The 55,755-nt window shown below is 41.3% G+C and carries 49 protein-coding genes and 2 pseudogenes; 29 read left to right on the forward strand and 22 right to left on the reverse strand.

Annotation, left to right across the window (positions count from 1 at the left end; translation table 11 throughout):
* Positions 1 to 10 precede the first annotated feature (10 nt).
* Complete coding sequence (locus tag ACQ96U_RS18890; RefSeq protein ID WP_431722821.1) at positions 11 to 784, reverse strand: hypothetical protein; 774 nt, start codon at positions 782 to 784, stop codon at positions 11 to 13.
* Positions 785 to 988: 204 nt separating this feature from the next.
* Entirely contained in the window at positions 989 to 2,428 is a 1,440-nt protein-coding gene (argH, locus tag ACQ96U_RS18895; protein ID WP_431722822.1) for an argininosuccinate lyase, read from the reverse strand.
* Between the two features lie 387 nt (positions 2,429 to 2,815).
* Here argH and ACQ96U_RS18900 point away from each other — a divergent pair, with 387 nt between their 5' ends.
* The 6 genes from ACQ96U_RS18900 to ACQ96U_RS18925 all read left to right on the forward strand — a co-directional run bounded on the left by ACQ96U_RS18900 (position 2,816) and on the right by ACQ96U_RS18925 (position 9,436).
* A complete protein-coding gene (locus tag ACQ96U_RS18900) occupies positions 2,816 to 3,907 on the forward strand; it encodes a sensor histidine kinase (protein WP_431722823.1) in 1,092 nt (363 codons plus the stop codon).
* 6 nt (positions 3,908 to 3,913) lie between these two features.
* Entirely contained in the window at positions 3,914 to 4,660 is a 747-nt protein-coding gene (locus tag ACQ96U_RS18905) for a LytR/AlgR family response regulator transcription factor (protein ID WP_431722824.1), read from the forward strand.
* A 114-nt stretch (positions 4,661 to 4,774) separates the two neighbouring features.
* Positions 4,775 to 5,722, forward strand: coding sequence for a hydroxymethylbilane synthase (gene hemC, locus ACQ96U_RS18910; protein ID WP_431722825.1), 948 nt, complete (start codon positions 4,775 to 4,777; stop codon positions 5,720 to 5,722).
* A 38-nt stretch (positions 5,723 to 5,760) separates the two neighbouring features.
* Entirely contained in the window at positions 5,761 to 6,507 is a 747-nt protein-coding gene (locus ACQ96U_RS18915; protein ID WP_431722826.1) for a uroporphyrinogen-III synthase, read from the forward strand.
* A 253-nt stretch (positions 6,508 to 6,760) separates the two neighbouring features.
* Positions 6,761 to 8,170, forward strand: a complete 1,410-nt coding sequence (locus ACQ96U_RS18920) for a uroporphyrinogen-III C-methyltransferase (RefSeq protein ID WP_431722827.1) — start codon at positions 6,761 to 6,763, stop codon at positions 8,168 to 8,170.
* Between the two features lie 12 nt (positions 8,171 to 8,182).
* A complete protein-coding gene (locus tag ACQ96U_RS18925) occupies positions 8,183 to 9,436 on the forward strand; it encodes a heme biosynthesis HemY N-terminal domain-containing protein (RefSeq protein ID WP_431722828.1) in 1,254 nt (417 codons plus the stop codon).
* 95 nt (positions 9,437 to 9,531) lie between these two features.
* Here ACQ96U_RS18925 and ACQ96U_RS18930 read toward each other — a convergent pair whose 3' ends face one another.
* Positions 9,532 to 10,041 carry a hypothetical protein gene (locus ACQ96U_RS18930; protein ID WP_431722829.1) on the reverse strand — a complete coding sequence of 170 codons (510 nt, stop codon included), beginning with the start codon at positions 10,039 to 10,041 and terminating at the stop codon, positions 9,532 to 9,534.
* Positions 10,042 to 10,167: 126 nt separating this feature from the next.
* Positions 10,168 to 12,300, reverse strand: a complete 2,133-nt coding sequence (locus ACQ96U_RS18935; protein WP_431722830.1) for a trypsin-like peptidase domain-containing protein — start codon at positions 12,298 to 12,300, stop codon at positions 10,168 to 10,170.
* 801 nt (positions 12,301 to 13,101) lie between these two features.
* On the opposite strand from ACQ96U_RS18935, the gene ACQ96U_RS18940 reads away from it, so the two are divergent.
* From ACQ96U_RS18940 to ACQ96U_RS18970, 7 genes are read left to right on the forward strand one after another with little or no spacing between them, the layout of a single operon-like run.
* Positions 13,102 to 13,491, forward strand: coding sequence for a DUF2170 family protein (locus ACQ96U_RS18940; protein ID WP_431722831.1), 390 nt, complete (start codon positions 13,102 to 13,104; stop codon positions 13,489 to 13,491).
* Between the two features lie 39 nt (positions 13,492 to 13,530).
* Positions 13,531 to 14,217 (forward strand): PspA/IM30 family protein, encoded by a 687-nt coding sequence (locus tag ACQ96U_RS18945; RefSeq protein WP_431722832.1) that lies wholly within the window; start codon positions 13,531 to 13,533, stop codon positions 14,215 to 14,217.
* A 3-nt stretch (positions 14,218 to 14,220) separates the two neighbouring features.
* Positions 14,221 to 15,264 carry an ion channel gene (locus ACQ96U_RS18950; protein WP_431722833.1) on the forward strand — a complete coding sequence of 348 codons (1,044 nt, stop codon included), beginning with the start codon at positions 14,221 to 14,223 and terminating at the stop codon, positions 15,262 to 15,264.
* Positions 15,257 to 15,907 (forward strand): YjfK family protein, encoded by a 651-nt coding sequence (locus ACQ96U_RS18955; RefSeq protein ID WP_431722834.1) that lies wholly within the window; start codon positions 15,257 to 15,259, stop codon positions 15,905 to 15,907. Before ACQ96U_RS18950 ends, ACQ96U_RS18955 begins: the two co-directional genes overlap by 8 nt.
* Positions 15,908 to 15,919: 12 nt before the next feature.
* The gene (locus ACQ96U_RS18960; RefSeq protein WP_431722835.1) at positions 15,920 to 16,330 is read left to right on the forward strand and encodes a DUF350 domain-containing protein; all 411 of its coding nucleotides are present in this window, start codon (positions 15,920 to 15,922) and stop codon (positions 16,328 to 16,330) included.
* A gap of 16 nt (positions 16,331 to 16,346) precedes the next feature.
* Complete coding sequence (locus ACQ96U_RS18965; RefSeq protein WP_431722836.1) at positions 16,347 to 16,949, forward strand: DUF1190 domain-containing protein; 603 nt, start codon at positions 16,347 to 16,349, stop codon at positions 16,947 to 16,949.
* Between the two features lie 50 nt (positions 16,950 to 16,999).
* A complete protein-coding gene (locus tag ACQ96U_RS18970; protein ID WP_431722837.1) occupies positions 17,000 to 18,163 on the forward strand; it encodes a glutathionylspermidine synthase family protein in 1,164 nt (387 codons plus the stop codon).
* A gap of 77 nt (positions 18,164 to 18,240) precedes the next feature.
* Here the strand turns inward: ACQ96U_RS18970 and ACQ96U_RS18975 are convergent, their stop codons facing one another.
* Positions 18,241 to 19,458: a GH3 family domain-containing protein gene (locus ACQ96U_RS18975; protein WP_431722838.1), complete on the reverse strand. Its 1,218-nt coding sequence runs from the start codon at positions 19,456 to 19,458 to the stop codon at positions 18,241 to 18,243.
* Positions 19,459 to 20,087: 629 nt separating this feature from the next.
* Here ACQ96U_RS18975 and ACQ96U_RS18980 point away from each other — a divergent pair.
* Together ACQ96U_RS18980 and ACQ96U_RS18985 are read left to right on the forward strand one after the other, a co-directional pair.
* Positions 20,088 to 20,630 (forward strand): DUF805 domain-containing protein, encoded by a 543-nt coding sequence (locus tag ACQ96U_RS18980; protein WP_431722839.1) that lies wholly within the window; start codon positions 20,088 to 20,090, stop codon positions 20,628 to 20,630.
* Positions 20,631 to 20,902: 272 nt separating this feature from the next.
* The gene (locus ACQ96U_RS18985; protein WP_431722840.1) at positions 20,903 to 21,361 is read left to right on the forward strand and encodes a DUF4124 domain-containing protein; all 459 of its coding nucleotides are present in this window, start codon (positions 20,903 to 20,905) and stop codon (positions 21,359 to 21,361) included.
* Between the two features lie 92 nt (positions 21,362 to 21,453).
* On the opposite strand, the gene acs is transcribed toward ACQ96U_RS18985, so the two are convergent.
* The 13 genes and pseudogenes from acs to dksA form a co-directional block, all read right to left on the reverse strand.
* Complete coding sequence (acs, locus tag ACQ96U_RS18990; protein ID WP_431722841.1) at positions 21,454 to 23,385, reverse strand: acetate--CoA ligase; 1,932 nt, start codon at positions 23,383 to 23,385, stop codon at positions 21,454 to 21,456.
* A gap of 378 nt (positions 23,386 to 23,763) precedes the next feature.
* Positions 23,764 to 25,434, reverse strand: coding sequence for a glucose-6-phosphate isomerase (pgi, locus tag ACQ96U_RS18995; RefSeq protein WP_431722842.1), 1,671 nt, complete (start codon positions 25,432 to 25,434; stop codon positions 23,764 to 23,766).
* A 172-nt stretch (positions 25,435 to 25,606) separates the two neighbouring features.
* Complete coding sequence (gene panD, locus ACQ96U_RS19000) at positions 25,607 to 25,987, reverse strand: aspartate 1-decarboxylase (RefSeq protein ID WP_431722843.1); 381 nt, start codon at positions 25,985 to 25,987, stop codon at positions 25,607 to 25,609.
* Between the two features lie 14 nt (positions 25,988 to 26,001).
* Positions 26,002 to 26,850 carry a pantoate--beta-alanine ligase gene (panC, locus tag ACQ96U_RS19005; RefSeq protein ID WP_431722844.1) on the reverse strand — a complete coding sequence of 283 codons (849 nt, stop codon included), beginning with the start codon at positions 26,848 to 26,850 and terminating at the stop codon, positions 26,002 to 26,004.
* Positions 26,847 to 27,641 (reverse strand): 3-methyl-2-oxobutanoate hydroxymethyltransferase, encoded by a 795-nt coding sequence (gene panB, locus ACQ96U_RS19010; protein WP_431722845.1) that lies wholly within the window; start codon positions 27,639 to 27,641, stop codon positions 26,847 to 26,849. The genes panC and panB overlap by 4 nt, the downstream gene beginning before the upstream one ends.
* 149 nt (positions 27,642 to 27,790) lie before the next feature.
* On the reverse strand, positions 27,791 to 28,309 hold the full coding sequence (gene folK, locus ACQ96U_RS19015) for a 2-amino-4-hydroxy-6-hydroxymethyldihydropteridine diphosphokinase (RefSeq protein WP_431722846.1): 519 nt from the start codon (positions 28,307 to 28,309) through the stop codon (positions 27,791 to 27,793).
* Positions 28,306 to 29,712, reverse strand: a complete 1,407-nt coding sequence (pcnB, locus tag ACQ96U_RS19020) for a polynucleotide adenylyltransferase PcnB (protein ID WP_431722847.1) — start codon at positions 29,710 to 29,712, stop codon at positions 28,306 to 28,308. The genes folK and pcnB overlap by 4 nt, the downstream gene beginning before the upstream one ends.
* 812 nt (positions 29,713 to 30,524) lie before the next feature.
* Positions 30,525 to 31,475: pseudogene (locus ACQ96U_RS19025) on the reverse strand (sigma-54 interaction domain-containing protein); the annotation flags it as partial.
* Between the two features lie 168 nt (positions 31,476 to 31,643).
* Positions 31,644 to 31,910, reverse strand: a pseudogene (locus tag ACQ96U_RS19030) (response regulator); the annotation flags it as partial.
* A 75-nt stretch (positions 31,911 to 31,985) separates the two neighbouring features.
* Positions 31,986 to 35,027, reverse strand: a complete 3,042-nt coding sequence (locus ACQ96U_RS19035; RefSeq protein ID WP_431722848.1) for an ATP-binding protein — start codon at positions 35,025 to 35,027, stop codon at positions 31,986 to 31,988.
* The gene (locus tag ACQ96U_RS19040; RefSeq protein ID WP_431722849.1) at positions 35,017 to 35,193 is read right to left on the reverse strand and encodes a hypothetical protein; all 177 of its coding nucleotides are present in this window, start codon (positions 35,191 to 35,193) and stop codon (positions 35,017 to 35,019) included. The genes ACQ96U_RS19035 and ACQ96U_RS19040 overlap by 11 nt, the downstream gene beginning before the upstream one ends.
* Before the next feature lie 118 nt (positions 35,194 to 35,311).
* Complete coding sequence (gene gluQRS / locus ACQ96U_RS19045) at positions 35,312 to 36,214, reverse strand: tRNA glutamyl-Q(34) synthetase GluQRS (RefSeq protein ID WP_431722850.1); 903 nt, start codon at positions 36,212 to 36,214, stop codon at positions 35,312 to 35,314.
* 199 nt (positions 36,215 to 36,413) lie between these two features.
* Complete coding sequence (gene dksA, locus ACQ96U_RS19050; RefSeq protein WP_431722851.1) at positions 36,414 to 36,857, reverse strand: RNA polymerase-binding protein DksA; 444 nt, start codon at positions 36,855 to 36,857, stop codon at positions 36,414 to 36,416.
* A gap of 284 nt (positions 36,858 to 37,141) precedes the next feature.
* On the opposite strand from dksA, the gene sfsA reads away from it, so the two are divergent.
* On the forward strand, positions 37,142 to 37,912 hold the full coding sequence (gene sfsA, locus ACQ96U_RS19055) for a DNA/RNA nuclease SfsA (RefSeq protein ID WP_431722852.1): 771 nt from the start codon (positions 37,142 to 37,144) through the stop codon (positions 37,910 to 37,912).
* Positions 37,913 to 37,917: 5 nt separating this feature from the next.
* On the opposite strand, the gene ACQ96U_RS19060 is transcribed toward sfsA, so the two are convergent.
* Entirely contained in the window at positions 37,918 to 38,262 is a 345-nt protein-coding gene (locus tag ACQ96U_RS19060; RefSeq protein WP_431722853.1) for a Rieske (2Fe-2S) protein, read from the reverse strand.
* A gap of 129 nt (positions 38,263 to 38,391) precedes the next feature.
* Between ACQ96U_RS19060 and ACQ96U_RS19065 the strand changes: the two genes are divergently transcribed.
* The 3 genes from ACQ96U_RS19065 (at position 38,392) to ACQ96U_RS19075 (ending at position 41,508) form a co-directional block, all read left to right on the forward strand.
* Positions 38,392 to 39,435, forward strand: a complete 1,044-nt coding sequence (locus ACQ96U_RS19065) for a FecCD family ABC transporter permease (protein WP_431722854.1) — start codon at positions 38,392 to 38,394, stop codon at positions 39,433 to 39,435.
* Positions 39,435 to 40,205, forward strand: a complete 771-nt coding sequence (locus tag ACQ96U_RS19070; protein WP_431722855.1) for a heme ABC transporter ATP-binding protein — start codon at positions 39,435 to 39,437, stop codon at positions 40,203 to 40,205. Before ACQ96U_RS19065 ends, ACQ96U_RS19070 begins: the two co-directional genes overlap by 1 nt.
* 247 nt (positions 40,206 to 40,452) lie before the next feature.
* Positions 40,453 to 41,508 carry a succinylglutamate desuccinylase/aspartoacylase family protein gene (locus tag ACQ96U_RS19075; RefSeq protein WP_431722856.1) on the forward strand — a complete coding sequence of 352 codons (1,056 nt, stop codon included), beginning with the start codon at positions 40,453 to 40,455 and terminating at the stop codon, positions 41,506 to 41,508.
* A 301-nt stretch (positions 41,509 to 41,809) separates the two neighbouring features.
* On the opposite strand, the gene ACQ96U_RS19080 is transcribed toward ACQ96U_RS19075, so the two are convergent.
* Positions 41,810 to 42,085: a TfoX/Sxy family protein gene (locus ACQ96U_RS19080; RefSeq protein ID WP_431722857.1), complete on the reverse strand. Its 276-nt coding sequence runs from the start codon at positions 42,083 to 42,085 to the stop codon at positions 41,810 to 41,812.
* 468 nt (positions 42,086 to 42,553) lie between these two features.
* Between ACQ96U_RS19080 and mrcB the strand changes: the two genes are divergently transcribed.
* Genes mrcB through ACQ96U_RS19100 form a run of 4 tightly spaced genes read left to right on the forward strand, consistent with a single transcriptional unit; the run spans position 42,554 to position 46,491 of the window.
* Positions 42,554 to 44,929, forward strand: coding sequence for a penicillin-binding protein 1B (mrcB, locus tag ACQ96U_RS19085; protein WP_431722858.1), 2,376 nt, complete (start codon positions 42,554 to 42,556; stop codon positions 44,927 to 44,929).
* A gap of 11 nt (positions 44,930 to 44,940) precedes the next feature.
* Positions 44,941 to 45,648: a tetratricopeptide repeat protein gene (locus ACQ96U_RS19090; protein ID WP_431722859.1), complete on the forward strand. Its 708-nt coding sequence runs from the start codon at positions 44,941 to 44,943 to the stop codon at positions 45,646 to 45,648.
* Positions 45,649 to 45,707: 59 nt separating this feature from the next.
* Positions 45,708 to 46,025 (forward strand): YqcC family protein, encoded by a 318-nt coding sequence (locus tag ACQ96U_RS19095; protein WP_431722860.1) that lies wholly within the window; start codon positions 45,708 to 45,710, stop codon positions 46,023 to 46,025.
* Between the two features lie 7 nt (positions 46,026 to 46,032).
* The gene (locus ACQ96U_RS19100; RefSeq protein ID WP_431722861.1) at positions 46,033 to 46,491 is read left to right on the forward strand and encodes a DUF2195 family protein; all 459 of its coding nucleotides are present in this window, start codon (positions 46,033 to 46,035) and stop codon (positions 46,489 to 46,491) included.
* Positions 46,492 to 46,565: 74 nt separating this feature from the next.
* Here ACQ96U_RS19100 and ACQ96U_RS19105 read toward each other — a convergent pair whose 3' ends face one another.
* Entirely contained in the window at positions 46,566 to 47,024 is a 459-nt protein-coding gene (locus ACQ96U_RS19105; protein WP_431722862.1) for a DUF4124 domain-containing protein, read from the reverse strand.
* 572 nt (positions 47,025 to 47,596) lie between these two features.
* Between ACQ96U_RS19105 and ACQ96U_RS19110 the strand changes: the two genes are divergently transcribed.
* Together ACQ96U_RS19110 and ilvN are read left to right on the forward strand one after the other, a co-directional pair.
* The gene (locus tag ACQ96U_RS19110; protein WP_431722863.1) at positions 47,597 to 49,321 is read left to right on the forward strand and encodes an acetolactate synthase 3 large subunit; all 1,725 of its coding nucleotides are present in this window, start codon (positions 47,597 to 47,599) and stop codon (positions 49,319 to 49,321) included.
* Positions 49,321 to 49,812 carry an acetolactate synthase small subunit gene (gene ilvN / locus ACQ96U_RS19115; RefSeq protein WP_027708575.1) on the forward strand — a complete coding sequence of 164 codons (492 nt, stop codon included), beginning with the start codon at positions 49,321 to 49,323 and terminating at the stop codon, positions 49,810 to 49,812. The genes ACQ96U_RS19110 and ilvN overlap by 1 nt, the downstream gene beginning before the upstream one ends.
* A 184-nt stretch (positions 49,813 to 49,996) precedes the next feature.
* Here the strand turns inward: ilvN and ilvC are convergent, their stop codons facing one another.
* Positions 49,997 to 51,466 (reverse strand): ketol-acid reductoisomerase, encoded by a 1,470-nt coding sequence (gene ilvC / locus ACQ96U_RS19120; RefSeq protein ID WP_431722864.1) that lies wholly within the window; start codon positions 51,464 to 51,466, stop codon positions 49,997 to 49,999.
* Between the two features lie 336 nt (positions 51,467 to 51,802).
* On the opposite strand from ilvC, the gene ilvY reads away from it, so the two are divergent.
* The 4 genes from ilvY (at position 51,803) to ACQ96U_RS19140 (ending at position 55,402) form a co-directional block, all read left to right on the forward strand.
* Positions 51,803 to 52,693 carry an HTH-type transcriptional activator IlvY gene (ilvY, locus tag ACQ96U_RS19125; RefSeq protein WP_431722865.1) on the forward strand — a complete coding sequence of 297 codons (891 nt, stop codon included), beginning with the start codon at positions 51,803 to 51,805 and terminating at the stop codon, positions 52,691 to 52,693.
* Between the two features lie 100 nt (positions 52,694 to 52,793).
* Positions 52,794 to 53,630: a CDP-diacylglycerol--serine O-phosphatidyltransferase gene (pssA, locus tag ACQ96U_RS19130; protein WP_431722866.1), complete on the forward strand. Its 837-nt coding sequence runs from the start codon at positions 52,794 to 52,796 to the stop codon at positions 53,628 to 53,630.
* Positions 53,631 to 53,698: 68 nt separating this feature from the next.
* Positions 53,699 to 54,748: a protein-methionine-sulfoxide reductase catalytic subunit MsrP gene (msrP, locus tag ACQ96U_RS19135; RefSeq protein ID WP_431722867.1), complete on the forward strand. Its 1,050-nt coding sequence runs from the start codon at positions 53,699 to 53,701 to the stop codon at positions 54,746 to 54,748.
* 30 nt (positions 54,749 to 54,778) lie between these two features.
* Positions 54,779 to 55,402, forward strand: coding sequence for a sulfite oxidase heme-binding subunit YedZ (locus tag ACQ96U_RS19140; protein ID WP_431722868.1), 624 nt, complete (start codon positions 54,779 to 54,781; stop codon positions 55,400 to 55,402).
* Positions 55,403 to 55,755: the final 353 nt, after the last annotated feature.

Genomic DNA, 55,755 nt, shown 5'->3' on the forward strand with positions numbered 1-55,755 from the left:
CCATTAGACTTTACTCTGGTAATTCCATATCTCTAGGAATTTGCATTGCTTCTTTTTGCAATGCTGCATTTAGAAATTGTTCAACTAGTAACTTGTACTGTATATGGTCAATGATACTGGGAAATACCCCTTTGAATAGGGTATGTTGTAAAGGAGATAAGTCAATATTAACAATATAAGCTGGGTAGGGTAGAGACATTTCTCGGTGGTTTAAAATTTCTTGTGCAACTTTAATAAATACAACTTTTCCTAGATGATATTGGTCATACTCTTTATTGTTACAAATTATCTTTAATGAAATCTTTTTTGTATGATCAAGTATGACTTTAACTTGTATATCAAGTTCATTATCAGAATTATCATTAAAGTTTTTTATAGTAATAGGCATAATCTTGGGTTGGGTATTATTTATGTTTTCGACTTCCCAAAACTGTACTTTTTGTATGGGTGTTCCTGGCTTTAGATCAGCATCTCTTTGATCGAGCCAATGACTAATAAAGCGATGTAGTTTATTGAGAAATAAGTGGTGATTAATGTATGGTGCATGAAAATAATAAAAATCACCCATTTCATCACTACAGTAGATGAAGGCTCGTTGGTTATCTATTTGGAAAAAAAACTGAAGAATTCCTTTTTGTATTTTTTGTTGTACATAAGGTTCAATCGCTAAAAAACCTTTCGGGAGCTTTCTTTGGTCTTGTGAGCAAAGGGCAAATCGATCAATTTGAGTTGAACTTAAATTTAAAAAAGCATGAATCTGTGTTTGCTGATGAGCCGGTTTCACACCGTACTACTCCTAGCTATAAAAGAATACTGTTATCAATATTTTTACAAAGAGAGATTGTATTAACAGTATAGTGTTATATTTCATTCAAATAAAACTATGGTGACATTCTGATTTAAGCACTATTGAGCGAACAACAATAATACCCTGCTAAGCGGGTATTATTGTTGTCTTTCTTTAACGTTAAGCTGCTATTTCATAATGCTAATTATGTGAGAAGGAGGCTAAGCGATTGCTGAGGTTCTTTTGGGCCCGTTGTGTTGCCTCAATTACCTGAGAGGGCGCTGTTCCACCAAAATGATTCCGTGCACTGACAGACCCTTCTAGGGTCAAGACATCGTAAACGTCACTGGTTATTACTGTAGAAAACTGTTGTAGCTCTTCTAGGGATAACTCAGAGAGGTCTTGTTGCTTTTTGAGTGCATAAGCGACAGATTGACCAACAATTTCATGTGCATCACGAAAGGCAACACCTTTTTTGACTAGGTAATCGGCTAAATCAGTTGCAGTTGCAAAGCCTTTGCGAGCAGCTTCGTACATAATGTCACTGTTTGCTCGAATAGCTGGAATCATATCACCATAGGCTCTTAAACAACCAAGCAGTGTATCCACAGTATCAAAAAGAGGTTCTTTGTCTTCTTGGTTGTCTTTGTTATAGGCCAGTGGTTGTGCTTTCATTAATGTTAATAGCGCATTGAGGTGTCCATAAACACGGCCTGTTTTGCCCCGAATAAGCTCAGGCACATCGGGGTTTTTCTTTTGTGGCATGATGGACGAGCCCGTGCAAAAACGATCGGGTAAATCAATAAAATTAAACTGTGCTGATGTCCAGATAATTAATTCCTCTGACATACGAGACAAATGCATCATGATGATACTGGCGGCAGCCGTAAACTCGATTGCAAAATCACGATCACTTACAGAGTCTAGTGAGTTGCCTGTTGGCTGATCGAAATTGAGTACTTGTGCGGTATAATGACGATCAATTGGGTATGTCGTTCCAGCAAGGGCGGCAGCCCCTAAGGGACACTGGTTCATACGACGCTGACAGTCTTCAAGTCGTGAATAGTCACGTTCTAACATTTCATACCATGCCATTAAATGGTGGCCAAAGGTAACTGGTTGGGCCGTTTGTAAATGGGTAAAACCTGGCATGATGGTTTTTGCTTCTTGTGCTGCTAATTCAACAAGGGCTTGTTGAGTGCGTGTAATAGCAAACAAGATGTCATTAATTTGGTCCCGCAGATACAGTCGTATATCTGTAGCAACCTGGTCGTTTCGTGAGCGTCCTGTATGAAGTTTTTTCCCCGCAATACCAATTTTATCAGTAAGACGTGCCTCAATATTCATATGAATATCTTCAAGTGCAATCGACCATTCAATTTTACCTGAGGCTATCTCATCTGCTATTTCTTGTAAGCCAGAAATAATTGCGTCACTCTCTGTCTCCGTGAGAATACCTACTTTTGTTAGCATTTTTGCATGCGCAATAGAGCCATTAATGTCTTGTCGGTAGAGGCGATGGTCAAAATGAATAGAGGCCGTAAATGCGGCAACGAAGGCATCAGTTGCTTCACTGAACCGTCCGCCCCACTGTTGATTGGTCGAAGGCTGATTGGTTTGTGTTTTATTTGAGTTACTCATTAAGTTGGCCTTTATATCTGCGTTTGTTCTAATCGCACTCCATCATAGAGGAATGATAATAACGTATATTTCTAAACTGCCAAACCTTGGCGCTTTTAAAAGTACACTTTTTATCAGTGACTTTGTTAGGTAATAACCAGGCCTCTAAGGTATTCTATTTTTATAGGGCGACAATGACATCATCTTGAATAATGAGTCCTTTTTAGGGTTATTCTGCAACGCGATTAAAATATCCGTGTAGAAACCCTTGTGAGATACATCATGAACTCTAATTGGAATATCTTTCGCTGTTAAATAGTTGAGTATCTAAGTTGCTAACTGGAATACTCGTTCTAAAGAATACCCATTAAATAGTCAATACTCATCCAATAAGTAAGTTATTTTTTTATGGCGCATAAAACTGATTTAGAACAAGCGGGAACATTGAAAGATGACTTTTTTTTACCAGACTTGTGCACTACAAAAGCTGTATTTTTATTAGTGCTTTTGGCTGAACTCATTGTATTTGTTTGGGTGCTTGCACTTCCACAGGAAGCTACATTTGATTGGAATCGGTTGGCACTGGCATCTTTTTTTGTTCAATGGATTGTGTTGGTGAGCGCTGCACTGCTTTGTTGGCTTCGTGCTTGGTTAGCTAAAAAACCCTTATGGCTTACATTAGCATGCTGCTATAGCATTGTGGTTTTCGTTACTGTAACGTTTGCTTTAGCGGCAGAGTGGGCATTATATTTACCAAGGGGGTTTCAACCTTTTTGGCAAGGCATTGATTTTACAAAGCTGGGTAAACATGTTCTGCTGGCCGTTATATTAGCCAGTTTATTTTTGCGCTATTTTTACGTTCACCAACAACTATACTATCAACAACAAGCAGAGTTACAGGCTCGTTTACAAGCGCTTCAGTCACGTATTCATCCACATTTTTTGTTTAATAGTCTCAATAGTATTGCTAGCCTGATAGTAATAAATCCTGATAAAGCTGAACAAGCTGTTGAGGACCTGGCAGGGTTGCTTCGAGCTACACTTGATGATGTAACCTTGGAAGTCACATTGCAGCGGGAAGTTGAAATTTGTCAGCAGTATACTCGAATTGAACAGCACCGATTTGGGGAGCGTTTAACTGTGAACTGGCATATGAATGGTGTGCCAATGGATTTACCGATTCCTTTGTTAACCATCCAGCCTATTTTAGAGAACGCGATACTGCATGGAATTCAACCAATCCCAGATGGAGGTGTGATAGAAGTCACGTTAGAATATTTAAATGGTCTACTTATCTTGCGTGTTGTTAACCCGTTAGCTATGTATTATCAACAACAGCCGGGAAAAGGTAATCGTTTAGCGTTGGCTAATATTCAAGCCCGTTTACAAGCCCTCTATGGGTATCGAGCCCAGCTGTCTGCTAGCAAGTCCGACAATATGTTTGTGACGGAGTTAAAATATCCATGCCAGCCAGGAGTTGAGGCTGGTCGGGGAGAGTGAGCAGTAATGATCAAAGTGTTGATTGCTGATGATGAGCCTTTAGCCCGGGACCGTTTGCGCCGTATGACAGAGGGCATTGAGGGGTATTGTGTCCTTGAAGAAGAAGCGCGAACAGGGGCTGAGGCTATTGCGATTGCTCATCAGCGCAAACCTGATGTTGTTCTGTTAGATATTCGTATGCCAATGATGGATGGGATGGAAGCCGCTATGGCGTTATGTCAAATGGACTGTCCCCCTGCCATTATTTTTTGTACTGCATACGATCAGTATGCTTTAGAGGCGTTTCATGTTCAGGCTGTGGGCTATTTGTTAAAGCCTGTTAAACAGGATGCACTTTGTAAAGCACTTCAGAATGCACAGCGTACCAACCGTTCCCAATTAGCAGCTTTAAATGAACAACTGTCAGAAAATGAGCTGCAAAAAAGAACACATATCAGTGCCCGAACTTATAAAGGCATTGAACTCATTCCATTAAATGATGTGCGTTTTTTTCAGGCGGATAATAAATATGTGACCGTCAACCATATCAAAGGTGAGGTACTCATTGATGAAACACTAAAAGAATTAGAAAACGAGTTTTCTGAAGCATTTGTTCGAATTCATCGCAATGCCTTGGTTGCTCGTCGTGCGATTGAAAGCATGACGCGTAATGATCAAGGTTCTTATGAAATTCATTTACGCGATGTTATGAAACCGTTACAAGTTAGCCGTCGGCACGTTGCAGAGATGCGCCGATTGCTAAAGTCTTTATAACACTTACTCATATTTGTTTGTGTTTATTGAACAGCCCAGAATTAGCTGGGCTGTTTGTTATGGCTCAAATTGTTACACTAACGGTGTGAATAGCTCTTAACCGGAAGTGTTGACGTGAAAACCATTCGAATTGCCACCCGTAAAAGCGCACTTGCCCTTTGGCAAGCAAATCATGTTAAACAACAACTTAAAAATGTTTATCCAGAAGTAAACGTTGAGCTTGTCGCAATGATGAGTCAGGGGGATAAACTACTCGATGCGCCTTTAGCCAAAATAGGGGGTAAGGGACTATTTGTTAAAGAGTTAGAAAAAGCACTACTTTCTGGAGAAGCGGATATAGCTGTTCACTCCATGAAAGATGTGCCAATGGAGTTTCCTGAAGGACTGTGCTTGCCAGTCATTAGTCAGCGAGAAGATCCCCGTGATGCTTTTGTCAGTCATTGTGCGAAAAGCTTAAATGAGCTTCCACAAGGGGCTGTTGTAGGAACATCCAGCCTGCGCCGACAATGTCAGCTTTTAAAACTTAGACCTGATTTAAAGATTAATTTTTTGCGTGGTAATGTGAACACACGTTTAGGTAAGCTGGATGCGGGTGAATATGATGCAATTATTCTTGCGGCTGCAGGCTTGAAAAGGTTAGAGCTGGAAGCACGCATAACGGATTATTTCTCTCCAAATGATATGATTCCTGCTGCAGGACAAGGTGCTTTAGGTATTGAGTGTCGTGAAGCAGATATTGCACTGAAAAATGCACTAAGTGTCTTACATGACCCTGAGACAGCGGCCTGTGTTACAGCAGAGCGCGCTGTCGTAACGTTTTTGAAAGGTGGTTGTCAGGTTCCAATTGGCGCTTACGCAACCCTTCACCAGGACAAGCTTAGTTTGACGGCTATTGTCGCAGAGCCTGATGCAAGTAAAGTGTATATGAGTGAGATTGAAGGTGATATCAGTCAAGCTAAACTGCTAGGTGAAGCTGTCGCGAAGGATTTAATCACGCAAGGAGCGGGTGATATTTTGCAAAAACTATTAGAGAATTGGACTAACCCATTAGAAAAAAAATAAGCCTTCAATCTGGAAGATAGCACATAACCGATAAAATTATGACTACGCCAGTATTTTTAGTGACTCGTCCCGAACCTCAAGCCAGTCAACTGGTCCATAGCATGAAGTTGGCTGGACTTTGTGCGCTTGCTTTACCCATGATTGCTATCCAGCCATTACCTGAGTCTGCTCAACTTCGAGCAACTTGGCAGGATTTAGCGCAGTTCAATAAAGTTGTTGTTACCAGTACTGCGGCAGCGCAAATTGGTTTGTATCAAGCTGAGCAGTATTGGCCACAGTGGCCTGTAGGCTTAATGTGGTTTGCCATTGGCCAGGCAACGGCAGCTGTTATGCGACAGTTGTCAATTGATAGTGCCTTATCAGACCAAGGCGTTAATAGCGAAGCATTGTTAGCTTTGCCTGCATTTCAAGATGTACAGCAGCAACGAGTTCTGCTTATTAAAGGAAAAGGAGGACGTTCACTGATTCAACAAACACTTGAATCGAGAGGAGCTGATGTGACGACGTGTTGTGTGTATGAGCGTGTTGAGCCCTCATATCATGTTCATGATGTTGAACAACTTATTAAAGACCAGGGTGTCACAACCATAATTGCTACAAGTGGAGAAATTGCCAGTAACTTATTAGAGTATATTGACGGGACGATGGCTGCCAATTTGCAACTCATTGTGCCAAGTGAGCGTGTGGCATTACTCCAGCAAAAACAGCAATGGGCTGATATTTTTGTGGCAGAGGGGGCGAGTGACCAGGCTATTTTGAAATGCATACAACGACATATTCTTTAAATCTAATGTTAATTTTTTTGGAGTGTGTATTTCTCTCTAGCGGCCCAGATAAGCCAGTATATAGTATGTAAGCGTCATGCGAATAAAAAAAGCAAGCGTATAGCTTGCTGATAGGCTTGGTCAGCCTTTCACAGCGAGTGTAGTTTTCCTGAGTTAAAATATGTCCACATCAAGTTGTGAAAGATTAATGTACTATTGAATCTGTTGAACCTGTTCAGCAGTTTTTTTGAATGTAAAGTTTGGTAATTTGCTCATGACAACGAAGAAAGATGGAAATAATACGCCGAATGAGGCATCGAGTTCAGGTGCAAAAGGAAAGCATGATGCCAATGAACAGGCGGATACAGTAGACCAAAAAAAGGCCGATCAGCCACTGCAAGGGGAGCAAACTACAAGTCAACAGTCGCCCCAGTCAACTGTGCCTACTAATCAGCAAACATCTGCACAAAATACGCCTCCTGAGCAACAAGTCACCGCAGGGCAAATGCCTAAAAAACGTAATTTAGTCAGTTTTATTGCACTCACAACCAGTGTTATCACATTGGGGTTGGTAGGTGCGATAGCGTATATTGATTATGACGTAGGTTATTACCTTAAGCATGAAGGAACAAAGTTCAACCCTGAGTTAGCTGCTTCTACAGCAGTTGATCAGCTTGATAAAAAAGTAGGAGCAGAACTTCAGCAAGTACAAAATGCAAGTCGTCAATCCCAACAGCAACTACAACAGTTGGTGAATAAACAGCAACAACAGACACAATCAGTTCGTAAGCAGAGTAATGACCTGTCTGAAAGTCTGAGTAATTTGCGCCAACAGTTTAATCAAATGCAAGGCACAAGTCGTGATGATTGGCAGCTAGCTGAAGTGGAGTATATGTTACGACTGGCAAATCAGCGGCTACTGACTGAAAAAGATGCTAAAGGTGTAGAAGCTATTCTGGCGAGTGCAGATAAAATATTGGCGGGTCTTGATAACTACTCCCTTTATCCTGTTCGTGAAGCCCTTGCTAAGGATTTAGTAGCGGTTCGTGCGATTCCCAGTATTGATCTTGAAGGGCTCTATTTACAGTTGTCTGCATTAGAAGGAGCCATTACTAAGTTACCGCTGATACCACCCGCAGGTTATGAGCCAGAAGCATCCACTCAAGTTGCAGCTGTTAATGAAGCAAGTGGAGAAAAAGGCATATTAGAACACGCTCAAAGCCGTATTGAGGGCTTATGGAATGGGTTTACACAATACTTTCGTTTTTCAACAGACCGTGACAAGCCCGTAGAATTGCTTTTAACACCGAATGAAGAGCTTTATTTACGCCATAATTTACGGCTAATGCTGGAACAAGCTCAACTTGCTTTGTTACAAGGGCAGCAGGAAATCTATTTGAATAGTTTAAGTAAAGCTGAGCTGTGGATAAAAACTTACTTCTCGCTTTCAAACCGTGATGCTGAGTCTATGTTAGGCCAGTTAGATGAGTTGCAAGATGTTAAGCTTACGCAAAAAATGCCTGATATTTCTGGCTCTCTTAAGGCCATAAAAGCTTATATTGATAATTTACACCGTTACCATGAAGGTAAATTACCTAAAAACAAATCAGATAGTGACACTTCTACTGATGAGGCCAGCAATCGCAACGCCTTAATGTCTGAAGTACAACGGACACTAAATTAAGGGCGGGGTAAAATGAAAATATTCTTTTATTTTTTATTATTATTGCTGTCTATAGCTGCAGTTATTACGGGTATGAACCAGGATCAAGGTTATGTCCGTATTGCTTGGGACGGAATGGTCTTTGAAAGCACGGTCTGGATGTTATTTGTCTTTATTGGAATTGCCTTTCTTGGCTATAAAGTACTACGTTGGCTTATAGCACTGTTGTTAAACACCACGGGCTGGGTTGTGCCAATCACTTCATCAAGCCGTCAACAACGGGCTAAGCGACAGTCAGTAAGAGGATTAAACTGTCTTATTAATGGTCAGTGGGATCATGCTCAACGATTGTTATCAAGATCGGCAGAACAAGGTGAAGCGCCTTTAATTAATTATCTGGCTGCAGCGCGAGCAGCATTTGAAGCGGGTGATAGTGACAGTGTCAGTGAATATTTAAGAAAAGCAGATAAAAGTGTATCTGGCGCTAAAGTCGGTGTAGGAATTGCTCAAGCACAACTCCAGTTATCGGCAGGACAATTTGAGCAAGCGTTGGCGACCTTACAAGAATTGCGGCGCAAAGTCCCCAGGCATCAATATGTATTGAAACTCTTGAAACAGGTGTGTATTCGTCTAAATGACTGGGACCAGCTTGCAGAATTATTACCCCTATTAGAACGCCGAAAAGTGATTTCAGATGATGAGCTAAAAGATTTACAGCAGCGAACTTGGAAGGCACTGCTTGAACGAGCATGTCTGCGTAATAAAGCTGAGGATAAGGACGAAGATAGAGCTTCTGCTATTCAAGCCGTTTGGGATAGTTTTCCACGCCAAGCAAAGCAGGAAGTGTCTGTTGTCGAAGTCTATGTACGCTGTTTATTAAAACTGAATGCTCATGTTGTTGCTGAAAAAGTGGTTCGTGAGGCACTTAGCCGTAAATATGATGATCGACTTATTAAGCTTTATGGGTTAACAGCAGGGAAAGATGTAAAAAAACAGTTGGCTTTGTGTGATCAGCTATTGGCAAGTTATTCTGACAATCCAGAAATAATGTTAGCACTGGGTCGCTTATGTTTACGTAGTGAAATGTGGGGAAAAGCAAGAAATTATTTTGAATCTACATTAAAAATACGTAAGACACCTGAAGTGTATAATGAATTAGGACGTTTATTAGCGCACCTGGGAGATCACCAGCAAAGTACCGAGTACTTTAGAGAAGGATTGGCTTTGGTGGCACGTTCAGACGTCACTAAGTATCCTATTCCTATTGCTAAGCAACCAGCGGTTTAATAGGTAATTAGCAAGATAGCTACTATTTTTAAGCGATGTACTAAATAAAAAAGAGCGGAGATCCGCTCTTTTTTATTTTAAGAATGAAGAGATTTTTAACGCCAGCTTTTGTCCCAAGGGGCAAGGGTAACAGCAATCTGGTCCACAGACATAATCGTCAATATGCGTAGATTATAATTATCATTATACATATCGACTACATAATTTTTTTGTACGCGCCTCTTCTCTGTGACAATTCGGTTTGTGCCTTTCCATATGTCATACTGAACATCAAGTCGTTCCCCTGATGTTGGTTGCCATTCATAACTAATGAAAACAATGGTTTTGTGGTCTGTTGGGTAATTATATACAACATGACTTAAGGAAAATTGTACCTTAGCGTCATTATTTGAAACGATATACGTTTCGATAGTTTCACCACTAGGAACGACTAAACGGGGTGTTTTAGCTAATGCCATGCCTTGGGGGAGTAAAATATGCCGTAATGACATATCAAGTGGTAAGCAAGAGGTACAGTTTACCAGTGTTAAAATGGGCGATGCTTTTACCATTGTATCTGCACAGGTTGCACAAGTTTTAGAAGTATAATCAATATCCGTATTCATCAGTATGCTCTTTTTTTGCCAAGGTATTTTGGAGGAGAGAATAGAAATTAAATGAAGTAAAATAGCAAAAAAAGAGGGAATTTTTTCAGCTGCTTTAAATCGCGATGATCCGAAGTAAACCGGGGTTTATTGAGATGGGAGTGTAAAGTTGAGTGTCGTTTCATTTCCTGAATGATCTGCAAAAGTAATATGAATAGAGTTGCCCTTACGATCATAATTTGAAATCGTGAATTTTGAGGTTATATCATTACTAATATTATTTATAAAAAAAAGTCTCATTTCGTTTAAAGTTTGAGGTGTGAGACCCGTCGCTAAGTAGGCTTCAATGATAGTGAGTTTTACGGGAGATAAGGTTGCCTTCATGTTTGTTTGTTCAGCATAACTAAGGTGTTGTAACGTAGTTTCTAACTGCTCAATTTTCTTTAAATTTGCCATACGGTTTCTTGTTTGTGAAACGTATTTTTTCATCCTGTGTATGATAGCGGTTACTTCATCAATGTTTCGTTGCTGAATAAGATACTGCCCGTACGCATAAGGCGTATCGATATACAGTTCATCAAATATCACCTGTCTTTGTTTTATTGTTGCAACTTCTAAAGCCTGTTGCAGTAAATGTATTGCACGTTGAAACTCTTTATTTGTTTTAGCGTTCAGTGCACTTTGGTATAGATCGAAGGCTTTATCTTCACTAGTCGTGCTATTACTGGACAGCGTTGTTGATTCCGAGGTATTTTGACTGTGAGTTTTGATTGATGGGAGTTTTTTCGTTTTAGCTACATGAGTTGTTTTAAATCCAAATGCTGATTTCGCTTGTCCTTCTATGCCGTTTGTTTCATAGCCTGCCTTTTCTGAAGCTTCTCCTTGAATTATGCCCAAAGTGGCCAGTGCATCATTAATGGGAATGAGGTAATTAATACCCATTGATGTTCCTGCTTTGCTTATCAGCCCTGAAACACTAATTGCTATGAGTTCGCCTTGCTTATTGTAAACGGGTCCACCTGAATTACCAGGATGAATAACAGTATCGGTTTGATAGTAGCTAAGACCTTTTCGCTCTCGTTGTGCGGAAATAATACCACTGGTGACAGTATATTTTAGTGATTCCGAAAGAGGGGAGCCCACTACATAAATTGTATCTCCCACTTCAGGTAATGCTTGGCTAATAACCGTTGCGTTCATGTTAGGAGGTGTTGTTGTTTGTAGTAATGCAACATCTCGCTTCACATCTTTTCTTAATAACTGCGCTATATATTCTTCGTTATTTAAAAAAACTAAAAACTGTTCTCCTTCTGAAATAACATGGGCATTAGTCAAGATATGCCCTTGTGAACTAATAAGAACACCACTGCCATGACCAGAAACATTACGTATAGTAGCCGCTGTTTTTTTAATAACGGCACTACGTTGTTTAAAGCTGAGTTCTTCTTCTGGGTAAATTAAAGGAATTTTAATAAGCTCAAATTTATTGGGGGTATCCAATAGTTTAATATTGATTGCAACAGAGTCTGCCACTTGCTCATTAGATAGGAAATTATCAAAGGCAACTTGGGCTGCTGAAAGAATAGCCTGAGATGTATTCTGATTGGTATTTCCATATGAGGAGGCATAGCTTGCACCATCTGTTTCTATAGAGATAAGCTGTTTCCTATATAAAGAATCAAAAACTGACCACTCAATATGTACAAAAGCATCACTTGTTAAGGTGCCTTGATTATAGTCATCGCAGGTGTCTACAATAATTTTTTTCAGTTTACTTGCTAATAGAAAACGTGTTTCGAAATTATCAGTGACCCTATAATTATTCTTGATGAGAGCATCTTTAATCATTTTTTGTAGAGATTCATCTGCTAAATAACTGTTACCTGCTTTCCAGACAAAATGCCCTATTCTTTTATCACATTGGTATCCAGCCCATTGAGTACCAACAGAAATTTCACCATATTGTGCATCCGGAAGCTCTACTTTGAGTGGTGCTATAGCCAGGGGTGAAGCAGGAGTAGTTTTATTATAAGCTTTTGGATAAGCTACTTTGACAGTGGGTAATCTTGAGTGTGTTTTATTCGATCTAACTGTCTCAAACCCTTGGTCAGCACTTGATTCTTCAGGATGAGCGTCAGAAAAATGGATGTTGCCTTGCTCATCAACCCATTTATAAACACCTGCATTCGTCGTGCAGGTGATAATGTAGGTGAAAGTTAAGATACAAATACACCGTGCATAACGCCGGAGCTGTGAGTAAATTTTTTTTAAGTCATACATTGTTGATGATATTGTAGGGATAGCAACCGATATTGACGTATTATATCCACAGTGAAGGCGTTACAGTGGGTATACGTTTAACTAACATCTATATCTGCAATATTTATTAATGCATATAAATATTTATTTGATACAAGAAAACTCGCTTTTAAGAACGTTAAATATCACCTTGATCGTAATGTTGGCCGTTACTGCTAATAATGGTTTTAGATAATATGCTGAGCCAATATTTAAAGCGAATAAAAAAAATTAACTTATCTCTCCAGGTTTGCCAATATTCTTGTTACTTCTAGCGCTGAGTTCAAAGTTAGGACGTGAATAACTAAGAGAGACTACTTTCAACAAGTTGAGTTAATTATTTTGCACTGAATTACATCAGTTTTTGAAAGGGATTCATGAGAAGGCCCAGCATATAATGAATGTGGAGTGTTTACACAAGAAGCCTTAGTTTAGCCTTTGACTATATTGCCGCTAAGTAGAACGTTTGGATGAACGGTTGTTTAAAAACTTTTTTCTAAGTTATTGGTCAATAATGTCATGCTACAGGCATACCTAGTGTATAGAGGGCATTATAGTTAGGTTGTCCAGATTGTTAAGTTTTAGCTAATGAATGACTAAAGCTTGAAATGCCGACAACTAACGATGTTTGACATAATATGTCAAACATGTCAGTATGCATTCTCAAGATACTCTCTGCTTCTAATAAGTAGAGTTTAACATGAATGCTATCCTTTTTAGCTAACGTTGTCGTGTGTAGATATTCTTTAATTCATTTCTAGTTTTTTGATTAGGAGCTCAAGAATGGCATGGACTTTAAACGATATTGATAAGCTGCTTGCTGAAGATCCTCGTTGGAGTGTTACTCAGGAAGATGATGTCATAAAAGTTAAAAATGAAGAAGAAATTGAAGCTTTTTTGACAGTGAGTGGGGAGCAAATATTAGTTGAATCCCTTTTGTTTCCAACAGCACAAGTTAATGACTGTAACGAATTAAATAAAACGATTCTTGAGACACATAAACTGTTTCCATTGACAACGATCTCACTCGAAACCATTAATGGCGAACAGTATTACTCAGCATTTGGTGCTTTATCAGCAAATTCTAAGGCAGACAGTATTGTGTTGGAGCTTGAGATGTTGTTTACCAATGTTGAAGGCATGTTAGAAAGTTACGAGCATTTCTTGAAATAGTAACTTTATCTAAGAATTTATTTAATTGAGGTTGTCGTCATGAGTGTTTGGAAAAAGTTATTTACTGCAATTAAAGGTGGTGCAAATGAGGCGGCTGAGGCAGTTGCTGACAGCCAAGCATTGCGTATTCTTGACCAGGAAATGAGAGAAGCAAAAGAGCAGTTGCGTAAATCAGAATCGTCATTAACCACGATTCTGGCCAAGCAAAAGTTAGCTGATCAGAAGACAAAAGATCTAAAAGCTGCAATTGCAGAACATGAAAGTTATGCTATGCAAGCCATGGAGAAAGGCGATGAAGCTTTGGCAGTTGAAATCGCTGAAAAAATTGCTGAGTTTGAAGGTAGTTTGGGAACTGAGCAAGGCATGCTTGACCAGTTAAATAATTCGGTCAGGTCACTGAAAGCATCAATAAAAGATGCTAAATTAAAACTACGACAGATGCAGACTCAAGTTGATAATATTAAAGCGACAGCTTCGTTACATAAAGCACAAGAAGCGGTTTCTTCTCGTCACTTGGGCGCTAATTCAAAGATGAAAACGGCTGCTGAGTCATTGCAGCGGATTCAAGAGAAGCAGAAACAACGTGCGGCAGAAATTGAGGCAGCTAATGATCTTGCCTCAGAGGAAGAAGGACGAGGTTTACAAGAAAAACTTAAAGCTGCAGGTATTGTGGAAAATCAAAGTGCACAAAGTGTCTTGGAGCGCTTGAAAGCAAAAAAACAGTAATCAATGATTATTATACAACGATTAAGAAGCTTTTTTGTAAATCATGTCATTCAAATGAGCGTACGAGGGTTATTTTTAACCCTCTTTGCTTATATGTTGATCAGCTGGATCGGGCTGAATCTTTTCCAAGAAAAAGCGATTACTGAAATGCCAGTATTTTTTTACTGGATATTGGTTACCGCGTCAACTGTCGGGTATGGTGATTTTTCACCTACCACCTCAGGAGGTCAGTTATTTACGGCAGCGTTTGTCATACCCTTTGGGCTCAGTATGTTTGCCATGACTGTTGGAAAAGTTGCTGCATTAGCACTAGATCAGTGGCAAAAAAGCATAAATGGACTGAGAGCGTTGAGTATGAAAAATCACATCCTTGTTCTTGGTTGGCGAGGGCAACGGACAATTCATTTATTAGAGCTGTTATTGCGTGAAACACAGCAAAACTTACACAGAAAAGTTGTGTTATGTGTGGACAAAGCAATAGAAAATCCACTTCCAGATAGCGTTCATTTTGTTCAAGTTGAAAGCTTCAGTAGCAGTAAAGAGCTGGAAAGAGCGTGTGTTGCAGATGCCGACATTATTATTATTGATACAGAAGCGGATGATACGACACTAACAACGGCTTTGTACTGTGCGAAAGTAAATACCACGGCTAATTTAATTGCTTATTTTCAAGAAGAACAGTTAAGCGAACTGCTTAAATTGCATTGCCCTAGGGCTGAATGTATGCCTTCTATAGCAACGGAATTAATGGTCAAATCTGCGATGGACCCTGGTTCAAGTCAGCTTCACCATCAATTACTAAGCGTAGCACATGGTATGACCCAGTATTCCGTAACTTACCCTGAAGGTGGTTCTCCTATCGCATTCAGTAAAATATTTCATGTTTTTAAGGAAAAGCATAAAGCAACGGCTATTGGTATCGAACAAAATGGTCAGCTCATGGTTAATCCCGCCCTAGATCATCAAATATTACCAGGTAATCGAGTTTACTATATTGCAGAAAAAAGAATTTTACAGATTAACTGGGAGACGTTAAGTCATGTTTGATTTCTTTAAGAAAAAGAAAAAAGAGGAGCCTGCACAGGTTAACGCTCCTGAAATAATGGGCTTATATATCAATGGTTCTTTCCAGTTAAATGATCTTAAACTACGGTTAATTGAGGACAAGCTGACATTTGCTAATGCGCATCGGAATCAATTGATTCAAGCTATTGGTGAAATAAAACTGGATGAAAGTACAACACTATTACGGTTTTATACGGACGATGATGGCTTTTTGCAAGTGGTGTGTAAAGGTGGTTTAACGGAAAATCATATTGATGATGTGAAATTGTTTTTTTTCCATGATACACAAGGTATTTCTTCTCAAAATCAATGGAATAAGGTGCTTGATGAGCATGTCAGTCAACCTACCTATTTATTAGAAAACAATGCATTTACTCGAGTATGGGAAGAAATGGGGGCATCATCTCCACCAGTGGCGATGACAGAAAAGACGTATATGCAAGATGGTTCAACCTCAATTACTGACCAGTTTATCATGCTTTATGAGCGAGAGGTTGACGATAATTTATTTGAATTTTTATTAGTTTCGGCCGAAGAAAAAATTATTGATAATCAATATGATCGTTGTTTAGTGGAATCAGTAGGCATTAATCTCACATCATCAGATATTGAAATTATTGGTTAAGGGGAACCAAATATGGACATGATTATGACCTCAATCCAAGGTCTGGGGGGCTTTGCGCTTTATTTTATCAGCTCGGTTGTTGCGTTATTAGCATTTAAATTTATTTATACGATGATTACGCCTTATGATGAGTGGGCATTAGTAAAGAATAATAATTCAGCGGCAGCAATTGCCTTAACAGGAACACTCATTGGCTATGCAATAGCCTTGGGTAGTGCAGCTAAAAACTCAGTAAACTATGTTGATTTTATCGTATGGGCTGTGGTTGCACTGATTACACAAGTGCTTGCCTATTTAATTGTGCGTATGCTTATGCCTCTAATTGCTTCTCGTATTGAAAAGGCTGAAGTATCTGCAGGTATTGTACTGGGGGGCGTGTCTGTCGCAATCGGTATTCTTAATGCTGCCTGCATGACTTATTAAATAGGAGGCAGGAAGCATGAAACGCACTCGTTTTATTAATTTAGAGGTGATGCGCAAAGTTAAGACCTTTGGCAGCATTGGGCTTGGTACGAGTTTGTTAGTAGGTTGCTCAGACCAACCTAACGCAGTGGTTTATCGAACCTTAGATGAATGTAAGACTGCAAATCCAAAGTATGAGTCTCAGTGTGAATTTGCGTATCAACGTGCATTAAAATCGTTGTATAAAACAGCACCACAATATACAAGCTTAGCTGATTGTGAGTATGAGTTTGGTTACGGGCAGTGTATTCAACATTCTAAAAATAATAATTGGATTCCGTTAATGGCAGGCTTTGCCCTGGCGAAAGCATTAAATAATAGGGATTTAGACTTTCATTATAGTCGTCCGTTAATCACATCATATTCACCCTATTCAGATATTCGAGACCATTGGATGACGACCGACGGTCGTACTTATGGTAGCCGATATAACAAAAATGTTTATGTTGCAAAAGACTCCTTTAAAAAGGATCCTCCTAAAGTGACACGTACGATTAGTCGTGGAGGTTTTGGCTCTAAAGCTAAAGCAACGTCTTCCTGGAGTTCGCGTTCATCATCGAGTGGTGGTTGGGGCGGTTAGTCTCCAGCCAACCCACAACGTAGTAACACAAGCTTAATGGTTGTATCTATATGTTACGAATTCCAATAACAGAACGTGCCGATTGGCGTAAAAGAGCAGATGAGTTTGGTTTTCAATTTCATACTATGTATGGTGAACCCTATTGGGATGAAACAGCTTATTATCAATTTACACTACAACAAATTGAACAAGATATAGAAGATCCGACCGCAGAAATTCATGAAATGTGTCTTGATGTGGTGGATAAAGTTATACGCTCAGAAGCATTAATGCAGCGATTCTGTATTCCGGAAACACACTGGGATTTTATTGCTTCCTCTTGGCAACGGAAAGACGCTTGTCTGTATTCAAGAATGGATTTTGCCTATAACGGAAAAGGTGAAGCTAAGTTATATGAAAATAATGCGGATACTCCCACCAGTTTATATGAAACGGGATTTTGGCAATGGTTGTGGCTAGAAGAGTGTGTAAACTCTGGTAAGTTACCTCGTCAGGCTGATCAGTTTAATTCTTTACAGGAAAAACTTATTAACCGATTTGTTGAACTAGCGAAGACTCGAGTAGGGTCACCTTTGTTTTTTTCCTGTAGTAAAGACACTGATGAAGATCGAGGGACAGTACAATATTTACAAGATTGTGCAGAACAGGCTGGTATTAATACCTATTTTGTTTATGTGGAAGATATTGGTCTTTCAGAGGATGGTGATTTTACTGATCTTGACGACCATGCAGTACGTTGGATGTTTAAACTTTACCCGTGGGAGTTTATGTTAAGGGAAGAATATGCGCCCTATTTACTTGATAATAAAACAGTATGGTTAGAGCCGCCTTGGAAGGCTATTTTATCGAATAAAGCATTATTACCCATGCTTTGGCATTTATTTCCTAATCACCCCAATTTATTGCCCAGTTATTTTGAAGATGATAAGAATATCGATTTGCAAGATTATGTGGTTAAACCTATTTTTTCACGGGAAGGCAGTAATATCGAAGTTTACCAAAATGGTAAACAAACTACTGTGGTAGATGGACCCTATGGTGAAGAGGGAAAAATTATTCAAGCATATTATCCATTACCAAAATTTGGGGACAATTACACACTTATTGGTTCGTGGCTTATTAATGATGAACCCGCAGGTATTTCTGTACGAGAAGATGCTTCTTTGGTGACACAGGATCTATCACGTTATTTACCGCATATTATTATGGGTTAAATACAGTTTACTTTTTTTTATCAACTCGGATGTAAAATATTGAAAAATGATCCAGAATGAAGAGTATAGAGCGTAGGCTAGTTGATAGAGGGCTTACCAATAAATTTTAGGCAAGGTAAATTATAGAAAAAATCAACGACTTTTATACGGTCTTGTAGAAAATACCGGTATAGACCACCTGCCGTGCTGACCACTAAATTATACTCTTCTCCTTGTCGCAATTCATTGACGAGCTTTGATTGTCCTTTATCGTTAATAAATTCGAAAAAGTGTGAATTTATACTAATTGGTTTAATATTTTGATTAACCCCTAGTGGAAAAGAAATAAAAGCTTCTGTGGCTATTAGCCCTTTTTCTTGGATAATCGCTTGAGGGAATTTTTGAGCTAAACTTTTTAATGCGTAGACACTGTTGCCTTCTCCCCAGCAGCTTATTAAGGAAAGCTCTGGCCAAATACGAGTGTATTGGTTAGCTGAAAGCTTGGCTAATTCCTCACTGCGTTTTGGTGCTGGTTGAATTTGAAATTCATTAATGTTTATTTTTTCATGGAGTGAAATAGAGCCTGTTGCAAGGTCATGAAGCAAAGGTTGCCAGTAATCTTCTAATTGTTCTAATAATTGAGAAAAATAATATGGATGCCAAACAGAGATGAAACGGAGATCTTTGCATGCTATTAGATAAAGTAATGTCAAATAGTTAAATGAATCAACTGAGTTGAGTTTAATGAGTGAATTGGGTACAGCAACAACAGAGTTTATGAGACTGTGAATTTTGTTGGTTAAATAATTGTTTTCTTCAGCGTAACCAATTTTTACAGCTGACTTTTGATGAAATTCCATTAAATTGGGAGCAATAGACCAATAAGATGAGCCGGCCATAATGTTTGGTTTTAACTTGAAAACATTATTGATCCAAGGAGCAACTCCTTGGCTAAATTCCTTTTGGAGTTCATGTGTATAGGGAATGAGTTTTATATCTCCTGTTGCACCACTGGTTGGCATTAAGCAAAGAACACTATCTGTCGTTAGGATATTTGCTTGCCCTTCAATGATGCTTTGTATCCATGGTGTGAACTCATTGTAGTCCCTTATAGGGACACGCTTTTGATAATCACTGAAGGTTTTTATGTGTTTAAAATTATGTTGCTGGCCAAATTGGGTATATGCATTGTTTTTGATGTAGTGGAATAGTTTGGCAAACTGAACGCGTTCAGGATGAAGTGCTGCTTTTCTGAATGCATAAGAATTAGGAATGTTGCCAAGGTACCATAGTGCATTTATAGCCGTTTTGAGCATAGAGTTAAATATTTATGAGTTGAAGATTTAATCATTAATCAAAAGTAATAACGTTGAGCCCCTGTTTCATATCATTGAATGCAGCATGTCTCCTCATTCATTTTTGGCTGAGGTTTTTATAAGTAAAGCACAGAGTAAACATATTACCCACTATGCTCCTTGTAGCTGGGAGCGTGCTGCTATGTTTTTATCGTCCTGATTATGTGCAAGACTTATATGCATATTTTTTGTTCAATAATATTTTTATTAATATTAGTTATAATGAATGCCAATAATTTGAACTGGTTAGCGGTTTTATCCCTCTAATCTACTATAATTGTCGTATAGTTTATCAGGTGGCTTGAAGTGCTAATCACTGTTTTTGTAGCACATATTTCACTGCTTATTTGGATTTGCTGATGATTGAGAGAGATCAGTTTGTCACTTGATGAATCATTGTTAAAGTATTTTAGCTTTAAACCTCCTCCTGTAATTATTTACTTCCCTAAACCTAGCGTTGATGTTTGGCTATCTGTAATAGATAGCCTTTTTTTTATTTTGTTAGCTAATTACCGCTCTTGAACAACTGAATAGAATACACTTGCCACGTAGTACTCATTTAATGGTTTAAAGGTAAGTGGATATAAGTAGTGGTACGCTGTGATCCTGTATTAAGCAGTGAGCCAGATCAGATCACCGCATCTAGATCTGATAGTCATTGTGATACTCATTCAAAAAAGTGGTTGAGAATTGGCCGTATAGGTAGATTACGATTTGCAACCTATTTCCTGCTTATCATCGCACCAGTGCTGATGGCGGTGGATATGGCGAGTATCGCGAAGGAAACCCAGTACAGTAAACTGGTCGAAATCTATTTATATCTTGTTTGGCCTTACCTTGTGGGTTATGTGTTTGTTTTTCTCTTGCCTGTTGCCTTGATGCGGTTTCATGATGTGAGTCGTTCAGGCTGGTGGGTTTGGACTTTATTTATACCTGGTTATAACCTTTATATTTTCTATCTTCTTCTGAGTAGACCAGGTTCTTGTGAAATTAATCAGTTTGGGCCTTTGCCTAAGCCGAACTCTCCACGCACTTATATTATATTTGGTATGTTTATGGCCTTACCATTAGTGTTCATTTATAAAATAAGTCGGACACTTGTTTACTATGGTTTATTAGTGAGCATGCAATAAAGTAACGGTTTAAATGAAGACTATATCCTTCTAGAACCACTTCTATACTCCCTACGCTTAGACTGATTAATTGATAACCTTGAGTGTTGCGTTTCCTATAACTTAGCAAGCTAACCTCCAAAATTGTTTGTTGAGGGCACATTAGCATGAGTTATAAAAATCAAAGCGAGTTTTACTTGGCAATATGCTAAGGAGTCCGCATACTTTAATAGCAGGCAACAGTAGAAAGAGCAGATTAGTTTGTGCAGGAGTAGGGCAAAGTGGTTAATAAAATGCCTAAAAGCTGTCAACAAGTAGTAGTGTCAGTGTTGTTATTAGTAGCTAGCGGCTTGGTTCAGGCTGAAATGTATCAATGGCGCGATGAACAAGGGCGAATTCATTATAGTGATAAGCCTCCAGCGGATACTGAGCAGAAGGCCGATAAAGTTGATATTAGGGTTAAAAATAATGATTTCAACTATATGGATGAGAATAGACTGGAGTCACTACGTCGACAAGAGCAAAACAAAACTGTGCGTGATGAACTTGTCGAAAAAGAGCAGGCTAAAAAGAAAAAACAGGACAGAAAAAAGCAGTACAAATGTGTGGGTCTGAAAAATGAATTAGAAAAACTAGAAGGGCCTGTCGTTTTTTACGATAAGGAAGGAAATCTAGTAAAAGTATCAGAAAAAGAGCGGGATGCGAGAGCTGCACAGATAAGAAAGGAAATACAACAGCACTGCCCTCAGTGACACCCATCATTCGTGGTTAATCAGCCTAATTATTAAATACGTATACCCGTATAACTTTTGGGTACACGCACTTAAACATGATGAAGAAAAGCTTAGTCTTGTCGTTCATTAATGAGGTTATCTACTACACCAGGATCGGCAAGTGTTGTAGTATCGCCCAATGAGTCAAGTTCATTACACGCAATTTTGCGTAAAATCCGCCGCATAATTTTTCCTGAGCGTGTTTTGGGTAATGCCGGTGCCCAGTGCAAAACGTCTGGTTTGGCAATAGGGCCAATTTCCTTGGCGACAAAACTTCGTAACTCTGCATCAAGCTGAGGACTTGGCTCGATATCATGCATTGGGCTGATAAATGCGTAAATACCTTGCCCTTTAATATCATGTGGATAGCCTACCACTGCGGCTTCAGCAACAGCATCGTGCAACACTAGTGCACTTTCAACTTCTGCTGTACCCATCCGGTGACCTGAAACATTGAGCACATCATCAACGCGTCCCGTTATCCAGTAATCTCCATCTTCATCGCGTTTAGCTCCATCTCCTGTAAAGTAATAGCCAGGATACGTAGAAAAGTAGGTGTCCAGCATGCGCTGGTGATTGCCGTAGACTGTTCTGATTTGGCTGGGCCAGCTACCTGTGATGACTAAATTACCTGAAGCGGCTCCTTCTAAAAGCTTACCATCGTTATCAACAAGCGCAGGTTTCACACCAAAAAAAGGCTTAGTGGCAGAGCCTGGCTTAAGTGTATTTGCGCCAGGGAATGGTGAGATCAGAATCGCGCCTGTTTCAGTTTGCCACCAAGTATCAACAATAGGACAACGTCCATCACCAACGACATGGTAGTACCATTCCCAGGCTTCAGGGTTTATGGGTTCTCCAACAGTACCAAGCAGTCTTAGCGATTCACGAGATGAGGGGGTGACATATTCGTCTCCCTGAGCCATAAGTGCTCGGATGGCTGTTGGTGCTGTATAAAAGATATTAACATTGTGCTTGTCGACGATTTCCCAGCAGCGTGCAGGAGTAGGGTAGGTTGGTACGCCTTCAAACATTAAAGTGGTTGCCCCATTGGCCAGTGGTCCATAAATAATATAAGAGTGACCCGTAACCCAACCGATATCAGCCGTACACCAGTAAATTTCACCAGGTTGATAGTCAAAAATATATTTGAAACTCATGGTTGCTTGAAGCAGATAACCACCTGTTGTATGAAGCACCCCTTTTGGCTTGCCTGTAGAGCCTGATGTATAAAGAATAAATAGTGGGTCTTCAGCATCCATTGTTTCTGGAGGGCAACTGGAGGCTACTTTTGCGGCTAATTCGTGATACCAGACATCTCTGTTTGCTTTCCAGGCGATGTTACCGCCATTCCGTTTAATAACAATCACTGAATGTACATCAGGGCAGCTTTCTAAGGCTGCATCCGTATTTTGCTTTAATGGTATGAATTTACCACCACGAACGCCTTCGTCAGCGGTAATGACGACAGAGCAATCAGCATCCAGTATACGTTCTTTTAAGGATTCTGGAGAAAAGCCACCAAATACCACTGAGTGAATAGCGCCTATTCGGGCACAGGCTAGCATGGCATAGGCTGCTTCGGGGATCATGGGCATATAAATACAAACCCGATCTCCTTTTTTAACACCTCGTTCTTTTAAAGCATTGGCCATACGGCAGACGTTGTCATACAACATCTGATAGGTGATATTTAATGACTGGCCAGGCTCATCTGCTTCCCAAATAATCGCGGTTTGATTGGCTTTGGTTGGCAAGTGGCGGTCAATACAGTTGTAAGTGATATTGAGCTTACCACCCACAAACCAGGCCACATTACCTTCAGCAAAGTCACCTTCAAATACCTTTTCCCAAGGAGAAAACCAGTGGAGGTGAACTTTTGCTTGCTCGCCCCAGAATGCATCTGGGTTGTTGATTGACTCCAGGTACAGCTCTTGATAGTTCTGCTCATTAATATATGCGGATTTAAAGGATTCCTTTATCGCATGATTTTTTATTTTGAACATGTCATATCCTTGTTGTTAACCCCTTGGCAAGGGTTTACATCGCTCGTTGTATTTCTTATGTATTATTTTTATTAAGAAAGGTTCTGTTAATACTATTTTAGGTTATTGATTGTTCAAATATTTGATTTTTATTATATATAGCGTGGTTTGAAGCTTAGATTAACTTAATAAAATGGCTTTGCCATAGAGTGATTTAACGCCGTAGGTATGCCTATCATGGAGTAAATTTTTAGGGTGGCGATAACATACCGTTGACTAAAAAAGTATTAATGGAACCTGAGTGTTTCATGTTAGCGAGTGCAAGATGAAATGCAAAGAAAAACGGCAGGAATTAACCTGCCGTTCTCAAAAAGAAAGCTGACTAATTTAAATCATCAATCAGTCATTTTTTTCCCGAAACATATTGATCAGTGCATTAGTTGAACTGTCAAATGCGGGGGCTTCAGCACCAGCCAAGAGTGTAGGATAAATGGTGTCACCAAGTTGTTTACCAAGCTCCACACCCCATTGATCGAATGAGTTGATTTGCCACATGTGTCCTTGCACAAAGACTTTGTGCTCGTAAAGCGCAACTAATGCACCCATGACTTCAGGTGTTACTTTGGGTAGCACCAACATGTTGCTTGGGCGGTTACCGGGGTGAACTTTGTGTGATGCAATTTGATCGGCTTCTGCCTCGCTTTTCCCTGCAGCCAAAAGTTCTGCTTTTGCTTCTTCCTGACTCTTTCCTGTCATCAGTGCACGGCTTTGGCTTAATGCATTCGCGTAAAGCCAACGATGATGCTCACCGATAGGGTTGTGAGTTTCAACAGGTGCAACAAAGTCCACTGGAATTAAGGCTGTGCCTTGGTGAAGTAACTGGTGGTAAGCGTGTTGTCCATTAGTACCCACGTCACCCCAAATGACAGGGCCTGTGGTATAAGTAACGGTTTCACCTGCTTTATTGACAGACTTTCCGTTACTTTCCATATCCAGCTGTTGTAAATGATTTGGTAGCTCGCCAAGGTATTTGTCATAAGGGAGTACAGCATGGGAGGCAGCACCCATGTAATTGTGGTACCAAACACCTAATAAGCCCATGAGTACAGGCATATTTTCAGCTAGAGGTGCTGTACGGAAGTGCTCATCCATGGCATAAGCACCTTCCAATAACGCGAGGAAGTTATCAAAGCCAAGAGTAAGCGCAATAGGCATACCAATAGCTGACCATAAAGAATAGCGGCCACCGACCCAGTCCCACATTGGGTAAATATTTTCTTCACAAATACCAAAAGCAACAGCTTTTTCTACGTTACTGGAAACAGCAAGAAAATGTTTTTGAACATCTTCTTGTTTCGCGCCTTGATCAATTAACCATTGACGACAGGTTTCGGCGTTTAATTTAGTTTCCAGGGTTGAAAAAGATTTAGATGCGATGATGAACAGTGATGTTTCTGGATCTACTTGCTTGAGAACTTCAGCAGCATCACTAGGGTCAACGTTGGCGATATAATGGTGTTTAATACCTTCCTTAATATAGGGTGTCAGTCCTTCAATAACCATTTTAGGTCCAAGGAAAGAACCACCAATACCTATATTGATAATGTGTTTAATAGGCTTGCCTGTGTAGCCTAACCACTCGCCACTGTGCACTTTTTCAGTTAAAGCCTGCATACGGCGCAAGGTGTCTTTAATGGCAGGCATTACATCTTGACCATCAACCTTGATTTCACGGTCACCACGATTACGCAGTGCCATGTGTAGTGCAGGCCGATGCTCGGTGTTATTCACTTTTTCGCCGTTAAAGAGTGCTTGAATACCATCGTTGAGCTTAGCATCGTTGGCAAGATTGATAAGTGCTTTGAAAGTATCTTCTGTAATCAGGTTTTTTGAGTAGTCGAGAAACAGCGATGCAGCTTGTAATGAATATCGATTAAAGCGATCCGGGTCTTCTGCAAATAACTGTTTGAGGGTGGTTTGTTGTAGCAACTCACGTTGTTTTAACAGATCCTCATTATGAGCAAAAGCATCAAGAGGCGTTGGCCCTTGCAGCGTACGATTGTTCATCATTGACACAGTTTCTCTTTGGTTATGTTAATCAGGATTAATGCACAAATGTACAGAAAAAAGCCCCTACAAAAACATAAAAATAGCTGGGAAAGCGTAGAAGGCAAGCTGATTATAGGCAACAGAAGGGGGGTGGGCCTAGTAACACTAAGTAACAAAACCCACCGAGTTGATTTCAGGCAATTTGTACAGGGATGGCGTTCGCACTATGGCTGATTGCGTTGTTTTCTAACAGGTAAATTAAGGCAGGCTTAAACTCTACTAGTTCGCTTTCGTCGTATTGTGCATAGGCACAAATAATAACGCGATCACCCACCTGAGCTTTATGTGCAGCAGCGCCATTAACAGAAATAATGCCAGAGCCATCTTCACCACGAATGGCATAGGTTGTAAAACGTTCACCATTTTCAATATTGTAAATCTGAATTTGCTCATACTCTCGTATACCTGCCATATCCAGTAATTTACCATCAATGGCACATGAGCCTTCATACTCAAGTACAGCGTGAGTAACACGCGCTTGATGCAGCTTCGCCTTAAGCATCGTTGTTTGCATTGTTTGGTTTTCCACTAGTTCAGATTAATCACAATATTGTCAATTAAGCGAGCTTTACCTAAATAAGCAGCAGCCAAGACAACGAGTTGTTTATCTTTTGAGGAGGCGGGTAATAAAGAATGCTGATTGCAAATATCAATGTAGTCAGGTTTAAAACCAGCTCGAGCCAAGTTGGCCGTGGCATCTTTAAGGATAATATCGAAAGGTATGCCAGTTTTTATCGCCTCTTTCACATCACATAAAGTTGCGTATAGTTTGGGGGCTATGGTTAATTCTTCTTGGGTTAGGTAACCATTACGAGAGCTTAAAGCAAGTCCATGTTCATCACGAGCGATATTGGCGCCGACAATTTTGATGGGAATGTAGAGGTCATCCACCATTTTTCGAATAACGGCCAGTTGCTGAAAGTCTTTAATACCAAACACAGCAATATCAGGCTGAACAATATTTAATAGCTTACAGACAATAGTTGCTACCCCAGTAAAATGGCCTGGGCGGCTTTTGCCACAGTGCATATTGGACAAACTGTCTACAGCAACTGTGGTGTGGTGATCCATACCTTCTGGATAAATTTCCTCAGTACTAGGTGCAAACAGTAGATCTACCTTCTCATTTTTTAATTGGGCCTGATCTTCTGCCAGCGTGCGGGGGTAGGACTCTAAGTCTTCACTGGCACCAAATTGCAGTGGATTCACATAAATACTGACAATCACAACATCTGCTTGCTCTTGTGCTTTATGGACCAAAGATAGGTGGCCTGCATGCAAATTACCCATAGTGGGCACAAAGGCAATTCTTTTACCTTCGGTTTTAGCTGCTTGCACAAAATCGCGAATGGCTTGAATGGAGTGGACTGTTTTCATTCTTGAAACCCGTGTTCTTCTGCAGGATAGGTTCCGTTTTTCACTGCCTGGGCGAAAGCTTTAATCGCTGCAGGAATAGAATCAGCTTCTGCTAAAAAGTTTTTAACAAAGCGTGCAGACTTGCCAGGAGAAATACCGAGCATGTCGTGTAGTACTAATACTTGTCCATCGGTATCAGGTCCGGCGCCAATACCTATGACAGGAACATTAACACGTTCAGTGATTTGTTTGGCTAATGGTGAGGGTACACATTCCAGCACAAATAAGGCTGCGCCTGCATCTGCTAGTTGCTCGGCATCGGCTAATAGTTGAGCGGCAGCATCGCCTCGACCTTGTACTTTATAACCGCCAAAAACATTCACTGATTGAGGGGTTAAACCCATGTGGATACAGCAGGGAATACCATTACGATTAAGCTGTTGAACGGTATCATTGAGCCATGCTCCGCCTTCGAGTTTAACTACATTAGCTCCAGCAGCCATTAGTTTAGCTGCATTTAGGAGTGTCATTTCAGGAGTAGCAAACGACATAAAGGGCATATCTGCAATAATCAGAGCACCCTGATTACCTCGGCTTACACATTCAGTGTGGTATACCATCGTCTCCATGGTGACTGGCAATGTACTATCATGGCCTTGTAATACCATACCCAATGAGTCGCCTACCAATATAGCTTCAATGCCTGCCTTACTGACGACATGGGAAAATGTGGCATCATAAGTGGTGAGTACAGAAAACTTCTCACCGCTGGCTTTCATTTTATTTAATGTGGTAAGAGTGATATTGGCCATGCTTAACTCTCATGTGCAACTGTGCTTATTGGGCTGATTATACGCAAAATGTTACAGATTCCGAGTGGCTGGTAACAGTCGATCCAATAAACACACTGACTAACAGCAATACACCCGTGAAAAAGCAATCCTGTCCTTTGGTAACAGGGTTACTGTTCCTGGGCTGTATTCATTAACGTCATAAGATGGGTGGGTAACAAAGTAATGCCTGTTTTATCCGTGTTTGTGGCGAGTTGTCGGACAGTTGTTCCCGAAGGTAACACTAAGTCTTTGGCAATATCTGCCAATGGCAGCAAGACAAAGCCCCGATTGCTCATCTCCACATGAGGCACTACAAGTCGTTCGTGGTTAATAACCTGATTACCATAAAGCAGAATATCTAAATCAAGCGTACGTGGTCCCCAACGTACTAGCCTTTTTCTACCTTGTTGCTGTTCAATTGACTGCAATGCATCTAACAGCGCTAGAGGTTGAAGGCTGGTGTTTATTTTTGCAACGGCATTTAGGTAGTTCTGTTGCCCTGCTGGACCTAGTGGTGGAGTAGAGTAAAGTCCTGATACCGCTTCCACCTCAGTATCCGGTAACTGCTGTATGCCCTGAAGTCCTGAAATAATGTGAGTTAAAGGCTCATCAAGGTTACTACCTAGAGCAATATAGCTACTAATCATGAACTAGGTCTTGAATGTTGAGGAGGCCGGCGGCGATGGCTGGAACGGCGGCGTTTTCTAGGCTGTGGATTAAGTTTTTTCAGCATTTGCCGGCGTTGCTGCTCATTACCCTGTTGATATTGAGACCACCACTGTCCTAAGTTATCCAGCTGCTCACCCGCTTGTTCGCGAATGAGTAAGAAGTCATATCCAGCACGAAAACGGGCATGATTCAAGGTCGCCTCTGTTCGCTTACCATGGCGAACAGTTAGACGATGCTGTATTTCCCAAATCTCTCTCATAGGGATAGCAAACCGCTTGGGAATAGCGGTGTGTGCTGACTGACTATCGATTACATGCAAGCCAGCTTGAATCATAGCTGGAATCGGTGGAACACCTTGATGGCGAATATCATGGGCATAGTGAACCATAGGTACCCATAGTAAAGCCGCAAATAAGAATGCAGGGTGCACTGTTTTATTCTGACGAATACGCTGATCTGTGTTTCTTAATGCCAAGGTAATGAAGCGCAAACCAAACCCATCATCTTGATCAATCAGTGCATCTGTCATGGGGAAAAGCTGTTTGAATAACCCATATTGACGAAGCATGAGAAAAGTTTGTTCTGCAGCACCACCAAGGAAAAGTTTTAATACTTCATCAAATAAACGAGCAGAAGGTATATCACTGAGTAAGCTTGCCAGCTCAGGGATTGGGGCTGCTGTGGAGCGTTCTATGGTAAAGTCTAATTTGGCTGCAAAACGGATGGCCCGTAGCATGCGCACAGGGTCTTCTTGGTAACGGGTTGTGGGATCACCAATCAAGCGAACAGTGCGAGCCTGAATATCTTTGACGCCATTGGCATAGTCGTGGATGGCAAAGCCTCGTGTTGTGTAATACAAGGCGTTCATGGTGAAGTCGCGACGCATGGCATCATCTTCAATGGTGCCGTAGACGTTATCTCTTAAAATACGTCCAGTTTCTGCTTGCAGAGCATGTTTAGTAGAGGCTTGATCAAGCTCGTTACTAGTGCTGTGATGGGCACGGAATGTCGCTACTTCGATAATTTCTCGGCCAAATTGTACGTGCACTAACTTAAAACGCCGACCTATCAGTCGGGAGTTACGAAACAAGCGCCGAGCTTCTTCAGGGGTTGCACTGGTGACGACATCAAAGTCTTTTGGTTGTTTGCCAAGTAATAAATCGCGAATACAGCCACCCACTAGGTAGGCTTCATAGCCACCATCTTGTAGACGATAAATCACCTTCAGAGCATTATGACTGATCTGCTTACGAGAGACAGAGTGATTTTCGCGAGTAAACTTGGTAAAAGTAGGCTTCTGTTGATGGACTGTTTTGCCAGTTTTACCAGGTATTTTATTTAACAGGGCATTCAGCCAGCCAAACCGTTCATTGAGCTTCATGAAAGTCAGAAAACATCCACAGTGTCGCTAAAAATAACCTAAGGTTCAAAAAAAGAGCGGCTATGATAACACTGTTCATGATGGATGCCAGTTTTCTTTAAGTGAAGTGTTTACTCTTAATAGTAAGCGCTGGCGCAAGGAATGCTAAACACTAAAAGATATCACTTATAATTCAAGTGGCTTACTAAATTTTAAGCAATAAAAAAAGGGCATATGCCCTTTTTGAGGAAAGCTAAAGCTGTTGTTATTATTTTCATTATTATTCTTATAGGTAACAGGAATTACATCCCTTACTGTTATTTTGACCTCATCCTGGAACCAAGCGGGGTTCCCTGCATAGTGCAAACGGATTCTTTTGGAGACGGAGTGGTGAGGATTTCGTACCACTTAAAAAGACCGCTCGCCAAAACAATCAATTTGCAGACTCCTGTTATTATTATTGTTACTGAGTCCAAATTATTATTCTTATTATTAGTAAGTATTGTTTTTATTGTTTTTATACTGAATATACTGCAGGCAGTGTGCCATGTTTTTATTTACTAATAAAAACAATGAGTTATAAAAAAACAGGTGAAAAATGAATGCTCTTATAGGTATAAATACTTATTAATTGTTACCTTTCTACGTGTTTGTACGCCAGTATGTGTTACTTATTCGCTACAACGGTAACAAATGAGCGTTTTTTCAGGCATCAATTTGGAATATGCTATTGCTTATTAGAATAAAAGTGAGTGCTTAGTCTCGTTTTGCTGGTTGTTTGGTATGGGATGTTTGCCCCGAAATATTGGGGCAGGAGATGAGTCGTATATGTGTTAATTCAGGCTATTTTTTTTGCGTGGAATCCCCAGACGTTGTCGTCGTTCCCACAAGCATTTGCGACTGATACCAAGCTTTTGGGCCAGCTCTGTTTCTGTCATTTGATCCTGATGCTCTAAAACAAAGTGCTGGAAGTAGTCTTCCAGTGAGAGTTCTTCGTGTTGTTCTACTCTGGTTATATCTGATGAGAAATCAGTTGCAGGCTTGATAATATCAATACTTAGAAGATCAGGACTAATTATATCGCTATCACATAAAATCACTGCTCGTTCTATAGCGTTTTCGAGTTCTCTCACATTACCTGGCCAGTCGTACTCATTAATAGCTTGATAGGTCTCAGGAGCGAAGTAATGTCTCTTACGGCCAAGCTTAGCGCACTGCCTTTCAAGGAAACGTTCAGCAATATCGGTTACATCGCTACCGCGCTCTCGTAAGGGGGGCAAACGAATTTCAATCACATTCAGCCGGTAGTATAAGTCTTCTCGAAACTCACCTTTCTGAGCAAGACTTTTTAAGTTTCTGTGTGTTGCTGCGATCAGTCTGACACTGACTCGTTGTGAATTAACAGAGCCAACCCGTCTAATTTCACCTTCTTGTAGAACCCGAAGTAAACGAGCTTGGGCTTCTAGGGGGAGTTCACCAATTTCATCTAGAAATAAAGTACCGCCATCCGCCGCTTCGACTAAGCCATGGCGTGCTGCTGTGGCTCCTGTAAAAGCCCCTTTTTCATGACCAAATAATTCTGACTCAATGAGTGTCTCAGGGATAGCTGCACAGTTAACAGATATCATTGGTGCATGCTGTCGTTTGCTTTGGTCATGAATGGCTTTAGCTACCAGTTCTTTTCCTGTACCAGACTCGCCTAAAATGAGTACCGTTGAATCTGTTGGGGATACTTTTTGTATGCGTCGTGAAAGCTCCAGCATGGCAGGGCAGCTACCAATAATATGGCTTTGACTGGTTTGTTGATGATCTTTGCCTATTGATACTGTGTCACTCACATGATGAGTGCCATGTTGAGTAGGTGCTTTGGGGTTTGACTCGATGATACCTGTAACTGTCGTAATCATTTCATCGTGATCAAAAGGCTTGGCAATATAATCAATAGCACCCTTTTTCATAGCTTCCACGGCAGATCGCAGGCTGGCATAACTGGTCATCACCAACACTGGGGTATCACCTGCGTGGGTAATGAGATCTGTTCCTTGGCCTCCTGGTAGCCGCTGGTCAGTAATCACAAGGTCGAAGCTATCCAGGTTGAATGTTTCGAGTGCATGTTGTACCGACTCAGCTTCTTCAACCGCATATTTGTGCCGCTCTAATAACCGCTTTAGTGCTGCACGGATAACCTTTTCATCTTCGACAATCAAAATTTGCTTCATAGCCACAGCCTGTTGTCTCTAATAAAGGTTAAGTCGCTAGAGATACATATTTTCTAAAAGGTAAGTAGTCAGGTTTTAACGCTCCATGTCAATAGGCAGCCATACACTGACCTGAGTACCAAAGGGAGGAGTCTGTTGTAATGGACTCTTTATGGTTATTCTACCAGAATGTTCCCGGACAATGTTGAATACCATAGCAAGTCCCAGTCCTGTGCCTTCTCCAGGGTCTTTGGTCGTGAAGAAAGGTTCAAAAACATGACGTTGATTGGCTTCAGAAATACCATCCCCTTGGTCAATTACACTGATAATGGCGTAGTGCTTTTGTTGTGCAGATAAGCCTTGTTGGCAAATACTACTCGTGATGGTGATTTTTCCTTGATCAGGAGATGCATCCCGAGCATTGTTAAGTAAGTTAATAAATACCTGTAGTAGTCGTTGGGCAATGCCTTGAATCACAATGGATTGGTCACAATCATTGATGAAATGAACAGCTTTGTCCTGTTGTTTTAATGAGATAAGTTTTATTGCCTCATCAATCGTTGTGGATAAGTTAACCTGTTCAACATTAGGAATAAGTTTGGGGGTTGAACCGGAATGTGCGAAGTTAACCAGTGATTGCACAATATTACTGATTCGTTTGGTTTGGGTGACAATCTGGCTAGCCATTTCTGTTGTTAACGGGTCTACTGACTCGGCTTCAAGCTCTTGTGCTAAGCAGGCAATTGCCGTAACGGGGTTACCGATTTCATGAGCTACTCCCGCAGCTAGCTGACCTATAGACGCTAGTCGCTGACTGTGCAGTAACTTTTCAGCCATAATCTGAGCTTCTGTTTGGTCTTCTAATAGAATGACAAAACCTCCAGCATTGGCTTGTTGGATAGAAGCACTTTGGTTGAGCATCTTCTGAGCGTTTGTAGTTATTGGATTATGGTTAGAAAAACTTGTTATTGAAGGAATTGCCGCTTTATGAGCATTTATCCAGCGAGGTTCGTTATTGATGACAAGTTGCTGTTTGTGTAAGTGGTTGTTGGTATGTTGAATAATACGGTGTAGCAGTGATTGCCACGGTTCACTTACATCTTCGAGATAAGAGCCAATAATCTGTGGAGCATCAATACCTGTGAGTTGGCTCATGGCTTCATTCCACATCAACACTTCATGATCCTTACCTAACGTACAAATCGCTAAAGGTAATGACTCCAAGGTTTGTCGGTGGTAACGGCGTAAGCCATCAAGTTCCGCGGCTAAGCCTGTTAGCTGAGAACGATAACGCTCTAAACGGCTCTCAATAAACTGAATATCCTCTGATACATAGCCTTCATTGTTGTGCTTAAAAGGCAAAAATGTATCAACAATATCTTTTGCAACAGCGGGTCCCATTAAGCCAGATAGATTTGCTTCTAGCCGGTCTCGTAACCGACGTAATGCATAAGGCCTTCTTTCATCATAAGAATAACTAAGGTCTGTAAGTGCTCGGTCAACCTCCTGTTGAGCCATGTGCGAGCCTAGCGGTTTACTAAGAGCGGCTTGAAAATCCTGGGGTGTACATACAGAAAGTTCTTTTCGGGCTGGCCGATGCATATTATCAACAGCACAGGCATTTGCGGCACTTAACTCGGCATCAGGCATTTGGGTTACTAGTGATACAACTATAAATACCAGGGTGTTAATCAGTAGTGAGCCAATTGCCGCAATATGCCAAGGCTCAGTATTTGAGTCCAGTCCCCAGTAATTCAATAAGGCGTTTACTAGGCTGGGTTGTGGGAGGTCCATTAGGAGTGGTGCGAGTAAAGTGATAGTCCAGATTATAAAACCAATCATTAAACCACAGATAAAACCTTTATGGTTTCCCTGAGGCCAATACAGCACACTGAGTACACCTGGTAAAAACTGGAGTGCGCCAACAAAAGCAACAATTCCTAAGTTTGATAAGTCTTGCTCTGCACCCAGAAGGCGGTAAAAACCATACCCTGCAAGAATAATGAGGACAATGAGAATACGCCTGATATTGAGCAGCCACTGATAAAGGTTCTGACTACCTTGAGGCTGTACTGTTGGCAGTACAATATGGTTAAGTACCATGGCGGATAATGACAGTGTTGTCACAATGATAAGTGCACTTGCTGCTGATAATCCGCCAATATAGCCGAGTAATGATAACCATGGGGCTTGGCTTGCTAAGCCGATACCTATGGTAAAGTATTCAGGGTGTGTTGGGTTGTTGAGTTTGAGTCCTGCCCAAAGAATGGGTGGGATAGAGATGCTTAAGAGTAATAAAAGAAGTGGTAAGCCCCAGCTAGCGACTGATAACGCATTTCGGCTTTGATTCTCAGTAAAACACATATGAAACATATGTGGCATGACAATGGCAGAAGCAAAAAAGACCAGCAGCAGTGTGCGCCAAGGCCCTTCATCTAACGGTGTTTGCAACGCTGCAAGTGCACTTGTATGGTCATTCAACCAGCCTTGCATATCTACTGGCCCTGAAAATACTACAAATAAAGCATATCCCCCAATAATCAAAATGGCGATGAGCTTAATGAGTGTTTCAAAGGCAATCGCTACCACTAAACCAGCATGTTTTTTGCCACAGGCGATATGTCGTGCTCCAAATAAAATCGCAAAGGCAATAATAACGATGCAAAAACCCAGAGCGAGCTTTTCTGGCATGGCGTGTTGGGTGAGGATTTGTGTTGTATCTGTCACCGCTTGTATTTGTAGCGCTAAAAGTGGTAACACAGTAAATAACATAAAGAGCGTGGTGAGTGTCCCCGCCCAGCTGCTCCGAAAACGAAATGTGAAAAGGTCTGCCAAAGAGGCAAGTTGATAAGTTTGTGTAATTCTGAGAATAGGTATTAACAGGACGGGGGCTAACAGAAAAGCACCACATATACCCAGATAATAAGCCAAAAATAAAAAGCCATATTGGTGTGCTAAGCCAACTGTGCCATAAAAAGCCCATGCACTGGCATAAACACCCAGTGATAAAACATAAGTAACAGGGTGGTTGGCAATTTTAGCTGGGAGGTAACCACGTTCAGTTGCAAATGCGGTTAAAAATAACAGCAGTAGATAGCCAATACTGACAATGACCAGATGACTTAACTCAAATGTCATCAGCACCTCGTTGTCGGTGTAGAATGTAACCAACGACAATAAGGCCTACCCACAACAGGTAGGGTCTATACCAAAGCGTGGGCATTTCAATCCACCACTCCATGATGGCTGGAGAAAACAAGTAAATCCCTACTACCAGTAAGAGAACAAGACGATATATATACATAAGTGTCGTATATAAATAATTAGTCTTATCGATAGTACTGCAAGAAGTGCTGGTCTTGCAAAACTGCAACTAATTCAAATGACGTGGAAGAAATTTAATTGAATTGAGAATAGTGTTTTTATACGACTGTTGCTGGTAACTGGGCTTCTGGAATCACCAGCGTTTGTGGAATGGCACTTGTATTCCAGTGGTTTGTGGCCCATTGTAAAATTTCAGACACAGTTGCATCACCAAGCTCAGGAAGGGGGTGCTGGTTAAGCGCATGTAATGCTCGTAATAACATAGTTTGGGGTTGTTTCAGTGGGAGTGGATCGGCTAGGTTTTGTTTAGACAGTTTTTTTCCATCGTTGGCAACAATCACTGGAATGTGGGCATAGTTGGGATGCAAAAAACCTAAGACAGATTGAAGGTAGTATTGTCGTGGAGTTGAGTCCAATAAGTCTGAACCGCGAATAATGTGGGTGATTTCTTGTAGAAAGTCATCAACAACAACAGCTAACTGATAAGCAAATAAACCATCTTTACGTTTAATAATAAAATCACCACCAGCTTCTGCTAAATTACAAGACTGCTTACCTTGGATACCATCAACAATATCAATGGGGATAGACTCTGTTTTGAGCCTGATGGCAAAAGGAGAAGCGGGTATCACCTGTTGATTTCGACAAATACCTGGGTAGTGACCTCGGTGAGTGCTGAGTTGCTTACGAGAGCAGGTACAGGGGTAAGCTTGCTGTTGAGTGCAAAGATGATCAATATACTCCTGATAAATAGACTGGCGAGATGACTGATAAACAATGGACTGGTCCCAGTGCAAGCCGTAGTACTCCAGTGCATTAAGAATACGTTCAGTTGCGCCTGCTAGCTCTCGGGGGGGGTCTATATCTTCTATGCGTACCAGCCATTCACCTTGATTGGCCTTGGCATCCAGATAGCTGGCAAGGGCACTGACCAGTGAACCAAAGTGTAGGGGGCCTGTTGGTGAAGGGGCAAAGCGCCCACGATAACGTACCTTACTCATGGTCGTTACCATAATAAAAATGAAGCTTATATTGAAGTAGTCACCTAATTAAGAAAGCTTGTCCTTTTAGCTCAATAGCCCATCTGCACCTAATAATAAGTGAATTAGTATTAATCAGCATCTGTAGCAAGTCCTCAGCGTAGGATGCTGATAGTCACTATAAATTTAAAGCCCTGTAAAAATTAAGTGACAGCTGTTACTAGCCGCCAACTTGTCTTTCTTTTATTTCTGCCAGGGTTTTGCAGTCAATACACAATGTTGCAGTTGGACGAGCTTCTAAACGGCGAATACCAATCTCAACACCACAGGCATCGCAAAATCCGTAGTCGTCTTCATCTATACGTGTAAGTGTCTGCTCGATTTTTTTAATCAGTTTGCGCTCACGGTCCCGTGCACGAAGCTCTAAGCTAAATTCTTCTTCCTGGCTTGCACGATCGGCAGGGTCAGGAAAGTTAGCAGCTTCGTCTTTCATGTGAGTAACCGTACGGTCCACTTCTTCCATGAGCTCCTGTTTCCAGTTACGGAGAATGGCTGAAAAATGAGCAAGCTGCTGCTCATTCATATATTCCTCGCCTTCTTTTTCTTCGTAAGGCGTGAAAGATTTCATTAAATAACTGGATTCAGTTTTGTTTTGTGCTGACATTTTTACAGCCTCACAAAAGTGAACATTTTCCTTAGGGTGCGCTAAAAAAAGCGCATTAAAATCGTGAAAGTGCTGAAAAAATAACCAGCTTAAATTTCACGAAGCGGTGAAATTACCAGATACAATCAAAAGACGCTACTGGTAATTCAATATTTTTTTTGTCGTTAAACAAAAAACATCATGTATAGTTAATCGCATTTTGCTATAGCTGCAATATTTTTTGTTCATAACAAACACTATAGACTGTTCAATTAGGTTGTAATTCAGTACATGGGTAATTAATTTTGAAGTTTGAGCAGCCATTAAAAAACGGTGTATTACTGAGACGTTATAAACGTTTTTTAGCAGATATTAGTCTACCTTGTGGAAAAAAATTAACACTCCACTGCCCAAATACAGGTTCTATGCTGAACTGTGCTGAGCCTGAAAGTCAGGTTTGGTTTTCATGGTCAGACAATCCAAAGCGCAAATATCCAGGTACTTGGGAGCTTGTTGAAGTTCAAGCTGAACCAGGAAAAAGTGGCCAAAGTAAAGGGCTTGCCTGTATTAACACTGGACGGGCGAATACTGTTGTCTATGAAGGGATTCAGGCTGGCGTTATTGACCACCTTAAAGGTTATGAAACCGTTCGAAAAGAAGTTAAATATGGCGCTGAAAGAAGCCGTATCGATTTACTGCTTGAATCAGCTGATAAGCCTTCATGTTATGTTGAAGTTAAAAGTGTCACTTTGGCTGTTGGTCGAGGATGGGGACTCTTTCCTGACGCAATATCTGCACGAGGAACCAAACACCTTCGTGAGTTGGCAGCTATGTGTGCTGAAGGACATAGGGCAGTATTGATTTTTTGTGTGCAAAATACACTGATTGAGCAAGTGGCTCCAGCTGACCATATAGACAGTGCCTATGGAAAAGCACTGCGTGAAGCTGTTGCTGCTGGCGTTGAGGTGTATGCTTATGGCGTGAATATGACGCCATCTTCACTTGTTTTAGATCAGCAGCTTCCTGTTTATTTAAATTATGACCCAGAATTGAAAGCCTTATTAGATGAGGTTTAGTCTGCTTAAGCAGGTGAAGAAGGCAGTGTTACACAAAGTTGCTGGTTGGTTAAATGACAAGCTAACTTGGTTAGACGTTGTCCTGCACAAGGGCCAGCAATACATAGGCCTGTTTCTATTAAAAATAGAGCACCATGAGTGGCGCATTGAATGAGTCGTGCATCATTATCCAAAAACTGATCAGGCTGCCATTCAAGACGAATGCCCAGATGAGGACATCGGTTTAAGTAAGCATGAAATTGTCCAGCACTGTTTACAATAAATATAGTGTGCTTACCAACGGTAAAGCCCTTACTGGAGTTTGGGGGGATCTCATCAATTGTGCACAGCGTAATGGTTTCTTCAGTCATAAAATGCTTGTTTGAGTGATTCTTTCATTATTGTGACGTTGCTGAGTTGGGTTAGCAATGTATTTGCTTAGATTTGATGTAGCATAATTATTCAACAAATTGATGCTGTATTAAGAAGAAAAACGGTTTATGAGATTGTGTTGTAAGGTGAGATGGTGGTTGATTGCATTTTCGCTTGTTGTGCTGGTGACTGTACTTTGGGCACTCAGTGTTGGCGTGATTGAAACACCATGGTATAGCATTTTGATGCTTGGTTCTGCGGAAGGTGGAGATCAACTACCTGCCCATATTAACACCATTATTTTTGAGATTCGCTTACCGAGAATTTTTCTCGCACTTGTGGTTGGCGCTATTTTGGCTAACAGTGGTGCTTTATTGCAGGGGCTGCTACGGAATCCATTGGCTGACCCAGGTGTTTTGGGAATTTCGAGTGGTTCTGCTGTTGGTGCCGCCTTGGCGATGTTAATCCTCAATCAGCTTTTTCCTTCAGTGGTGACAGCTCTGGGTAACCTCCTTGTGCCTTGTTTTGCTTTTATAGGCGGCATGTTGGCAACTTGGGTGGTTTATCGGCTAGGGGTAACGGTTTGGGGAATTTCAGTACCCACTATGTTGCTGGCTGGCGTTGCTATTTCTTCCATGGCTATGGCGGCTTTAGCCGCTATAAATTATCTGGCTGATGATTTAACACTTCGTTCTTTTATGCATTGGCAACTAGGGCAGTTGAGTGGTGCACAGTGGTGGGCTGGTTTAACATGCTTAGCCGTTTTGCTTTTACAAGTCTTGCTTATTCCGTGGCTAGGCCAGGGGTTGAATGCGTTGTTACTAGGAGAGCAGGAAGCCAGTTATTTAGGTGTCCCTGTTGAGAAGTTAAAGCGGACGGTAATTTGTGTTGCTTCGTTAGGAGTTGGTGTCGCAGTAGCTGCTGTGGGCATTGTGGCATTTGTGGGGTTGGTTGTGCCGCATATTGTGCGTCAGTGTCTTGGTCCCAATCATCAAACATTACTGCCAGCAGCAACTCTGTGTGGCGCTTGGTTGTTGTTGGTAGCTGATACTTTGTCTCGTTGGCTGCTTGCCCCTTTAGAATTACCTATTGGAATCGTTACCGCGTTAATAGGAGCCCCCGTTTTTATTTGGCTTTTAGTCCAGCAACGGCAGCGAATGGTTAGTTCATAATGTTGCAGGCGACAAATATCTCAGTTCACAGGCTTAATAAAACCTTGCTGCATCCAGTCAGTGTGACCTTTAATCCCGGTGAGCTTGTTGTATTGCTAGGGCCTAATGGTGCAGGTAAATCAACGCTATTACACTGTCTGGCAGGGGGGATTTCAGATAGTGCTGGTGAGCTGTACTGGCAACAGCAATCTTACGAAACATTATCTCGTCAGTTTAAATCTCAGCATATTGCGCTGCTTGGACAGCAACATCAGCTACAGTTTGCATTTACTGTTCAAGAAGTGGTTGCCCTAGGTCGTTTACCATGGAATACGTCTTTTATTGAAAACCAGCAATGGATTCAATCAGCTCTACAGCGTTTTGATGTTATCCACTTACTCAACCGTAACTACCTTTCACTTTCTGGTGGTGAACAACAGAGAGTTCAGTTGGCAAGAGTTTGGGTACAGTTGCAGGCAGAAAAAAATGATACAAGATGTTTATTGCTGGATGAGCCGCTTGCTGCATTAGATCCTAAACATCAGTTGCAGCTTATGAATGAAGCAAGACAGTTTGCTCATGCGGGTCATGTAGTGGTGATGGTGCTGCATGATATGAATATGGCCATGCGTTTTGCAGATAAGGTTTTATTACTCAATGAAGGTAAAGCTGCTGCCTGGGGAAAGCCAGCAGATATTCTCACACCTGAACAAATCGCAGATGTTTTCTCGCTAGATGTGTCAATTATGTCTCATCCAGACAGAGATTTTTCATTTGTCGTGATCAACTAAACACCACTTGTATAAAGACTGCTCAACTCATGTAAAAAATTGATTATCATTTATCAGAGTTGTGAACTAATTAATGATGACTCAATTCTTTCGCTGTATCACAACCCTATAATTAATCGTTATGCTATCTGGCCAATTTTTAAAGGCTACAGATGGTAGACAGTTGTTTTATTTTGCCTTGAGAAAGGTTGGTGATCACTAGCAGTATCTAGCGTGTTTAAAAAAAGAAAGTGATAGGATGGATGGGATGCAACGTGCTCCGTTTGAGATAAATGGCGTAAAAGTGGAGGCAGGCAAGCGTGCAACTGTAGACTTGGCTGTGGCCCAGCTGTATACCCATACCCCTCTTAATATACCAGTACAAATTGTTCATGGTCGGCAAGATGGCCCTGTACTTTTAGTATGTGCAGCTATTCACGGAGATGAGCTGAACGGTGTCGAAATTATTCGTCGTTTACTAAAGCTAAAAGTCATGTCCCAATTAAAGGGAACACTGGTAGCCGTGCCTATTGTTAATGTATTTGGCTTTATTCAACGTTCACGCTATTTGCCAGATCGACGTGATTTAAATCGATGCTTTCCTGGTGTAAAAAAAGGATCACTAGGTGCTCGAATTGCTAACCTTTTTTGTGAAAGTGTTGTGCGTAAATGCACACATGTTATTGATTTGCACACAGGTGCCGTTCATCGATCTAATTTACCTCAAGTGTGGGGAGCCATGAACAGTAGTGGCTCTAATGAAATGGCGCGTGCATTTGGCACACCTGTTGTGTTAGATGCAACATTACCTGATGGTTCATTAAGATCTTTTGCTGAGAGTATTAATATTCCTGTCATTACCTATGAAGCGGGTGAAGCTTTACGCTTTAATGAACTATCTATTTATGCAGGCATTAGAGGTATTATTAATGTAATGCGTATGTTGGGTATGTTGAGGTCTCACAAGTCAAAGAAAAAATCAAATAGAAGTCCAGTCATAGCAAATCAGTCTCAATGGGTGAGGGCAGAAACAGATGGTGTCTTTCGTCCCCTTGTTGAGCTTGGTGCCAGTGTAAAAAAACATCAGCCTTTAGCAACCATCAGTGCACCTTTTGGTGAAGCGGAACTTACTGTACGCGCACCTGCTTCAGGTATTGTGATTGCGAGAACGAATATACCGCTAGTTAACGAAGGAGAGGCACTATTCCATGTGGCGCTTTATGAGAAAGTTTCAGAAATTGCTCGTCATGTGGAAGTATTCCAGTCAGAGTTGTTTGATGATGAGTTAATTTTTGCGGACGACATGGAAGAAGAGTCTTATTAAAAACTTTTCACGGGTTATTGGTTTGGTCTAATTATGACGAGTTTGTCGTATAGTGGAGGCAAAAAAAAGCTGCTTCTGGGTTAGAAGCAGCCTAAACCGTGATTAGCCTGATGAGGAGATAACCTGTTTACCGCCAAGTAAAGCTGTTTACAGATTATCGTTGCCATGTGACAACGATATAAATGATAATCATTCTCATTATCAAAGTCAAGCAATTTAATTTAATATCACTCATTTTTTTCGAGATGGCGTTGATATAGAGCCTTTTGGCTAATTAAAGATAATAAAAGAAGGTGTTGGCTCAGTTTTCTGGCTGGCGCTGTCCATTGTTCTCTGCTTCTTTGATTAATTTGGCTTTAAGGTCAGGGTCTAGCTGATTCCAGTGAGCATCAAGTAGTGCTCCTTCCAAAGCGTAAAGCAATACTTTTGAGACTTTGAAGCCACGGGTTTTAATTTTTCGATAAGCCTCAACTGAGCCTATCTGTTCTAGGGTTTCTTTATCTCTAATACCTACAGCATTAAGCCACTGTACAGATGTTTTACCCAGGTTTTTCAATTCGATTAAGTCGGTAGCCATTGTCATTATCCTTGCCCGAATGAATAACCAGCAAATGAAGAAGCGTATAGTTATTGTTATGTATGAAGCGATCAGGGAGCACTCTTGTTCTAATAATAGCCAATAATTCAAAACTGTTTGTTAATTACACTAAATTCTTATTTCATTTTGGTAAAATAACCTTCAAGAATATGCCCTGATGAAGGGGTGTTTCCATATAACCACATGAGTTTAAAACACTTTTATTACTTCATTGACTAAATTACTCGTCAGGATGTTTTGTTGATTGTTTGAAGCATTGGTGATTTTATGACTAGCCGTATGTGAATTAGGCATGATAATTTCGGCCGTTATTGGTGTTATAAGGCATTTTTAATGTCAGATTGGTGGTATTTTGAGTCACCACTAAAGGAACCAATAACGGGTAGAAGTTCTCGAATCAGCTAAGAACATTATGGAGTAAGTGACTGAGTCCGTATAATCCAGCCCATGAGCAAATCAGACCCTAATAGTAAAAATTCCCAGCCCCAAAAGCCTATAAAAAAATTTCGCCTTTTCCGTACACTGATCAAGCTTTGTTTGCTGATTATGTTGGTGATAGGCGTTGTTGGTGGGGTATACCTTTATCGTCTTGATGCTGTTGTTACAGCAAAGTTTGAAGGCAAAAAGTGGGATATTCCAGCCAAAGTATATGCTCGTCCTTTAGAACTTTATGAAGGGTTACAACTGTCGCCAGATACTTTTGCCCTTCAGCTTAAGCAGCTAGGTTATCAGCGAAAAGACACTGTTGATAGCCCTGGTGAAGTGATGAGAAAGGGCACAACATATACGCTGTATACACGGGGCTTTCAGTTTGAAGATGGTGCAGAGCCTGCTCAACAGGTTACAGTGAGCTTTAATCCGCATAGTGTAAAGGCACTTAAAAATACTGAAGGAAAGCCTGTTGCATTATTAAGACTAGAGCCTTTACTCATTGGTGGAATTTATCCAGATAGTAATGAAGACCGTATTATTACCCGGTTGGAAGAGCTTCCGGATATGTTAATTCCCACCCTGCTTGCGGTAGAAGATCGTAAGTTTTATCAGCATTATGGCGTTTCGTTTAAAGCCATTGCTCGTGCTGCGTGGATTAACTTCCGTTCAGGATCAACGGTACAAGGTGGAAGTACTTTAACGCAGCAGTTGGTTAAAAACTTCTATCTTAGTAGCGAACGATCGTTAAAGCGTAAGCTGTCAGAAGCAGCGATGGCTTTTTTGCTGGAATTGCATTACAGCAAAGACGATATTTTAGAAACCTACCTTAATGAAGTCTATCTAGGACAAGAGGGTAAACGTGCCATTCATGGTTTTGGGTTGGCAAGCCAATTTTACTTTGGTAAGCCAATTAGTGAGCTGGAATTACATCAAGTAGCACTTTTAGTTGGTATTGTAAAAGGCCCTTCAGAATACGACCCAAGACGTTATCCTGAAAAAGTACTTAAGCGTCGTAATCTGGTTTTAAAGGTTATGGCTAAGCTAGGTCACATTACTGAAGAGCAAGCCAAAAAAGCCATTGAAAAGCCATTGGATATTGTAAAGTCCAATAAGTCTTACTTAGCTAATGCGTACGCTTACCTTGAGCTGGTGAAAAGACAACTTCGTGAAGAATACAACGATGAAGATTTAACCACAGAAGGACTAAGCATTTTTACTAATTTGGATCCTATTATCCAAATGAAAGCACAAACAAGTGTGAGTGAAACCATTGGTAGACTAAAAAAGGCTTATCCCAAACATAAAGACTTACAAGGGGCTATGGTGGTTACTGCGCCTAATAGTGGGGATGTGCTAGCAATTGTTGGCGCCGTAAAACCTGGCTATGCCGGTTTTAACCGTGCACTGGATGCTGAACGTTCTATTGGCTCTTTAGTAAAACCTGCAGTTTATTTAACAGCGCTCAGTTTTCCTGAGCAGTTCAATTTGGCTACTTTGATTGATGACGACGCTATAACAATACGGTCGGATACAGGAGAGGTGTGGGAACCCAAAAACTATGATCGTAAAAGTCATGGTTGGGTACCTTTGCATCGTGCTTTAGCCAAAAGTTATAACCTAAGCACTGTACGGGTTGGGATGGAAGTTGGTTTAACTGAAGTGATTCATACCTTGCAACAGCTTGGCGTTGGTGAAGAGCTTAAACCATTTCCGGCAATGTTATTAGGTGCCATTAATTTAACCCCAATACAAGTGGCTCAAGTTTATCAAACGATTGCAGCAGGTGGTTTCCAAACCCCAATGCGTACAATTCGCGCGGTATTAACCGCTAATGGCGCTACACTGCAACGTTATGAGTTAGCGTTAGAGCAGAAAGTGGATGAGCGTTTCGTTCACCTTGCTCAATATGCTATGCAAGAAGTCATGCGTGAAGGTACTGGGCGAGGAGCTTACAGTGTTCTGCCAAGAAACATAAGACTGGCAGGTAAAACGGGTACCACAAATGATCGACGTGATAGTTGGTTTGCAGGGTATGGTGAAAATTTATTAAGTGTTGTTTGGATAGGGAAAGATAATAATGAGTCAACTCCATTAACAGGTAGTTCTGGGGCGCTAAAAGTGTGGGCTGATTTTATGAAGAAGGCAAATGTACGTTCTTTGCAGCCTATTACGCCTGAGGGTGTAAACTACTTATGGGTTGATGAAGCAACAGGGTTAAGAAGTGAAGAGCGTTGCCCTGGTGCTCGGTACCTGCCTTTTGTGTCAGGGTTTGAGCCACTTCAGGAGGCGGGCTGCTATCGTGCTAATGATGGTTATGATAGACGCAATGGTTATCCTCAGCGCCGCCGTTCAAATAAAGTTATTGATTGGTTTAAGTCTATTTTTAGATAAGGGGAAGATAAATGCAGTCAAGTCATGGACAGCACCCAAAGCTGATGATTGTGTTGGGCATATTGGTAGCTTTAGCTGGCTGTCGATCAAACCCTTACCTGGTACCTGCTGATCGTGATCCTGGAACAGGTATGCTGCCAGGACAAGGTGGTTATCAACAGGCTCCAGTTGAGTCACGTTACCCAACGGATCAGCATGGACGTTATCCACAGGAACCACAACAGCAGTATCCTCAACAGGGTTATCCGGATGATCGGTATAACCAGGCACCACCTTCTCAAGAGTATCCACAGTCTCGTGGGGATACGAATGGTGGTTATACGGTTGAGCAAAATGCTAATTCACAGCAGCCTTATGATCAGTATGATCGTCGTGCCAGTGTTTCTCAGGTAGAGCGTGACCGCTATGCTTATGTGTCTCGTCCTGAGTCAACCACATCAAGTAACTCTGCGGTTCGCAAGTTGATTAATACAGCGAAGCGTCAACGGGCTGAAGGTGATTTAGGTGGAGCCGCTGCAACATTAGAGCGAGCACTTCGGGTATCTCCTCAAGATCCAAATGTTTACTATGAGCTGGCTTCTGTTAGACTCATGCAGCACAATTACCGTCAGGCAGAGCAATTAGCCCGTAGAGGCCTAACTTTGACCCGAGATGCAGGTATGAAAGCGCGTTTTCGTGATTTAATCCGAGAATCGCAGACTATTGCTACTCAGGGGTAAAGCACACGCATAATTTGCTCTGCCACATCGTTATACATAAGGTAGTGCCAGAGCAAATTATGAAAACCACAAATTTACGACACCTGCTCCAAGCTATTCAAGATGAAATGGAAGCGCTACAGCTCTGGGAAGTGGTGTCTCCTTCTGCAGAAGCGCTTGCGAGTGACCAGCCTTTTTGTATTGATACACTTGAATTTACCCAGTGGCTACAGTGGGTTTTCATTCCCAAAATAGAATCACTCTTAGATCGCAATGCGGCTTTACCCAAGTCCAGTGATATTCATGCCTTAGCGGAAGAATACTTTAAATCGATGACGGTCGATTCCACTCAACTGTTAGTCTTAATCAAAAAAGTCGATCAACTCATTATCCAGTGATAGCACTATGATTATTACGCAAAGGAGCTTGCTATGGCTGGGTTTTATCTGTTCTACATTGACGGGGTGTTTATTCCCAACATCAAGCAAGCCTATTTCGGCAATGGGAAAAAATCAGCAATGGCTTTCCAAATTGACGATTCGAAATTATGTTGATCACTGTGTCGTAATGGCGCCAAGGCAAGTTGTACACCGTAGAGAAGGTAGTTTCTTAGAAGGGGTGTTGTATTCAATGGAGCCACTCAAGCGGTGTGGATGTGATTCTTTTTTATTGGATTATCAGCTGCAAGAAGTTGTGAGTAGCCAAAATAAAAAGCGACAAAAAGCTATGAGTTGGGAAGCATCGCGACTGGTTGCTCCACTACCAGGAAAATCGAAACCCTTTAGTGTTGCGCTTAAAACTGACTCAGCTGTTTATTATCGAGGTAAACTTGTTGTAACCCTGAAATGTCCTTCAGGGTACTAAGAGATGGTAGCTTTGCTTATTAACATCTGTTCTAGCGTTTAACATAAGCATTTCAAATTGAGTGTCAAAGATAATTACAAGCAAAACTCCTTAATAGCTTCATCAGCCTGTTTAATTTGCTCTTGACGCTCTTCTTCACTCAACATTTTGACTGAGCCATCTTCCATTTTCATTTTGACTCTGCTTTTTAATGTTAGCTGGACTTTATTTTGCCTTGCCTCTTCACACTGTTTTTTACGCTCTTGTTTAGCTGCTGTTAAATCTTTTTGGAAACGTTCTTCCTCTTTTTCTTCTTTTGTTTGGTAAGCTTGTTCTGCCTTTGTTTCTTCTAGCTGCTTGGTTGCCTTTTCTTGATTACCGGGTTTTTGAGCATGGGTATTAACGGATTCAGCATTAGATCCTTCTGGGGGACGGGTGCCATAGTGAGTAACACCCTGATCATCTACCCACTTATAAAAGGTATCGGCATGGGAGGACTGGATTTGCAAGCAAAAAACAAGGCAAGAAATGCTGGCTAACAAAAGTGGTCTCATACGGGGGCCTATTGTCATCACTGAAGTACATAGCTGTACAAACAGATTAAAGTATAGTGTATAGAAAAATATTGCTAAATAGTGAAGCAAGATCTTATTGGATTCATGTTAAACCACGGCTAACCATCCAAAAGCATTCGTGTTTTATGAGCTTGCTTACCATAGTAATGAAACACACATAGCTTTTATTCGCTATTGACATATTATTGCTGGACAATAACATATATGTGTTGATAGCTATTTTATCAATGTTCTGTCAGGCCCAGAGTCGTAACCCGATATCTGGCTGATTCCCTAGACCACGTTACCTCGGGTCGGGAAAACAGATATATACCCATATATCTGTTTTAACTGAATAGCTCTGCTAATTATATGTCACTTCACTTAAATGATAGTGTCTGGCAATCCGTTAGATAATTGGCATTAATGAGTTATAGCGAGGTTGCGTGAGTTCCTGAGCAAGCGATACCTGTTTATCCTAACCAAGCCCAGCCTCGCCCAACTATATCTGGCAGTATAGAATGCAAGTGTAGTATTTGTTGGAAAATATCACGTTTGGAAAGGGGTATTTCGTGGAGCTATTATCTGGCGCAGAAATGGTTATCCGCGCATTAGCGGATGAGGGAGTGGAGTATATTTATGGCTATCCTGGAGGAGCTTTACTCCATGTGTATGATGCTTTATTCCAGCAAAATAAAGTCACTCATATTTTAGTTCGTCATGAGCAGGCTGCAACACATATGGCCGATGGTTATGCGCGTGCTTCAGGTAAGGCGGGTGTAGCGTTAGTAACATCTGGGCCAGGCGCTACCAATACAATCACGGGTATTGCTACAGCTTACATGGACTCAATCCCGATGGTGGTTATTTCTGGGCAGGTACCTTCAGATTTTATTGGTACAGATATGTTCCAGGAAACGGACATGGTGGGTATTTCTCGTCCAATCGTTAAACATAGTTTTTTGGTGAAGCAGGCGCAAGATATCCCGGCCACAATAAAAAAAGCATTCCATATTGCTCAGTCCGGGCGGCCAGGACCTGTTGTGGTGGATATTCCAAAAGATATTACTAATCCAAGTGATAAGTACGAGTATATTTATCCAAAAAAAGTAAAGCTCCGTTCTTATACGCCACCACTTAAAGGTCACTCTGGGCAAATTCGTAAAGCATTAAATATGCTGCTCGAAGCTAAGCGCCCAATTATATATAGCGGCGGTGGTGTAATCCTTGGCAAAGCTTCAAGTGAAATGACGCAATTAGCCAAGCAATTGCGCTTACCTGTGACTAATACATTGATGGGGTTAGGTGGTTTTCCTGGTACAGACAATCAGTTTTTAGGCATGTTAGGGATGCATGGTAGCTATCCTGCAAACCTGGCGATGCACCATAGTGATCTGATTTTAGCGGTTGGTGTTCGTTTTGATGATAGGGTGACTAATGGAATTTCTAAATTTTGCCCAACAGCAAAAATAATTCACATTGATGTTGATCCAGCAAGTATCTCTAAAAATGTTCGTGCAGATATACCCATTGTTGGACCTGTACAGCCTGTCTTAAGTGAGATGCTCTCACTGCTGAAAGAGAGTAAAAATACCTTAAATGAAGAGGCAATGAATGCCTGGTGGAAACAAATCGAAGAGTGGCGTTCGTCCCGTGGCATATTTCCTTATGATAAAGGTGATGGCTCAGTTATTAAGCCACAAATGGTTATTGAAACACTGTGTGAAGTGACTCAAGGCCAGGCCTATGTCACATCAGACGTTGGCCAACATCAGATGTTTACTGCGCAACACTATAAATTCGATAAGCCCAATCGTTGGATTAACTCTGGTGGGTTAGGCACGATGGGGTTTGGTTTGCCTGCCGCAATGGGCGTGAAATTGAGCTTTCCGGATGAAATGGTCGTGTGTGTAACAGGTGAGGGGAGTATTCAAATGAATATTCAGGAGTTGTCTACCTGTATGCAGTATGACCTACCCATCAAGATTATTAACTTGAATAACCAAGCGCTGGGTATGGTTCGCCAATGGCAGGATATGCAGTACAACAGTCGTTATTCTCACTCTTATATGGACTCTTTGCCTGACTTTGTGAAGTTAGCAGAGGCTTATGGTCATGTTGGTATCCGGGTCGAAAAACCTGAAGAGCTTGAGTCTGCCATGGAAAAAGCCCTCTCTATAAAAGATCGTTTAGTCTTTTTAGATATTCGGGTTGATCCTAATGAGCATGTATACCCTATGCAAATTAAAGATGGCTCTATGCGAGATATGTGGTTAAGTAAGACGGAGCGAACCTAATGCGGCATATTATTTCAGTTTTAATGGAAAACGAACCAGGAGCATTGTCTCGGGTCGTAGGGTTGTTTGCTCAGCGTAATTACAATATTGAAAGTCTTAATGTTGCGCCAACAGAAGATGCAACGTTATCTCGCTTAACACTCACGACCATTGGAGCAGATCATAAAATTGAGCAAATCACCAAACAGCTCAATAAATTAATTGATGTTGTAAAAGTGGTTGATCTGACAGAAGGTGCCCATATTGAGCGAGAATTAATGTTCGTTAAGGTGAAAGCTACTGGTGGACAACGGGCTGAGGTTAAGCGGACGACAGATATTTTCCGTGGACAAATCGTTGATGTGACTGCCAATACGTATGTTGTTCAACTGGCTGGTGATAGTGCTAAGCTGGATGCCTTTATTCAAGCTGTTGGCTCATCTACTGTACTTGAAGTGGTAAGAACAGGAGTTTCTGGTATTGCACGAGGCGAAAAGGTACTGAGTTTATAGTGGTTTTTTATTACCACTAGACGAAATAAAGAAATTAAAAGGCAGTGTTAATCACTGCCTTTTTTATGAGTGATAGACAAAAAAAGAGCGCTTAAAAGCGCTCAGGGTCAGTCAGACTTTATAGGGATTTTTAATAGGCGTTAAAGTAACGCCTACTGATCAGCTAATTACATCAGTGAAATATTTAAATAATTTTTTTCATATCTTTCATGTGGCTGCGCAACTCACGGCCGATTATTTCAACTGGGTGGTTACGAATGCTATCGTTCACTTCAACAAGTTTGGCATTATCTACCGAGAAACTTGTTTGAGTGGTACCTTTGCCAATAACCGTAGCATCAACTTTTTTCATAAAGTCTTGCAGTAAAGGTACGCAAGCGTTCGCAAATAAATAGCAACCATATTCAGCCGTATCGGAAATGACAACATTCATTTCATACAGCTTGCGACGTGCAATTGTATTAGCAATAAGTGGCGTTTCGTGTAGGGATTCGTAGTAAGCAGACTCGGCAATGATGCCAGACTGGGTCATCACTTCAAAAGCCAGCTCAACACCTGCTTTAACCATTGCCACCATCAATAATCCATGGTCAAAGTACTCTTGCTCAGGGATGTCTGCGTCTGTTGAAGTAGACTTTTCAAAAGCGGTTTCAGCCGTTTCAGCTCTCCAACGAAGCAGGTCTGCGTCATCGTTCGCCCAGTCGGCCATCATGGTGGAAGAGAAGTGTCCGCTAATGATGTCATCAATATGTTTCTGGAACAGTGGACGCATGATGTTTTTAAGTTCTTCAGAAAGCTCAAATGCACGAATTTTATCTGGGTTGCTCAAGCGATCCATCATGTTGGTGATACCACCAATTTTCAGGGCTTCAGTAGTTACTTCCCAACCATATTGAATAAGTTTGGATGCATAGCCTGGCTCAACACCTTCGGCGATCATTTTTTCAAAGCACAGTATTGAACCTGTTTGTAACATACCGCAAAGAATAGTTTGTTCACCCAGTAAATCTGATTTTACTTCCGCAATAAATGAGGATTCCAGTACGCCAGCACGATGACTGCCTAAGCCGGCTGCATAAGCTTTGGCTAGCTCAAGACCTTCACCCTGAGGATCATTTTCCCGGTGGACAGCGATCAGCGTTGGAACACCAAAGCCCCGTTTGTACTCTTCACGAACCTCTGTACCAGGACACTTAGGCGCAACCATGATAACAGTAAGGTCTTTACGGATTTGCATGCCTTCTTCAACGATATTGAAGCCATGAGAGTATGAAAGGGTGGCACCTTTCTTCATTAAAGGCATAACTTGTTCGACAACGCTTGAGTGTTGCTTGTCTGGTGTTAGGTTACAAACAAGGTCTGCTTGAGGAATCAATGTCTCATAAGAGCCTACAGTGAAACCATTATCTGTAGCATTTTTCCAGGATTGGCGTTTCTCTGTGATGGCTGACTCTCTCAGCGCAAAAGAAACATCTAAACCACTATCACGTAAATTCAGTCCTTGGTTTAGGCCTTGGGAGCCACAGCCAACAATAACAATTTTTTTAACTTGGAGTTTTTGGGTTTCGTCCGCAAACTCACTACGATCCATAAAACGGCACTTACCTAGCTCTTCTAATTGAATGCGCAGAGGCAGGCTATTGAAGTAATTCATGAGTGGGCTCCTGGCAATAAAAAGTAGTGGCGATAATTATTGTAAAAAGCAGTCTTGTTGAGGCAAGTGACTGGCCTTACCTCAACAAAGACATAAAGCACCACAGTTAAATTGCACTAATTATAGTTTTGCTGTGCAGTAACGTGTGGTAGACACTCCTTAGTTATTAATTCGGTTTTGTTGCGTCAAAACTGAACGACTAAGTTATTAGGATTGATATGGTTACAGCCTTGGGCTAAAAGCTTTATGTAGCCTAGCGTAAAATAAATATTGCGTAAAATGATATATTTGAAATACTACATGTCATATTTTGCAATATTGTGAGATGCCTGTGCTATGGATCACCATGCCTTAAGGTTATTTTTACACTTGGCTGATACGCTCCATTTTGCGCGAACCAGCCAAGCTTGCCATGTCAGTCCTTCAACATTAAGCCGTGCTATTAAGCGACTGGAAGATGAAGTTGGCGAAGTACTATTTGAGCGTGATAATCGATCTGTTGTGCTTACTGTTGCTGGTAGGGAGTTTCAAGCGTATGCGCAACAAGCTCTTCAGCTATGGCAGGAAATGCAAAGTCGAGTGCATCAGCAACCAATGCTTTTACAGGGTGAAGTTAATTTATTTTGTTCGGTAACTGCGAGTTATAGTTTTTTATCAGAGTTATTGATGCGCTTTCGTCAACGTTATCCCAGTATTGAGATTAAACTTAGAACGGGTGATGCGGCGTTAGCACTTCAAAAAGTACAAGAAGGTGAGGAAGACTTAGCTATTGCCGCCAAGCCAGATCATCTTCCTAGTAATTTAAACTTTAAAACCATTGCTCATACACCCTTACAGTTCATTGCTCCTCAGCAACCAGGGCTGGTGAGAGATTTAACGCTACAGCAGTCCGAGATAAACTGGAGAAAGGTACCTATGATTTTTGCTGAACAAGGGTTATCTCGTAAAAGGCTACAGAACTGGTTTCGTACAAAAGGGATAAAGCCCAATATATATGCGCAAGTGGGTGGGCATGAAGCCATTGTAAGTATGGTGAACTTAGGGTTAGGCGTGGGGGTGGTGCCTGAATTGGTTGTGGTGAATAGCCCAGCTTCAGCTAAGATTCGTACCCTGACGATTGATCCGCCTTTAGAGCCATTTGCTATTGGTGTCTGCGTACAGACTAAACGGCTGCAGGACCCCTTGGTTAAAGCATTTTGGGATGTGGCATGCTTATCTGCAGAGTAAGCTAATTAGTTAAAACGGCACTTGTTGTGATGAGTAACGATACATTTGACTGGGGTTTGCTATAATCCCTGATTCATTTTCTGGCAGAAGATATTGACCTATGAACGAGGAAAAGCACTCTGTTACTAATAATGATGAACAAGTAGAGCAGATTGGTGAGTCTATTTTACCTATTGATGAGCATGTAGAAGAGGTCGCGGAGAATGGCCGCAAGGTTCGGCGTCGAGGGGTCTATTTATTACCCAACTTATTTACAACTGCAGCCTTATTTAGTGGATTCTATAGTGCTGTTGCTGCCATGCAGTTTAAGTTTGAGCATGCAGCAATCGCTATTTTTGTAGCAATGATTCTTGATGGTTTGGATGGACGTGTTGCACGGCTGACGAACACTCAAAGTGCATTTGGCGCTGAATACGATAGTTTATCTGACATGATTGCCTTTGGCTTTGCGCCAGCAATTTTGTGTTATAGCTGGACGTTGCATAGCCTTGGAAAAGCGGGATGGATGGTCGCATTTATTTATGTAGCCTGTACTGCGCTTAGGCTAGCAAGATTTAATACACAGATCAGTAGTGCAGATAAGCGTTATTTTACAGGTCTTCCATGTCCTTCGGCTGCGGCTGTCGTGACAGGAATGACCTGGGTATGTACTGATTTTGGGTTTTATCCAGCAGAACCAGGAATCAGCATATTGGCAGCATTGATAACCGCAGGTGTGGGTATCTTGATGGTGAGCAATGTGCGATATCATAGTTTTAAAGATCTGGACATCAAAGGGCGTGTGCCTTTTGTGATGATTTTTGCTTTAGTGCTGATATTTGCAGTCGTATCAATTGACCCTCCGAGAACACTGCTTTCAGTATTTATGCTTTACGCAACTTCAGGTCCTGCACTAGCACTTTGGCGGCTATGGAAAAGGTCGAAAACAACTTCATGAAATATAATTAGCCTTAACCCGTTCTTAAAAAGGAGCAGAGTGTTGCTCCTTTTTTTAGGTTAAAGCTTATGATTATCAAAAAGCCATCCACGATACGTAGTTATGAAATAACCTCTGAGCAAGCTTACATGAACCGCCGACAGTTCATGCAGCGTAGTGGACATTTCATTTTAGGTGCTTCTGCCGTATTGGCGGGGTGTGGCGAGGCTGATGAGCCTTCACAAGCAGTTGAACCGGCACAAGCAGCCATATCGGACAAAATTCACTTGGCAGGAACGCAATATCCAGCACCAGGCTGGTTACAGCGGCACGTATCAAAAGCTAAGCCCTCTCGATTCCAAGTTAATGACCCATTAACACCTTATCAGGATGTCACTTCGTACAATAACTTTTATGAGTTTGGCACCGGTAAAAAAGATCCTGCTCGACTTGCAAAGGACTTTGTTACAGATCCTTGGTCTGTGACCGTTGAAGGAGAAGCCGAAAAAACGGGTAAGTTTACGTTAGAAGATATTTTAAAAGCCCATGCCATTGAAGAGCGTATTTATCGATTTCGCTGTGTAGAAGCCTGGTCAATGGTGGTGCCTTGGTTGGGGTTTTCGTTGGGTGATTTGTTACGTAGATTCCAGCCTACTTCAAAAGCAAAATATGTACTGTTTGAAACACTGCATGATCCAGAGCGGATGCTTGGTCAAAGAAGCCAATTTAGCTTAATTGATTGGCCATATGTTGAGGGGTTGCGTATTGATGAAGCAATGCATCCTCTGGCGATGATGGTGGTTGGGCTTTATGGGAAAACGCTGCCACCACAAAATGGTGCCCCTCTTCGTTTAATGCTGCCCTGGAAGTATGGTTTTAAAAGTATTAAATCTATTGTCAAAATTACGTTTACAGATATGCAGCCAAAAACCACGTGGCAGAGTTTAGCACCCAATGAATATGGTTTTTACGCAAATGTTAATCCAGCAGTAGATCACCCGCGCTGGAGCCAAAAGCGAGAACGACGTCTACCTTCCTCTCTATTTTCGCCAAATTATATTGATACCATGCCTTTTAATGGGTATGTCGATGAGGTCGCGTCTCTCTATAAAGGAATGGATTTGAGAAAATACTTTTAAATTGAACGGGTACAGGTTTGGGAGTGTTGTGTGGGGTTAGCCATTAAGCTTGATAAAATAGCCGTATTTAGTTTGGCGCTTTTTCCAGCAGGGTATTTGGTTTGGTTGATTATTGGGCAGCAGTTAGGTCCTGATCCAGCTAAAGAGGTTGTCCTATTTTTAGCGACTTGGGCATTAAATTTTTTATGGATAACGTTGGCGCTGTCGCCTATTAAGCTAATACTCAAGAAGTCTTTTGTTATTCGCTATCGCCGTATGTTGGGGCTGTTCAGTTTGTTTTATGCAGTTTTGCATGTGTTGGCTTATCTAGCTTTTATGCTGGCGTGGCAATGGAATGATCTGTTGCAGGATTTAGTCAAACGTCCTTATATCGTTGTTGGCTTTATAGCTCTGGTGGGATTAATTGCTTTGGGGGTGACCTCTCCCAAAGTAATGGTTCGACGCTTGGGTAAATCCTGGAAAAAACTACATAACATTATTTACGTTATTGCTGTCTTGGTTATGGTTCACTTCTTTTGGCTTTCCAGAACAGATGTTGGAGAGCCCGTTATGTACTCATTCATTCTGGCGGGATTGCTTTTTGTTCGCTGGTTTTACTGGGGTAATAATTGGTTGTACCAACTCTTTTTTTCACCCTCCTCAAAAGCTAAATAAAAAGTCTCAAAAAAAGGTTGCATCTGTGAGGGAGGTCTTTATAATGCGCCCTCACTTCAGCGGTAACGGTTTTTAAGCCTCTGACGCAGCAAGTTAACGCCTTCATTTAAAGGTGGTTAGCGGTTGATACGCGTCAAACGTCGTTTAACAAGATGACGGAAATGGAGGGGTTGACAAAGTTACCCAGCGCGCTAGAATGCGCGGCCGCTGAGAGGCGAGTTGGGTGGTGTTTGAGCTTGAAAATAAAGTTTAAAACACGGCTTGACAAAACAAGGCGAGGCAGTAGAATAGCCGGCCTTGGTTGAGACCAGCGCTTAACCAAAGTTCTTTAACAAATGATCAAGTAATTCGTG

This window comes from Zooshikella sp. RANM57 (genome assembly GCF_050749885.1).
Classification (GTDB): domain Bacteria; phylum Pseudomonadota; class Gammaproteobacteria; order Pseudomonadales; family Zooshikellaceae; genus Zooshikella.

Coding starts and splice junctions, on each gene's coding strand:
- msrP (WP_431722867.1), top strand. CDS start 53,699: ATGATTATCAAAAAGCCATCCACGATACGTAGTTATGAAATAACCTCT.
- pssA (WP_431722866.1), top strand. CDS start 52,794: ATGAACGAGGAAAAGCACTCTGTTACTAATAATGATGAACAAGTAGAG.
- ACQ96U_RS18985 (WP_431722840.1), top strand. CDS start 20,903: ATGCCTAAAAGCTGTCAACAAGTAGTAGTGTCAGTGTTGTTATTAGTA.
- panC (WP_431722844.1), bottom strand. CDS start 26,850: ATGAAAACAGTCCACTCCATTCAAGCCATTCGCGATTTTGTGCAAGCA.
- ACQ96U_RS18920 (WP_431722827.1), top strand. CDS start 6,761: ATGACAACGAAGAAAGATGGAAATAATACGCCGAATGAGGCATCGAGT.
- ACQ96U_RS18975 (WP_431722838.1), bottom strand. CDS start 19,458: ATGCTCAAAACGGCTATAAATGCACTATGGTACCTTGGCAACATTCCT.
- ACQ96U_RS18955 (WP_431722834.1), top strand. CDS start 15,257: ATGTTTGATTTCTTTAAGAAAAAGAAAAAAGAGGAGCCTGCACAGGTT.
- ACQ96U_RS18970 (WP_431722837.1), top strand. CDS start 17,000: ATGTTACGAATTCCAATAACAGAACGTGCCGATTGGCGTAAAAGAGCA.
- ACQ96U_RS19105 (WP_431722862.1), bottom strand. CDS start 47,024: ATGAGACCACTTTTGTTAGCCAGCATTTCTTGCCTTGTTTTTTGCTTG.
- ACQ96U_RS18915 (WP_431722826.1), top strand. CDS start 5,761: ATGACTACGCCAGTATTTTTAGTGACTCGTCCCGAACCTCAAGCCAGT.
- ACQ96U_RS18935 (WP_431722830.1), bottom strand. CDS start 12,300: ATGTATGACTTAAAAAAAATTTACTCACAGCTCCGGCGTTATGCACGG.
- ACQ96U_RS19080 (WP_431722857.1), bottom strand. CDS start 42,085: ATGGCTACCGACTTAATCGAATTGAAAAACCTGGGTAAAACATCTGTA.
- gluQRS (WP_431722850.1), bottom strand. CDS start 36,214: ATGAGTAAGGTACGTTATCGTGGGCGCTTTGCCCCTTCACCAACAGGC.
- ilvC (WP_431722864.1), bottom strand. CDS start 51,466: ATGAATTACTTCAATAGCCTGCCTCTGCGCATTCAATTAGAAGAGCTA.
- panD (WP_431722843.1), bottom strand. CDS start 25,987: ATGCAAACAACGATGCTTAAGGCGAAGCTGCATCAAGCGCGTGTTACT.
- ACQ96U_RS18900 (WP_431722823.1), top strand. CDS start 2,816: ATGGCGCATAAAACTGATTTAGAACAAGCGGGAACATTGAAAGATGAC.
- mrcB (WP_431722858.1), top strand. CDS start 42,554: ATGAGCAAATCAGACCCTAATAGTAAAAATTCCCAGCCCCAAAAGCCT.
- ACQ96U_RS19070 (WP_431722855.1), top strand. CDS start 39,435: ATGTTGCAGGCGACAAATATCTCAGTTCACAGGCTTAATAAAACCTTG.
- panB (WP_431722845.1), bottom strand. CDS start 27,641: ATGGCCAATATCACTCTTACCACATTAAATAAAATGAAAGCCAGCGGT.
- ACQ96U_RS18945 (WP_431722832.1), top strand. CDS start 13,531: ATGAGTGTTTGGAAAAAGTTATTTACTGCAATTAAAGGTGGTGCAAAT.
- dksA (WP_431722851.1), bottom strand. CDS start 36,857: ATGTCAGCACAAAACAAAACTGAATCCAGTTATTTAATGAAATCTTTC.
- ACQ96U_RS19035 (WP_431722848.1), bottom strand. CDS start 35,027: ATGACATTTGAGTTAAGTCATCTGGTCATTGTCAGTATTGGCTATCTA.
- ACQ96U_RS18930 (WP_431722829.1), bottom strand. CDS start 10,041: ATGAATACGGATATTGATTATACTTCTAAAACTTGTGCAACCTGTGCA.
- ACQ96U_RS19100 (WP_431722861.1), top strand. CDS start 46,033: ATGATTATTACGCAAAGGAGCTTGCTATGGCTGGGTTTTATCTGTTCT.
- folK (WP_431722846.1), bottom strand. CDS start 28,309: ATGATTAGTAGCTATATTGCTCTAGGTAGTAACCTTGATGAGCCTTTA.
- pcnB (WP_431722847.1), bottom strand. CDS start 29,712: ATGAAGCTCAATGAACGGTTTGGCTGGCTGAATGCCCTGTTAAATAAA.
- ACQ96U_RS18960 (WP_431722835.1), top strand. CDS start 15,920: ATGGACATGATTATGACCTCAATCCAAGGTCTGGGGGGCTTTGCGCTT.
- ACQ96U_RS19060 (WP_431722853.1), bottom strand. CDS start 38,262: ATGACTGAAGAAACCATTACGCTGTGCACAATTGATGAGATCCCCCCA.
- ACQ96U_RS18925 (WP_431722828.1), top strand. CDS start 8,183: ATGAAAATATTCTTTTATTTTTTATTATTATTGCTGTCTATAGCTGCA.
- ACQ96U_RS18965 (WP_431722836.1), top strand. CDS start 16,347: ATGAAACGCACTCGTTTTATTAATTTAGAGGTGATGCGCAAAGTTAAG.
- acs (WP_431722841.1), bottom strand. CDS start 23,385: ATGTTCAAAATAAAAAATCATGCGATAAAGGAATCCTTTAAATCCGCA.
- ACQ96U_RS18940 (WP_431722831.1), top strand. CDS start 13,102: ATGGCATGGACTTTAAACGATATTGATAAGCTGCTTGCTGAAGATCCT.
- ACQ96U_RS18905 (WP_431722824.1), top strand. CDS start 3,914: ATGATCAAAGTGTTGATTGCTGATGATGAGCCTTTAGCCCGGGACCGT.
- ACQ96U_RS19095 (WP_431722860.1), top strand. CDS start 45,708: ATGAAAACCACAAATTTACGACACCTGCTCCAAGCTATTCAAGATGAA.
- ACQ96U_RS19065 (WP_431722854.1), top strand. CDS start 38,392: ATGAGATTGTGTTGTAAGGTGAGATGGTGGTTGATTGCATTTTCGCTT.
- ACQ96U_RS19075 (WP_431722856.1), top strand. CDS start 40,453: ATGCAACGTGCTCCGTTTGAGATAAATGGCGTAAAAGTGGAGGCAGGC.
- ACQ96U_RS19090 (WP_431722859.1), top strand. CDS start 44,941: ATGCAGTCAAGTCATGGACAGCACCCAAAGCTGATGATTGTGTTGGGC.
- ilvN (WP_027708575.1), top strand. CDS start 49,321: ATGCGGCATATTATTTCAGTTTTAATGGAAAACGAACCAGGAGCATTG.
- pgi (WP_431722842.1), bottom strand. CDS start 25,434: ATGATGAACAATCGTACGCTGCAAGGGCCAACGCCTCTTGATGCTTTT.
- ACQ96U_RS18950 (WP_431722833.1), top strand. CDS start 14,221: ATGATTATTATACAACGATTAAGAAGCTTTTTTGTAAATCATGTCATT.
- ilvY (WP_431722865.1), top strand. CDS start 51,803: ATGGATCACCATGCCTTAAGGTTATTTTTACACTTGGCTGATACGCTC.
- argH (WP_431722822.1), bottom strand. CDS start 2,428: ATGAGTAACTCAAATAAAACACAAACCAATCAGCCTTCGACCAATCAA.
- ACQ96U_RS19040 (WP_431722849.1), bottom strand. CDS start 35,193: ATGTATATATATCGTCTTGTTCTCTTACTGGTAGTAGGGATTTACTTG.